This is a genomic window from Pelotomaculum propionicicum, from assembly GCF_048984525.1.
GTDB lineage: Bacteria > Bacillota > Desulfotomaculia > Desulfotomaculales > Pelotomaculaceae > Syntrophopropionicum > Syntrophopropionicum propionicicum_A.
Genome location: NZ_JBMGJC010000017.1, coordinates 1 through 48,523, shown reverse-complemented (window position 1 = coordinate 48,523; position 48,523 = coordinate 1). Strand labels below are relative to the sequence as shown.

The 48,523-nt window shown below is 49.4% G+C and carries 57 protein-coding genes and 2 riboswitches; of the genes, 38 read left to right on the top strand and 19 right to left on the bottom strand.

Annotated elements, in window-relative coordinates; all coding sequences use genetic code 11:
* The first annotated feature begins 311 nt into the window (after positions 1-311).
* The 17 genes from ACOBQJ_RS15865 to ACOBQJ_RS15785 all read left to right on the top strand — a co-directional run bounded on the left by ACOBQJ_RS15865 (position 312) and on the right by ACOBQJ_RS15785 (position 12,074).
* Positions 312-1,319, top strand: a complete 1,008-nt coding sequence (locus ACOBQJ_RS15865; RefSeq protein ID WP_421072749.1) for a glycerophosphodiester phosphodiesterase family protein — start codon at positions 312-314, stop codon at positions 1,317-1,319.
* Positions 1,320-1,392: 73 nt separating this feature from the next.
* A complete protein-coding gene (locus tag ACOBQJ_RS15860) occupies positions 1,393-2,010 on the top strand; it encodes a hypothetical protein (protein WP_421072748.1) in 618 nt (205 codons plus the stop codon).
* 98 nt (positions 2,011-2,108) lie between these two features.
* Positions 2,109-2,456, top strand: coding sequence for a cupin domain-containing protein (locus tag ACOBQJ_RS15855; RefSeq protein ID WP_421072747.1), 348 nt, complete (start codon positions 2,109-2,111; stop codon positions 2,454-2,456).
* A 126-nt stretch (positions 2,457-2,582) separates the two neighbouring features.
* Positions 2,583-3,338 carry an AAA family ATPase gene (locus ACOBQJ_RS15850; RefSeq protein ID WP_421072746.1) on the top strand — a complete coding sequence of 252 codons (756 nt, stop codon included), beginning with the start codon at positions 2,583-2,585 and terminating at the stop codon, positions 3,336-3,338.
* A 333-nt stretch (positions 3,339-3,671) separates the two neighbouring features.
* Entirely contained in the window at positions 3,672-4,397 is a 726-nt protein-coding gene (locus tag ACOBQJ_RS15845) for an NAD(P)-dependent oxidoreductase (protein ID WP_421072745.1), read from the top strand.
* 248 nt (positions 4,398-4,645) lie between these two features.
* On the top strand, positions 4,646-4,810 hold the full coding sequence (locus tag ACOBQJ_RS15840) for a hypothetical protein (RefSeq protein WP_421072744.1): 165 nt from the start codon (positions 4,646-4,648) through the stop codon (positions 4,808-4,810).
* Between the two features lie 26 nt (positions 4,811-4,836).
* Positions 4,837-5,415 carry a GNAT family N-acetyltransferase gene (locus tag ACOBQJ_RS15835; protein ID WP_421072743.1) on the top strand — a complete coding sequence of 193 codons (579 nt, stop codon included), beginning with the start codon at positions 4,837-4,839 and terminating at the stop codon, positions 5,413-5,415.
* A gap of 61 nt (positions 5,416-5,476) precedes the next feature.
* On the top strand, positions 5,477-5,884 hold the full coding sequence (locus ACOBQJ_RS15830; protein WP_421072742.1) for a hypothetical protein: 408 nt from the start codon (positions 5,477-5,479) through the stop codon (positions 5,882-5,884).
* A 19-nt stretch (positions 5,885-5,903) separates the two neighbouring features.
* Complete coding sequence (locus ACOBQJ_RS15825; RefSeq protein WP_421072741.1) at positions 5,904-6,470, top strand: DUF3795 domain-containing protein; 567 nt, start codon at positions 5,904-5,906, stop codon at positions 6,468-6,470.
* 39 nt (positions 6,471-6,509) lie between these two features.
* On the top strand, positions 6,510-6,917 hold the full coding sequence (locus ACOBQJ_RS15820; protein ID WP_421072740.1) for a DUF5655 domain-containing protein: 408 nt from the start codon (positions 6,510-6,512) through the stop codon (positions 6,915-6,917).
* A 14-nt stretch (positions 6,918-6,931) separates the two neighbouring features.
* The gene (locus tag ACOBQJ_RS15815; RefSeq protein WP_421072739.1) at positions 6,932-7,681 is read left to right on the top strand and encodes a DUF975 family protein; all 750 of its coding nucleotides are present in this window, start codon (positions 6,932-6,934) and stop codon (positions 7,679-7,681) included.
* A gap of 60 nt (positions 7,682-7,741) precedes the next feature.
* Positions 7,742-8,806, top strand: coding sequence for a 6-hydroxycyclohex-1-ene-1-carbonyl-CoA dehydrogenase (gene had / locus ACOBQJ_RS15810; protein ID WP_421072738.1), 1,065 nt, complete (start codon positions 7,742-7,744; stop codon positions 8,804-8,806).
* A gap of 203 nt (positions 8,807-9,009) precedes the next feature.
* Positions 9,010-9,639, top strand: a complete 630-nt coding sequence (locus tag ACOBQJ_RS15805; protein WP_421072737.1) for a type 1 glutamine amidotransferase family protein — start codon at positions 9,010-9,012, stop codon at positions 9,637-9,639.
* Between the two features lie 19 nt (positions 9,640-9,658).
* Positions 9,659-10,054 (top strand): hypothetical protein, encoded by a 396-nt coding sequence (locus ACOBQJ_RS15800; protein ID WP_421072736.1) that lies wholly within the window; start codon positions 9,659-9,661, stop codon positions 10,052-10,054.
* A gap of 65 nt (positions 10,055-10,119) precedes the next feature.
* Entirely contained in the window at positions 10,120-10,818 is a 699-nt protein-coding gene (locus ACOBQJ_RS15795; protein WP_421072735.1) for a methyltransferase family protein, read from the top strand.
* Positions 10,819-10,880: 62 nt separating this feature from the next.
* Positions 10,881-11,744, top strand: coding sequence for a DUF6544 family protein (locus ACOBQJ_RS15790; protein ID WP_421072734.1), 864 nt, complete (start codon positions 10,881-10,883; stop codon positions 11,742-11,744).
* A gap of 18 nt (positions 11,745-11,762) precedes the next feature.
* Positions 11,763-12,074: a YciI family protein gene (locus ACOBQJ_RS15785; protein WP_421072733.1), complete on the top strand. Its 312-nt coding sequence runs from the start codon at positions 11,763-11,765 to the stop codon at positions 12,072-12,074.
* A gap of 70 nt (positions 12,075-12,144) precedes the next feature.
* On the opposite strand, the gene ACOBQJ_RS15780 is transcribed toward ACOBQJ_RS15785, so the two are convergent.
* Positions 12,145-12,612: a DUF4912 domain-containing protein gene (locus ACOBQJ_RS15780; protein WP_421072732.1), complete on the bottom strand. Its 468-nt coding sequence runs from the start codon at positions 12,610-12,612 to the stop codon at positions 12,145-12,147.
* Between the two features lie 240 nt (positions 12,613-12,852).
* On the opposite strand from ACOBQJ_RS15780, the gene ACOBQJ_RS15775 reads away from it, so the two are divergent.
* From ACOBQJ_RS15775 to ACOBQJ_RS15755, 5 genes are all read left to right on the top strand, one after another.
* Positions 12,853-14,250 carry an MFS transporter gene (locus ACOBQJ_RS15775; RefSeq protein ID WP_421072731.1) on the top strand — a complete coding sequence of 466 codons (1,398 nt, stop codon included), beginning with the start codon at positions 12,853-12,855 and terminating at the stop codon, positions 14,248-14,250.
* Positions 14,251-14,423: 173 nt separating this feature from the next.
* Positions 14,424-16,154, top strand: a complete 1,731-nt coding sequence (locus ACOBQJ_RS15770) for a hypothetical protein (RefSeq protein ID WP_421072730.1) — start codon at positions 14,424-14,426, stop codon at positions 16,152-16,154.
* Positions 16,155-16,179: 25 nt separating this feature from the next.
* Entirely contained in the window at positions 16,180-16,362 is a 183-nt protein-coding gene (locus ACOBQJ_RS15765) for a hypothetical protein (protein WP_421072729.1), read from the top strand.
* Positions 16,352-16,645, top strand: coding sequence for a RyR domain-containing protein (locus tag ACOBQJ_RS15760; RefSeq protein ID WP_421072728.1), 294 nt, complete (start codon positions 16,352-16,354; stop codon positions 16,643-16,645). Before ACOBQJ_RS15765 ends, ACOBQJ_RS15760 begins: the two co-directional genes overlap by 11 nt.
* A 113-nt stretch (positions 16,646-16,758) precedes the next feature.
* Positions 16,759-17,526 carry an IclR family transcriptional regulator gene (locus ACOBQJ_RS15755; RefSeq protein WP_421072727.1) on the top strand — a complete coding sequence of 256 codons (768 nt, stop codon included), beginning with the start codon at positions 16,759-16,761 and terminating at the stop codon, positions 17,524-17,526.
* 103 nt (positions 17,527-17,629) lie between these two features.
* Here ACOBQJ_RS15755 and ACOBQJ_RS15750 read toward each other — a convergent pair whose 3' ends face one another.
* From ACOBQJ_RS15750 to ACOBQJ_RS15680, 15 genes are all read right to left on the bottom strand, one after another.
* Positions 17,630-19,009, bottom strand: a complete 1,380-nt coding sequence (locus ACOBQJ_RS15750; RefSeq protein WP_421072726.1) for an MFS transporter — start codon at positions 19,007-19,009, stop codon at positions 17,630-17,632.
* 69 nt (positions 19,010-19,078) lie between these two features.
* Entirely contained in the window at positions 19,079-20,167 is a 1,089-nt protein-coding gene (locus tag ACOBQJ_RS15745; RefSeq protein ID WP_421072725.1) for a nitrilase-related carbon-nitrogen hydrolase, read from the bottom strand.
* Positions 20,168-20,508: 341 nt separating this feature from the next.
* The gene (locus tag ACOBQJ_RS15740) at positions 20,509-21,867 is read right to left on the bottom strand and encodes a cobyrinate a,c-diamide synthase (protein ID WP_421072724.1); all 1,359 of its coding nucleotides are present in this window, start codon (positions 21,865-21,867) and stop codon (positions 20,509-20,511) included.
* Positions 21,868-21,880: 13 nt separating this feature from the next.
* A complete protein-coding gene (locus tag ACOBQJ_RS15735) occupies positions 21,881-22,735 on the bottom strand; it encodes an energy-coupling factor ABC transporter ATP-binding protein (RefSeq protein ID WP_421072723.1) in 855 nt (284 codons plus the stop codon).
* Complete coding sequence (gene cbiQ / locus ACOBQJ_RS15730; protein ID WP_421072722.1) at positions 22,732-23,511, bottom strand: cobalt ECF transporter T component CbiQ; 780 nt, start codon at positions 23,509-23,511, stop codon at positions 22,732-22,734. Before cbiQ ends, ACOBQJ_RS15735 begins: the two co-directional genes overlap by 4 nt.
* Entirely contained in the window at positions 23,511-23,819 is a 309-nt protein-coding gene (locus ACOBQJ_RS15725; RefSeq protein ID WP_421072721.1) for an energy-coupling factor ABC transporter substrate-binding protein, read from the bottom strand. Before ACOBQJ_RS15725 ends, cbiQ begins: the two co-directional genes overlap by 1 nt.
* Positions 23,816-24,496 carry an energy-coupling factor ABC transporter permease gene (locus ACOBQJ_RS15720; protein WP_421072753.1) on the bottom strand — a complete coding sequence of 227 codons (681 nt, stop codon included), beginning with the start codon at positions 24,494-24,496 and terminating at the stop codon, positions 23,816-23,818. The genes ACOBQJ_RS15725 and ACOBQJ_RS15720 overlap by 4 nt, the downstream gene beginning before the upstream one ends.
* 69 nt (positions 24,497-24,565) lie before the next feature.
* Complete coding sequence (cobK, locus tag ACOBQJ_RS15715; RefSeq protein WP_421072720.1) at positions 24,566-25,699, bottom strand: precorrin-6A reductase; 1,134 nt, start codon at positions 25,697-25,699, stop codon at positions 24,566-24,568.
* Positions 25,696-26,418: a precorrin-3B C(17)-methyltransferase gene (gene cobJ / locus ACOBQJ_RS15710; RefSeq protein WP_421072752.1), complete on the bottom strand. Its 723-nt coding sequence runs from the start codon at positions 26,416-26,418 to the stop codon at positions 25,696-25,698. Before cobJ ends, cobK begins: the two co-directional genes overlap by 4 nt.
* Positions 26,382-27,179: a cobalamin biosynthesis protein gene (locus ACOBQJ_RS15705; protein ID WP_421072719.1), complete on the bottom strand. Its 798-nt coding sequence runs from the start codon at positions 27,177-27,179 to the stop codon at positions 26,382-26,384. Before ACOBQJ_RS15705 ends, cobJ begins: the two co-directional genes overlap by 37 nt.
* Complete coding sequence (gene cobM, locus ACOBQJ_RS15700) at positions 27,166-27,909, bottom strand: precorrin-4 C(11)-methyltransferase (protein ID WP_421072718.1); 744 nt, start codon at positions 27,907-27,909, stop codon at positions 27,166-27,168. The genes ACOBQJ_RS15705 and cobM overlap by 14 nt, the downstream gene beginning before the upstream one ends.
* Positions 27,909-28,628, bottom strand: a complete 720-nt coding sequence (cobI, locus tag ACOBQJ_RS15695; protein WP_421072717.1) for a precorrin-2 C(20)-methyltransferase — start codon at positions 28,626-28,628, stop codon at positions 27,909-27,911. The genes cobM and cobI overlap by 1 nt, the downstream gene beginning before the upstream one ends.
* The gene (gene cbiE, locus ACOBQJ_RS15690; protein ID WP_421072716.1) at positions 28,625-29,269 is read right to left on the bottom strand and encodes a precorrin-6y C5,15-methyltransferase (decarboxylating) subunit CbiE; all 645 of its coding nucleotides are present in this window, start codon (positions 29,267-29,269) and stop codon (positions 28,625-28,627) included. The genes cobI and cbiE overlap by 4 nt, the downstream gene beginning before the upstream one ends.
* Positions 29,256-30,320 (bottom strand): cobalt-precorrin-5B (C(1))-methyltransferase CbiD, encoded by a 1,065-nt coding sequence (gene cbiD / locus ACOBQJ_RS15685; RefSeq protein ID WP_421072715.1) that lies wholly within the window; start codon positions 30,318-30,320, stop codon positions 29,256-29,258. Before cbiD ends, cbiE begins: the two co-directional genes overlap by 14 nt.
* Before the next feature lie 6 nt (positions 30,321-30,326).
* Positions 30,327-30,974 (bottom strand): precorrin-8X methylmutase, encoded by a 648-nt coding sequence (locus ACOBQJ_RS15680; protein ID WP_421072714.1) that lies wholly within the window; start codon positions 30,972-30,974, stop codon positions 30,327-30,329.
* A 96-nt stretch (positions 30,975-31,070) separates the two neighbouring features.
* Positions 31,071-31,265, bottom strand: a riboswitch (cobalamin riboswitch).
* 139 nt (positions 31,266-31,404) lie between these two features.
* On the opposite strand from ACOBQJ_RS15680, the gene ACOBQJ_RS15675 reads away from it, so the two are divergent.
* Positions 31,405-32,358, top strand: a complete 954-nt coding sequence (locus ACOBQJ_RS15675) for a thiamine pyrophosphate-dependent dehydrogenase E1 component subunit alpha (protein WP_421072713.1) — start codon at positions 31,405-31,407, stop codon at positions 32,356-32,358.
* A 15-nt stretch (positions 32,359-32,373) separates the two neighbouring features.
* Positions 32,374-33,354, top strand: a complete 981-nt coding sequence (locus tag ACOBQJ_RS15670; RefSeq protein ID WP_421072712.1) for an alpha-ketoacid dehydrogenase subunit beta — start codon at positions 32,374-32,376, stop codon at positions 33,352-33,354.
* 27 nt (positions 33,355-33,381) lie between these two features.
* Here ACOBQJ_RS15670 and ACOBQJ_RS15665 read toward each other — a convergent pair whose 3' ends face one another.
* The gene (locus ACOBQJ_RS15665; protein WP_421072711.1) at positions 33,382-34,047 is read right to left on the bottom strand and encodes a hypothetical protein; all 666 of its coding nucleotides are present in this window, start codon (positions 34,045-34,047) and stop codon (positions 33,382-33,384) included.
* Positions 34,048-34,421: 374 nt separating this feature from the next.
* On the opposite strand from ACOBQJ_RS15665, the gene ACOBQJ_RS15660 reads away from it, so the two are divergent.
* Positions 34,422-34,709 carry a thiamine-binding protein gene (locus ACOBQJ_RS15660; protein WP_421072751.1) on the top strand — a complete coding sequence of 96 codons (288 nt, stop codon included), beginning with the start codon at positions 34,422-34,424 and terminating at the stop codon, positions 34,707-34,709.
* Between the two features lie 94 nt (positions 34,710-34,803).
* Positions 34,804-35,448 carry a thiamine diphosphokinase gene (locus tag ACOBQJ_RS15655; RefSeq protein ID WP_421072710.1) on the top strand — a complete coding sequence of 215 codons (645 nt, stop codon included), beginning with the start codon at positions 34,804-34,806 and terminating at the stop codon, positions 35,446-35,448.
* Positions 35,449-35,487: 39 nt separating this feature from the next.
* On the opposite strand, the gene ACOBQJ_RS15650 is transcribed toward ACOBQJ_RS15655, so the two are convergent.
* Together ACOBQJ_RS15650 and ACOBQJ_RS15645 are read right to left on the bottom strand one after the other, a co-directional pair.
* Positions 35,488-35,973: a hypothetical protein gene (locus ACOBQJ_RS15650; RefSeq protein WP_421072709.1), complete on the bottom strand. Its 486-nt coding sequence runs from the start codon at positions 35,971-35,973 to the stop codon at positions 35,488-35,490.
* Between the two features lie 4 nt (positions 35,974-35,977).
* Positions 35,978-36,808, bottom strand: coding sequence for an SIR2 family NAD-dependent protein deacylase (locus tag ACOBQJ_RS15645; protein WP_421072708.1), 831 nt, complete (start codon positions 36,806-36,808; stop codon positions 35,978-35,980).
* Between the two features lie 156 nt (positions 36,809-36,964).
* On the opposite strand from ACOBQJ_RS15645, the gene ACOBQJ_RS15640 reads away from it, so the two are divergent.
* From ACOBQJ_RS15640 to ACOBQJ_RS15585, 12 genes are all read left to right on the top strand, one after another.
* Complete coding sequence (locus ACOBQJ_RS15640) at positions 36,965-37,945, top strand: ABC transporter substrate-binding protein (protein WP_421072707.1); 981 nt, start codon at positions 36,965-36,967, stop codon at positions 37,943-37,945.
* Complete coding sequence (locus ACOBQJ_RS15635) at positions 37,920-38,672, top strand: ABC transporter permease (protein WP_421072706.1); 753 nt, start codon at positions 37,920-37,922, stop codon at positions 38,670-38,672. Before ACOBQJ_RS15640 ends, ACOBQJ_RS15635 begins: the two co-directional genes overlap by 26 nt.
* A gap of 15 nt (positions 38,673-38,687) precedes the next feature.
* On the top strand, positions 38,688-39,413 hold the full coding sequence (locus tag ACOBQJ_RS15630) for an ABC transporter ATP-binding protein (protein ID WP_421072750.1): 726 nt from the start codon (positions 38,688-38,690) through the stop codon (positions 39,411-39,413).
* Between the two features lie 49 nt (positions 39,414-39,462).
* Positions 39,463-39,798, top strand: coding sequence for a cupin domain-containing protein (locus ACOBQJ_RS15625; RefSeq protein ID WP_421072705.1), 336 nt, complete (start codon positions 39,463-39,465; stop codon positions 39,796-39,798).
* Between the two features lie 51 nt (positions 39,799-39,849).
* Entirely contained in the window at positions 39,850-39,993 is a 144-nt protein-coding gene (locus ACOBQJ_RS15620; protein WP_421072704.1) for a hypothetical protein, read from the top strand.
* Between the two features lie 11 nt (positions 39,994-40,004).
* Positions 40,005-40,064: riboswitch (Fluoride riboswitch) on the top strand.
* 47 nt (positions 40,065-40,111) lie between these two features.
* A complete protein-coding gene (locus ACOBQJ_RS15615; protein ID WP_421072703.1) occupies positions 40,112-41,878 on the top strand; it encodes a dynamin family protein in 1,767 nt (588 codons plus the stop codon).
* Positions 41,879-42,333: 455 nt separating this feature from the next.
* Entirely contained in the window at positions 42,334-43,425 is a 1,092-nt protein-coding gene (locus ACOBQJ_RS15610; protein WP_421072702.1) for a DUF763 domain-containing protein, read from the top strand.
* Between the two features lie 121 nt (positions 43,426-43,546).
* The gene (locus ACOBQJ_RS15605) at positions 43,547-44,038 is read left to right on the top strand and encodes a rubrerythrin family protein (protein ID WP_421072701.1); all 492 of its coding nucleotides are present in this window, start codon (positions 43,547-43,549) and stop codon (positions 44,036-44,038) included.
* A 232-nt stretch (positions 44,039-44,270) separates the two neighbouring features.
* Complete coding sequence (locus tag ACOBQJ_RS15600; protein WP_421072700.1) at positions 44,271-45,842, top strand: PAS domain-containing sensor histidine kinase; 1,572 nt, start codon at positions 44,271-44,273, stop codon at positions 45,840-45,842.
* Between the two features lie 9 nt (positions 45,843-45,851).
* Complete coding sequence (locus ACOBQJ_RS15595; protein ID WP_421072699.1) at positions 45,852-47,318, top strand: sigma-54-dependent transcriptional regulator; 1,467 nt, start codon at positions 45,852-45,854, stop codon at positions 47,316-47,318.
* A 350-nt stretch (positions 47,319-47,668) separates the two neighbouring features.
* Positions 47,669-48,139, top strand: a complete 471-nt coding sequence (locus ACOBQJ_RS15590) for a response regulator (protein ID WP_421072698.1) — start codon at positions 47,669-47,671, stop codon at positions 48,137-48,139.
* A gap of 71 nt (positions 48,140-48,210) precedes the next feature.
* Positions 48,211-48,523, top strand: a 313-nt coding sequence (locus tag ACOBQJ_RS15585) for an Hpt domain-containing protein (RefSeq protein WP_421072697.1), incomplete at its 3' end; no start/stop codon positions are given.

Sequence of the window (48,523 nt, the reverse complement as noted above, 5' to 3'; positions counted from 1 at the left end):
CTTCTTCCCGGAGGACCTCCAGAACCACCTGGGTTTTAAAGCCGGCTGAATAATGATTACGTTTGTTCATGCTCCCATTGTAACTTATTTTTCTAGTCCTGTGTCTCACTCCTTGGGAGCATTATAGTAAGGAGTCGCCGTCCATGGCGACTTCTGAATATGGGGGCGACCAACTTCATTTAACACGTATTACCGTAACTTTGCATAGATGAATGTAGTTAGGACGCTACGGTAATACCGGGCACGTTATCGGAGAGATAAGGCAAAGCCGCCGCGTCCTGCGGTAGCAAATTAAAAATTTGAGGGAATTTATGAAAAAGAATAAGAAGAGAAGAGGAGTTTGGATTTTTTCAATACTAGCTATATTGATTATCTACATGTGGGCAAACAATACCTCTCTTTTTACCCAATCATCAGGTGAAATGAAATTTCTAGCTCATAGGGGGCTTGCTCAAAATTTTGATATTTCAAAGGTTGAGTGGAACACGAATACGTCTGCCATTATTTACGAGCCAGAGTATCCCTATCTTGAAAATACCTTGGAATCAATGCGGGTAGCCTTTGCATACGGTGCTGATGTTGTTGAATTTGATATTCAACTTACAAAAGACGGTAAACTTGCTTGTTTTCATGACTATCCCCTGGAGTACCGTACCGACGGCACAGGCGAAATAGCAGATTATACAATGGATGAATTAAAGCTTCTGGATGTCGGCTACGGCTACACGGCGGACGGAGGTAAAACCTATCCGTTCAGAGGCCAGGGGGTCGGCTTGATGCCATCAATAGAAGAAGTTTTTAATGAATTTCCCGACAAGGATTTTCTTATCCACATCAAAACAGATACGGCAGAAACAGGCAAAGTATTGTGGTCTTATCTGAGTAAAATGAGCAAAGAAAGGCTTGCTAAAATTACCGTTTATGGATCTAATAAAGCTATTGAGTATTTAAAAGGTCAGTATCCTGAACTCAGAGCAATGAATAAGGATATCATGATTAAAGCATTTTTGACTTACGAGGCTATCGGGTGGACGGGATATATACCGGAAGCCGTTCATAATACCGAGTTTCATCTGCCGTTGAAATATGCAAGGTTTTTATGGGGTTGGCCGGAAAGGTTTATTCAACGGATGGAATCAGTAAACACGAGAGTTATCGTCGTTAATGGTAATGGCGACTGGTCAGAGGGTTTCGACAGCCTGGAGGATTTGAAGAAGCTTCCTCAAGGATATAATGGTTATGTCTGGACTGAAAGAATTGATAAGGTTAAATTGGTTTATGGAGTACTTCCGAGCATCCAAGTATATTATAGTACTTAAAATGGAAGTAAGTTAAAACAATAGTACAAGTTGTTAGCTGCGAGACAATTTAAATAGAAATAAGGAGAAAATTATGGATACAGAAAAAATTTATAGCAAGTTTGGGGCATATTATATAGCTGATGAAATAACCTTTTTAATGGGAATTGATATTCGTTTCACAGATCATTTAGCTCGAAGAATGATAAATCGTGTAGTTTTAGAAACATGCACGGGTGGTGGATTTAGCACCATTTCATTAGCAAAATATGCAAAACATGTATATACAGTAGATATTGATGGGCTTCGATTAAATGATGCTAAAAAGAATGCACAAATTGCCGGAATAGATAATAAGATAACTTTCATTAATAACGACGTATTATCAAAGGAAGTTATTAAATTACTACCGGAGATAGATGCTGCATTTCTTGACCCGGACTGGGCAGTAACAGGAATAGACCATGAATACCGTTTTGTAAATTCAAATACAAGACCTCCTTCAGATAAACTATTGAATTTCATTTTATTAAGAACACCAAATGTTACATTAATACAACCGCCATTCATTAATCCTGAAGAATTTAGACAATTGCCTCAACATGAATGTGAAAGGCTATTCCTGGATGGACGACATGAATTGTTTTGTCTTCACTTTGGAGATTTAGCCAAAATTATTGGCGATAGTGAGTATATGATTATAACGAAGTGAACTTGTTAATTAAAGGTGAAATTTAAATATAATTACAAATGTATATAAAAATTAAGCTTTTTGGTCTGATGGATTCTTTTATTTATGGGGTGGAGAATATGCAAAGAAAAGTAAATCTTAAAGAGTCTGTAAATAGCCTAACTGAACTTTATACATATGTCAAAGTTGGGCAGCTTAACGATCATATGTTAAATGTATTACAAGTCAAAAATAGAACTCTTGATTTTCATATTCATACTGATTCAGATGAAATGTTTTATGTGATTGAAGGAGAAATGCAAATTGAATTTGAGGACAGTGTCACTGATTTATCAGAAGGAGATTTTATAATTGTCCCGAAAGGCATAAAGCATCGTCCGATAGTCAATTCTCTTGTCAAAGTTTTATTGATTGAAAAGAATGGAACCCTGACAATAAATAATACTGGCGGCTCTTATTCTGAATAAGAATTTGTTATTGTATTATATCGCGGCGGGAACGCAAACCGTTATCTAAACCGAACGCACGGCCGCGACATAGTGTCTCGGATTGAATAAGAAAAGCTTTGTAGTTTTATATTTTATGGAGATTAAATGATGAAACTAAGTAATCTTGAACAGTACATTAGATATATAGAATTAGATAGAGATAATGTACCATCGTTTTCGGAATATCCGTTCAATTTGCCTGCAATAAGAGACCTACAGTCATTATCATTTCATCCAAAAGTTACATTTATCATCGGAGAAAACGGTTCCGGAAAGTCAACGATTTTAGAATCAATAGCTGTCGCATATGGATTCAATGCTGAAGGGGGAACCAAGAATTTCAATTTTACTTCCAGAGCTACCCATTCAGACTTAAATAATTTTATGAGAGTTGTTAAAGGAACAAAAAAACCTCGAAATGGCTTTTTCTTCAGGGCAGAAAGTTTCTATAATTTTGCTTCAAATATTGATGACTTGGATCGAGAGATGTCTTTCGGACCTCCTTTAATTGAATCTTATGGTGGTCGTTCGTTACACGAACAATCACACGGGGAATCTTTTTTCGCTGTATTTTTAAATAAATTCAGCGGTGAGGGAATATACATTTTGGATGAACCCGAAGCAGCACTATCACCCTCGCGCCAAATGTCTATGCTTTCAAGAATGCATGAATTAGTCTGCGAGGGGTCTCAGTTTATTATAGCTACACATTCACCAATAGTAATGGCATATCCTGATGCGTTGTTATACCAAATTAGAGAAGGATTTGAAAAAGTAAGCTACGAAGAAACAGAACATTATCAAGTTATGAGTTCTTTTTTGAATAATAGAGAGAAGATGTTGAGTATTTTATTGGAATAATATTGGACGATTACAATTCAAGGGTCGGCCGTGCGTGGCCGACTGAAGAGGAGTTGTATTCAAAATACAAACAGTATTATGGATATGTTTTTTATATTGTAAAAAAAATATAAAAAATGAAGTACGCCGCCACTTCGTATAACAGCGTATATACGCTCAGGGCCCTGCGCCTAGGTCGGCTTTGCCTCCAACTTCAGCACTTTGGGTTCAGCCTGCAAAGCTATGCTTTGCTTATCCGGCCTCATTCAACGTCGTATATACCCGGAACCCTCTGAGGAAAATTATATCGAGTATTGTAACTCGAGTGGTATAGAGATGTAATAAGGAGGAAATATGAACGTTCTTGTACTTGGTGGAAATGGAGCAACTGGTTACCATGTTGTGAAACAACTACTTAAGAATAGCGTAAATGTTAAAACTATTGTAAGGAATACCGAAAAGCTGAAGTCGTTAGGGAACCAGGAAAACCTTGAAATCATTACAGATAGTATACTTGATATGGAAATTACAAAGCTATCAGCAGTTTTGTATGATGTTGATGCCGTTGTATCTTGTCTGGGGCATAATATTACATTTGCTGGAATATGGGGAAAGCCTCATAGGTTAGTAACTGACGCAATTAAAAAAATACATGAATCAATAAAGTTGAAAGAAACAAAAAAAGTAACCAAATTGATCCTGATGAACACAACAGCATGCTTAGATGTTGATGAGCAGGAGAAATTTACAAGTGCTGAGATGATTGCCATAGCAATAATGAGGTTCCTTTTGCCGCCACAAAAAGACAACGAGCAAGCAGTGAATTACGTGAAACATTTTATTGGGAAGAATGACCAGGATATTGAATGGGTTATTGTGAGGCCTGATACACTGGCTAATGAAGAAGAAGTAACATATTATACAGTTCACAATTCTCTGTTAAGGAGTCCTGTTTTCAATTCAGGAAGAACAAGTAGGATAAATGTTGGGAATTTCATCATGAGCCTACTTTGTGATAATGAACAATGGGAAAAATGGAGATATAGAATGCCTGTAATATATAACGTAGTAAAACTGTGAGTTTAGCCTAATAATCGCTTCAGCCTAATAACGATTCGCAATAATCAAGATAACAAATGGCAAGAAAAAGATATATCCCAAAGTTGTCTGCAGCATCCTATATGCACTGCACATAACAGCCGCATTACCAAAATCTAAGAGTATATGAATGTAATAACCAGACTTCGGGAATTCACGGGACGTTAGTCACCATGCGGCATAGCGGCCGTCCTAGCCGCCAAGATTATTAAGATTAGGAGGGGCGTATCGTGGTTGAAGACGTCATAATTGAACCGATGAGAGATGAATTCATACTGTGGCGCTGTCTTCATAGTGGTCCGCTTTCCCTTGATCTCGCCGACCAGTGGCCATCCGACAAGGCCGCGCTGTCCTGGCGCGGACAAAAAAGATATTTCATCGTAGTAGTAGGATAATGCACAGTAACTAGGGAGGTCTAGAGATGGAAGTAAAAGTCTGTCCACTAACAAGGGGACTCACTGACGATTTTATTCGTTTTTTTGATGATGCAGCGTTTACGGATAATAAAGAGTGGGCTGGGTGTTATTGTTATTTCTATCATTATGAAAGAAGTGATGAGGAATTTAACCAGAGGACGGGGGAAAGTAATCGGCTATCCTCCATTAATTTAATCCAAGAGGGTAAAATGAAAGGATATTTGGCTTACCATAATGGAGAGCCTGTAGGTTGGTGCAACGCAAACGATAAGATAAACTATACGAGGCTTGTATCAAATCATGAGGTGTTTGATGAAGCGGGGAAAAAAATCTGCTCAATTGTTTGTTTTGTTATTGCACCAGAATATAGAAAGAAGGGTATAGCAAGCCAATTACTTAAAGAAGTCTGCAGTGATTATGCAGATAAGGGATATGAGTATGTAGAAGCATATCCAAGGAAGGGAGAACTAACAAGTGCCCAACACTATCATGGGCCTCTATCCATGTATTTGAAGGCAGGATTTTTCTTGCATAAGGAATTTGCCAATTATTACATAGTTCGAAAAAAAATAAATAAAGGTTGACACTACCAACTTTTTGATTCTTTGCAATAGGTTGATAAAATAACTATTTGGAGGACACAAAATGAAGGTTAATATCTACTTTCTAATTGTTGGAATTCTTTCAATTCTTTTCTCATTTACACACGCATTGAACGGACATACTACTGTTTTATCTTTAATTGATGCGACAAATTTTGAGATAACCATGAAAACTACAATTTTCTATGTATGGCATATCATTACAGTTGAAAATTTAATTTTTGGTATAGCATTTTTGGTAATGGCATTTTATAAAGATTCAGCTAATGTAAAATTTACTGCTTGGATGGTAGCAATTATTATACTTGCTCGTTGGGGAATTATTTTCGGGAGCACGCTGCTAAAAGACTTTGGTGGAATCAAAAACACACTAATAGATTCAGCAGCAATAATTATTTTTGTTGGTCTGATAATATTAGGAATAAGAAAGAAAGACAAAATTCACTCTTGAAATAAAGGGGTAATTAGTCATGAGAATTAAATATCCGGAAATGGGCATATGTGGCCTTTCGTGTCAATTATGTCCAATGTATCATACGGATAGTAATAGCAGATGTGAAGGATGTAAAAGCGAATCACGTATGACTCTTGGTTGCCCTTTTATTACTTGCGCTATTAAGAAAAAAGAGATTGAATTTTGTTGGGAATGTAAAGATAGTATAAATTGTGAAAAATGGAGGAAACACCGGGAAGCGGGAGGAAAATTTGATTCATTTAAATGCTACCAAAAGCTTGAGGAAGATATCAATTGCATCCAGGAAAACGGCTTTGAAGAATATAAAAAACTACAGAACATAAGAGAAGAAATACTTAGGGATATGTTAAGTAATTTTAATGAAGGTCGTTCAAAAAGTTATTATTGTATTGCAGTAACTGTTATGAAAGTTGAAGAATTAAAACAAGCATTAATAAGAGCTAAAGAAAATTCATATGGTTTTGATATTAAAAGTAAATCTAAAGTTCTGCACGCAATATTAGACGAGACTGCCAAACAGGAAGGATATTATCTCAGACTGCGTAAAAAAAGTGAACTTTAATTTAAATATACATTTACGATAAAACATGGAGCAGCAGTGATGAAGACACCTGGCAATAGGACAGTTGAAGATTTGTTTGTGGGCCGGGCGGAGGCACTGGCGTTGTTCCAGGCTGTCCGGAGATACATAGAATCCATAGGCCCTGTAACCATGGAAGCGACAAAAAGCCAGATATCCTTCGGGACTGAGACCAAGTTCGCCTGGGTGTGGCTTCCCCGGCCATGGGATAAAAAGCGTCCTAAAAACAGCATTGTCCTCACTTTCGGACTGGGGAGACACATTGAACATGTCCGGATCGCGCAGGCGGTTGAACCTTATCCCGGCCGCTGGACGCACCATGTTATAATTGAAAACGAAGCTGAACTTGATGAGGATGTGCGAGGTTGGCTCCGTGAGGCCTATTATTTCAGCCTGAGCAGGAAATCGAAAAGCCGGAACAATACGTAACGGGGGACTAAATAATGTGGACAAGAAAACTTCTTAAGTCAAGAGCCTGGGAAAGTTTGCGGACTACTTACTGGAAAGCCTTCCTGGTAAGTATTATTATTGCAATCGTCGGAGGCAACGGCGGTCCGTCATATAGCTACAGGTCCGGCAGGGGAGATTACCGCGGCTTTGATAATGTTTTTGCAGCGCCGGTTATCGATATGTCCCATATCCTGTATATTATAGGCTTCATAATAATCGTCATTGTCATAATTTTAGCTGTATTTGCACTGCGTGTTTTTGTTGGCTACCCGCTTGAAGTTGGCGGGAGGCGCTATTTTATACACGCGGCCCAAAACAGCGCTGATTTAAATCACCTGGGTTTTTCCTTTGATAAAACGAGGTACATGGATATTGTAAAAGCCATGCTGTGGCGGGCCGTAATTAATTTCCTGTGGTACCTGCTGCTGATCATCCCGGGTATTGTAAAATTATACGCCTTCCGGATGGTCCCTTTTATTTTGGCTGACAACCCGAACATCGGGTATAAAAGGGCGTTGAATCTGAGTGAGCAAATGACGAACGGCCATAAGTTCAATATGTTTGTTCTGGATCTTTCATTTATCGGTTGGTTTCTGCTGGGGTTGCTGGCGTTTTTTATCGGGGTGTTTTTTGTCCTGCCATATGTCAACGCCACCCAGGCCGAATTGTACCTGGCCCTGCGTAAAAATGCTATAGAACGAGGACTGTGCAGTCATGACGAGTTGTTGATTGAACCATCTTAATCAACTAAATTAATGTCCTGGATTTTGGTTGATAATGAAGGAGTGGGTCTAATAATTAAGATGCCAAGCAAAATTGAGACCTGGCAGATGGTTGCAACCGGGAGGATGGAGAGAGCGACGATTGACGTTCCCCAGCTCAAGCCGGGCGAGGTGCTTGTTGAAATAGCAGGCTGCGGTATCTGCAGCATGGACCATAATGTATTCTATGGTGTAGTGCCGACGCTTGCGATGACGCCGCGGACATTGGGGCATGAAATCAGCGGTACTATTGTCGACGGCGATGCCGCACTTATTGGCAAAGAGGTCATCATACCTCCCGCTATGCCATGCAACGACTGCCCCATATGCAGTTCCGGTAGGGGAAACCGATGCCTGGCGGCAAAAATACCAGGTTACAGTATGGGTATCTACGGTGGCAACTCCAGCCACATTGTCGTGCCTTCGGCAGACCTGTGCTATATTGATGAAAAGAGGGGAATAGCACTTTCTCACCTCGCTGTAGTTGCCGACGCCGTTGCTTCTACCTACCAGGCGGCCAAAAGAGCTGACGTGATACCGGGAGACATGGTAATCGTCGTCGGGGCTACCGGGGGTGCAGGCGTTTATGCTACACAGATGTGTGCGGCCATGGGCGCTAAAGAGGTTGTTGGCATCGCCCGCAATCAGGATAAGCTGCAGAGGGCTCTGAAATTTGGCGCAACCCATGTTATCAGCAGCAGCAATAAGACAGCCAGAGATGTACGCGACGAGTTCTTCTCCTACTGCAGGAGCAAGGGATTGCCTTCACACTATGGATGGAAAATTTTCGAATGGACAGGCACCGTGGCGGGGCAGGAAATAGCATTGGAACTGTTGCCTTTCATCGGCAAATTAGTGGTGGCGGGTTCCGGGAACCATAAAAATGAGTTCTCCTTATCCCGGTTGATGACCCTGGAAGCTGAAATAATCGGCACCTGGGCCTGCCTGCCAAGGTACTACCCTGATGTTTTAAACATGGTGCTCGGCGGCATAATTCAGGTCGAGCCGTTTATAAGGACCATGCCGATGAGTCTGATCAAAGAAGCTTACGAAGAAGCGCACCAGGGGGGCTTGATGCAGAGGATTGTGCTAATCCCTGATATGTAAATGCGCGGACTGTAAGACACCATTCCGGGAGGCGAAAAAAAGAAAAGGAGTTAAACACTACGACGGCAGTGTAGATTCGGCATGCCTGATGGGAGTCTACCAGGCGGGTTGAGATAATGAACAATGGGAAAAATGGAGATATAGAATGCCTGTAATATATAACGAAGTAAAACTGTGAATAAAACTATAGTGAGGTGTTTGCAATGAATAAAACTGTTTATCTCTACGTACTCGACACCATGGCTGACTGGGAGGCCGGTTATATAATAGCCGAGCTGCATTCCGGGCGCTATTTCAGGAAAGGGGCCACAAAATGCACAGTAAAAACAGTGGGTCTGACCGGTGAGCCGGTTACCACCATGGGGGGCGTGCGCATCAAGCCTGATATCACCCCGGATTCACTGGACATAGATGATGCGGCATTATTACTTATGCCTGGTGGTGATACATGGCTGGAACCGGTCCATGCCCCGGTGCTGGAGAAAGCAAAAGAATGCCTTGATGCCGGTGTCACTGTTGCCGCCATTTGCGGCGCAACAATGGCCCTGGCCCAGGCAGGCGTCTTGGATAACCGGTATCATACCAGTAACGATTTGAATTTCTTAAAATCAATCTGCCCAAATTATGCCGGTGAAGCTTTTTATCGCCAGGAGCCTGCCTTGACCGACGGGGACCTTATAACCGCCCCGGGAGTCGCGCCGCTGGAGTTCGCCTATCAGGTTCTCAAAAAGCTTGACGTCTTTTTGCCGCAGACACTCGAGTCGTGGTACAAATTGTATTTAACCCATGAGGCAAAGTATTTTTTCGCGCTTATGGAGTCCATCCAAAATTAGCATTTCAGGAGTCTAATATATGTTCAATGAATTATGCAAAATTAACGCAAAACCAGAACCCTTTCAATATTACACTGCGGAAGATTTGTGGACTGACGGGCATACTTCAAAAAAAATGCTGGAGTTTCATCTTGATGAATCAGTTGACGCTTCTTCGAGAAGTATGAATTTTATTGAACAGTCAGTTTCATGGATTGTGGATTATTTTAATTTGAATTCCAGCTCTGATTTATTGGATTTAGGTTGCGGGCCGGGGCTTTATACGAACAGGTTAGCACAAAAGGGTATTAACGTTACAGGGGAGTTTGAAGAAAATAACCTTGTAGTTGAAAAAGCATATTCTGATGTCTCCGGCCGGGAATGCGATCCCGGTTCTCCCGAATTTGCCGTTATCGCGGGGAAGAAACTAAAATAAGTTTATTAAACCAGCCAGTTTCTCCTGCGATTTTTGTGGGGATAATAGCGGCAGGAGGAGAGGACATGACAGTTAATAACAGCTTTACGCCGGGTAAAATTGTTTTCACAATGATTTACATCCTGCTGTTCCCGACGCTGCTGCTTTCCCTTTCAGGAGACTGGCTCTGGCCGGAAGGCTGGATCTTCAGCATCTGGTTCACTGTTCTTTGTTTTGCGACTATCATCCATCTGTACCGCCACGATCCGGATTTGCTCGCTGAAAGGTACAGAAAACCGGGAACCGGCAACCAGAGGGGTTGGGACAGGTACGTTGTATTGGGCCTTCTGATAGGTTTTATCGCCTGGATTGTGATCATGCCGCTGGATGCCAAGCGATACGGATGGAGCGCCTATTTTCCGCTCTGGATTAAAGCCCTGGGATTTACCGCGCTGTTATTCTCATTCTTCTTATTTTACCGTTCTTATGCCGAAAACACCTTCGTCTCGGCTCTGGTGAGGATACAGGACGAGCGCAGGCAGCGGGTGATTTCTACCGGTGTTTACGGGTTTGTGCGGCATCCCATGTATCTCGGCGGAATACTGCTTTTCATCGGAACGCCGATGCTGCTTGGTTCAATGTATGGTATTATAATTGGATTGGCCATGCTCTTACTTTTAGCGGGCAGGATAGTAGGGGAAGAAAAAATGCTGGTCAATGAACTGGAAGGATATGAGGACTATCAGAAGAAAGTCAGATACAGGCTGCTGCCCTATATCTGGTAGTGTAGTCCCGAGATTCTCAAAGGAGACAAAAAGAACATCCCGTTCACCCATGGAGGTTTGACATGCCAAAGATCGTATTAATAATTTTTAGTATTCTTGTTGTTTTATTAATCCTGGTTTTTGTGGCCTCGGCTGTGGCAAACAGCCTGTTGGAGCGGCAGGTGGAAAAAGAGGTCGAAGAGCTGTTTGGCAGCAGCCCGGAGGACAAAAAAGAGATTATAACAGAAGCGGATTTAGCCGGGCTGCCGCCCTGTGTGCAAAAATGGCTGGAACGTACCCAGGTGGTCGGCAAGGAAAAAATCAGGACGGTCCGCCTGAAACAAAAGGGGTTATTGAGGCTCACAGAGGACCAGCCCTGGATGCCTTTTGAAGCTGAACAATACTTTAACGTGGACCAGCCGGGATTTGTATGGAAAGCAAAAGTCAAAATGAATCCGCTCCTGTACTTTACCGGCAGGGACAGGTATTTCCAGGGCCACGGGGAAATGAATATTAAAGTGCTCTCGATATTGCCCGTGGTGAATGCTGGAGGCAGCAGTGAAATGGACCAAAACACGCTGCTCAGATACCTCGCTGAAATAGCCTGGTTCCCAACGGCAGCGTTAAACGACTACATTAAATGGGAAGATATAGACGCTAATTCAGCTCGGGCGACAATGAGCTATAACGGTGTGACCAGCTCAGGCGTATACACATTTGACGACAATGGTGATGTTGTCAGCTTTTTCGCCAAGCGATACTGGGAAGTAAACGGGCAGTATGTCCTTAACCCGTGGGGAGGCGTCGTGAAGGGATATAATGAATTTAACGGCTTCAGGATTTCTTCCAAAACGGATGTGATATGGAAGCTGGAGACAGGGGATTTTCATTGGTTACAGGTTGAAATTACTGATATAGATTATAATAAACCGCAATTATACCAGTAAGGGGGAGGGATTATATTTTTGTCAGCGAAAAAACATTTTGTGATCAGGCTTATTCCGCCCAGGCCTACCTTTCAACAGGATATGAACGGGGAAGAGGCGGGTATAATGAAGCATCACGTTGCTTATTGGGGCGATATGGCTGGCCGGGGCATCGCCCTCATATACGGGCCGGTGCTTGATCCAAAAGGTGCATACGGGCTGGGAATCATCGAAGCGGAGAGTGATGGCATGGCCCAATCCCTGGCCGCAGAAGACCCGGCGGTCAAATCGGGGCTGCTAAAGCTGGAGATGTGCCCGATGCTGGCCACTCTGCCGGGGAATAATATGTGAGCGTTGGAGGAAATAAAAACAAATTTTAGAAGGGGCCAGGCTGATTAACCTGACCCCTTAATTAATAGCGCTATTTATTGTAGAACGTGCCGGAGCTGTAACTGATCCAAGACCCGTTGCTGGTATTGTAATCCCCGGCTCCCCAAAAATTTGAGCCTGCCGTTACTTCGGCGCCCGGATGTTCCTGCGGGGTTGAAGAAGTGTTTGAATAAATAACCGGGTAATATTCATCATCTTCTTCTTTAACGCTTATATCGCAGTAATAATCGAGCCCCGGCTCCACACCCGTGATGTAAAAGCTGTCCCAGAAATGTTTTATGTCAAATGTGCGGTATACCCCCCGGTTAACAACATTCAACCTCAGCTGCAGTTCTTTTTTCTTTGCCAGGGCTTCCCGCTGGCTGGGTGAGAGGTCCCAGTATACATATAGTGTGCGTGGTGTCTGCACCATCAAGACAAGTGTGTTGTCATTATAATTTGAAGGCAAAGTGATCGGCGTCATCTTTATCACCTTAACCTTTCTGTCAGAATAATCCACACTGCAGCATAAAGATTGCCAACATATTAAATATAATCCATATATATTAAGATTATATTTCAGAATTATTAAACATTTATTATCTTTATACATAAACAGCATTGGCTTTATACAAATGTTCAAATATGAAAAAGGAGATACTTGATCTTTAAAGAAATTAGTATATGCCAGAGTTTATCTATCAACCCTTGGGCAAAAAGGCTAAGAGATCAAAGCAAAATTGAAGCCGGAGGTAAACCAATGAACCAGGACCCGTTAATAAAAAAATATGCCTTAATCACTGTATTGGTGGCGTCTTTTACTACTCCTTTCATGGGCAGCGCCGTAAACCTGGCTATACCAACGATCGGGCGGGAGTTTGACAGCAGTGCCCTGCTGCTCAGCTGGGTGGTCAGCAGTTACCTCCTGTCATCAGCCGCTTTCCTGCTGCCGTTCGGCAGGCTGGCAGATATTGTGGGAAGGAAAAAGGTGTTCATTTTAGGAGTGTTAATCTTTTCAATTTCCTCGTTGCTTTGCGGGCTGGCCTGGTCTATCCAGGCGCTGATCGGCTTGAGGCTCCTGCAGGGTGTTGGTTCCGCCATGACGTTTGGCACCGGCATGGCCATACTGACCTCGGTCTATCCCCCTCAGGAAAGGGGCAGGGTCCTGGGTTTCAACGTAGCCACGGTTTACACCGGCCTGTCTTTGGGGCCTGTCCTGGGCGGGGCGATGAACCAGCACCTGGGATGGCAGTCCATCTTTTTTCTTAATGCTGTAATAGGTCTTGCCGCTTTTGTTTTTGCCACCAGAATTAAGGGAGAATGGGCCGGGGCCAGGGGCGAAAGCTTTGACACAACAGGATCCGTCCTTTATATGTCCGGCCTGGTTGCTTTCCTTTACGCGTTTTCATCAATCGCCACCTCGGGTACAGCCAAATATATCCTGCTTGCCGGCCTGGTTTTATTAGTCCTGTTTGTCTGGCATGAAATGAAATCAAAGTCTCCTCTCATAGATTTAAAGCTCTTCAGCCGCAATGTCACCTTCGCCATGTCCAACCTGGCGGCGCTGATCAACTACAGCGCGACCTTTGCTGTAACATTCGTTCTCTCTCTCGTGCTGCAGGTGGTTATAGGGTACAGCTCGTCCACAGCCGGCATGATCCTGCTGGCCCAGCCCGTGATGATGGCCCTGCTCTCACCCTTCGCCGGTACGCTTTCCGACCGCGTGCAGCCCAGGATAGTATCTTCCATAGGTATGGCGTTATCTGCCCTGGGGCTCTTTTTATTAAGCTTTGTGGTTAAAGAGACCCCCGTCTGGCTGATTGTGGGCAACCTGATGGTGCTGGGTACCGGCTTCGCGCTGTTTTCCTCTCCTAATATGAACGCTATAATGGGCTCGGTAGATAAGAGGTTTTACGGCGTGGCGTCCTCCACCAGCGGCACTATGAGGCTGGTCGGCCAGGCCGTCAGCGTGGCTGTCGCCACTATGATCATAGACCTCTATGTCGGCAGCGCTCAACTGGGCCCGGCGGTCGCGGACCAGCTGCAAAGGAGTTCAAACGTGGCGTTTATCGTTTTCGCTGTTACCTGCGTCGGCGGTGTTTTTGCCTCGCTGGCCAGGGGTAATATGGAAAGGGGAGCAAAACAGGCGGGGAAATAAGGGAATATATATAGACTGAGAGACAGCGCCGGATTATACCGGCGCTTTTTGTTTTGACAAAAATTGCAGGAGAGCGGCGAAATCCGGTAGGATTTTGTCATATATCTAAGAATTATTATTATTGGCCTATCATGGAAGATCCAAAAGTACAAAGGCTGTGAAGGAGAATTATCGTGAGTAATGCAGCAGGGGTAAGGGAAAGCAGTATCCTGATCCCCATTGTTCTGGGGATAACCGGCCACCGTGACCTGAGAGCGGAAGATATCCCTGAGCTGGAGAAAAAATTGTGCTTAATTTTTTCTGAACTGAAAAATTCGTATCCACATTCACCTTTAATTTTGCTGTCACCCCTGGCTGAGGGAGCCGACCGGCTGGCGGCGCGGAGTGCGCTAAATTGCGGCGTCAGGCTGGTAGTGCCCCTGCCTATGTCAAAAGAGGAGTATGAAAAGGACTTTATCACTCCGCAGTCCCTGGCCGAGTTTAATAATCTTTTGGGGGAGGCCGAAAATGCTTTTGAACTGCCTCCATTAGAAAATTTTAATGAAGAGCGGGACCACAAGTACGCTAAAGTAGGAGCTTACATTGTACAGTACAGCCATATCCTTATCGCAATGTGGGACGGCATGGATACTGATCTTACCGGCGGGACGGCGCAGATTGTCAGGTTCAAGCTGAATGGAGTGCCGGAGCCCTACGCGCCTCCGCAAAATATCCTGGACCCGGTTGATACCGGCCCGGTATTTCATATCGTCACCCCCAGGGTAAAGAACCCTTCACCGGCAGGAGATGTTTTTTCAATTAATAAATATTTTCCCGGCGGTTCAAATATCGAGGGTAAGCCGGAGGAAGCCCTGGCTGGTATACTTGAAAGTATCGAAGGATTCAACAGGGATGCCGGAGAACTCGCCCTGGATCTTAAAAGCAAGATTGAAGCCAGCAGGGTCCAGCTGATACCCAAAGGGGTGGAAGGGATGTTGGGGAAAAAAGCGAAAGCCATCTTGGAGCGGTTTGCCCTGGCGGACTCCCTGGCCGTGCATTTCCAGGAGAAAAGGGTCAGTACGCTGGTAAACCTTTTTATCCTGGCGGTAATAGCCTTCTTTTTCTTCGAGCTGTATGCCCATTTAATACAGGAGTCCTTTATGATAGCGCTATACCCGGCGACTTTGCTGCTCGCCTCGATTCTATATATTTGGGTAAAAAAACATGGGTATGAAAATAAACACCTTGATTACCGCGCCCTGGCGGAAGGGCTGCGTATCCAGCTGTTCTGGAAACTTACCGGGCTGCGGGAAGACGTTACCCGGTATTATCTCAGAAAGCAGAAAAGCGAGCTGGACTGGGTGCGCAAAGGTATTGAAACTTTTAACATATCAGTCCCCGGGGCCGGTGGGGCGGAAGGCTCCGGCGAAAAAGCGTTTTGGCTTTCCAACTGCCGGCTGACCCTGGATCACTGGGTTCTCGACCAGAGAAAATATTATAAAAAGACGTCTTCAAGAGACCATAGTAAGTTAAAAAGGCAAGAAACCATGGTGTATGGTTTCTTCCTCGCCGGCCTGGCCATCGCCATCTTAGTGTTTTTTTTAGATATCAGTTCATCGCATACGGACAGTTTAAAATTAATCCACCATATCTTAATTGTCGCCATGGGCCTGGCGCCGGCCCTGGCCGCCGCCCTGGACGGCTATGCTGAGAAAATGGCCTTTGCCGCGCAGAACAAGGTGTATAAGCGGATGTACAACCTGTTTGACCGTGCCTCCGTTCAATTAAGGTCTATGTGGGAAAACAGTGACCTTGACTGCGCCAGGTCACTGATCAGGGAACTTGGCCGCGAGGCGCTGCAGGAGAACAGCGACTGGGTGCTGCTGCACCGGGAGAGGCCCATGAAAATTCCGATGGGCGGCTAAAATTCGCTTAAGTGGGAGGAAATGATTGGTGGTATCTGCAGAGAACAGCAAAGTAATTGTCGTAACAGGTGACGTGACAGCGGACTGGAACATCGCCCGCCTGAGGATGAGCAGGGACACGATCGGGCAGGCGTGGAACGCTGACGATACAGCCAGGGTGTGTAAAGGAAGGAAAATAAAGTCGAGGGGGCGGCACTATGAAATATAAACCCGAGCCGATTGATACTGAAAAAATATCATTGAATCAGGAGATTCTCAAACTGACTGAACTTCTGGCCAGGAACGCTCACGACATCTGGGCTCAGCAGCGCCTGGCCGATGGCTGGCGTTTTGGGGTCAGCCGCGACGACAGCAAAAAAGAGCACCCTTGCCTGGTGCCCTACGAACAGCTGCCGGAGTCGGAAAAAGAGTACGACCGCAATGCGGCGATGCAGACACTTAAGGCCATTGTCGCCCTGGGGTATCGTATTGAGAAAAGAATTAGTTCGTAGTCGGAACAATCACAACCTAAATGATTATTTTTGAGGAAATAAGAAAATCATGTTACAATATAGTCTGCAGTCATTTTTGTGTGCTCAAGAATTTCACAGGATAAGGAATTAAAATGGATACAGACAATCTTTCTAAAAACGGTTCTCTGGTTTCCCGCAGAACACTGGAAACGATGCTACTCTTTCTGGAAAACGACAAGCTGACCCTCTCAGATATCTCCAATAAGCTGGGCATAAGTAAAACAGCGACTTACCGGATCATCTCGACTTTAACTGAAATGAATTTTTTATTGAAGGATGATTATAAACGGTATATGCTGGGTCCAGTCCTCTTAAAATTAAGCAAAAGAGTCGATAACAACATTAGGACCATAGCCCTGCCTGTAATGAAAAAGCTATCAGAAGAAACGGGAGAATCGGTATATTTAAGTGTTTCATACAACATTTGGCATTATTTTTTTATAGAAGGAGTGGAAAGTTACCACCCGATCAAATGGTCGGTGAGTATCGGCCGGCCGGAAACGTCCCTGGGCGGCGCGGCCGGGAAGGTTCATCTGGCCTACCGTGACGTCAAGGGTTTACATGATAAACTAAAGGCTGCTAAATTTACCGCCTATACGGACAATACAATTACCGAATACAAGAAGCTGTCCAAAGAGCTGGAGAAAATACGTAAAGAGGGTGTTTCTCTCAGTTTTGGTGAGCGTTATGAAGATGTGGTGGGGATCTCATGCCCAATACGGGATTACCCGACAGACGGAGAAGTGGCGGCGCTCAGCATTTTCATGCCTGAATTCAGGTTTAGGCCCGAGCAGTTGCCGGTCCTTGTAGCCAAACTTAAAGAAGCCTCTAAAAAAATATTTTCATTGCTCGAAGGTTAATATATGAGAAACCAACCAGTTACAAATAACAAGCCTGCATGGGTAATCAATGCAGGCTTGGCTAATTTCATGCAGCTTTAATCTTTGCTGTTCAGGTATCTTATTAACCTAAAGAGACGCTTTCGCCGCTGATTTCTTCCAGCGTTTTATTCCTTGTTTCCCGGCCCAGCACCATAACAACGAGAGATCCGAACAAAAGGACGGCCATGTTGATATGGAGCACTGTTTCTATACCGGAAAAGGAATATATAATCCCGACTATAGTGGGCCCGAGGATGCCGCCCAGCCGTCCGACCGCGCTGGCCAAACCCATGCCGGTGCCGCGCGCTCTGGTGGGGAAGTTCTCCGGGCTGTAAACATAAACGATCCCGTTGGCCAATCCGAGAATGATCAGGTTAACCACTAACAGGATTGTGCCATAAGCGGGGTTGGCCCCGAACCAGAACAGCCAGTACGCCGATAACCCATATAATACGAAGCAAAGTAAAACTGTAATCTTACGTCCGATAAAGTCGGCCGATACTCCGGCTAAAGGTGTGGCAAACGCCCCCAGTAAAGATCCAAAGGCCAGGAAGCCAAGTCCCGAAGCAAGGGAATAACCCAGTTCCGCTTTTAAGAGGATAGGCATCCAGACCATTATGGCATAGATGGAATACTGTAAGCTGAACCATAAAACTGAAACCATTATTGTGGTTTTAATAAGATCTTTCTTAAATAAAAGAGCAATAGACGCTTTGGATTCTTCACCTTTGGACGCTTTAGCCTCTTTTTCGATCCTCAAAGCTTCTTCAAAAGGCACTGAAACTGTATTAATTACCTGCTTTTCAATGGCTTCGACGGTTTTTACGGCATCCTCAACCTTATTTTTTTGCAGCAAAAACCTGGCGGATTCAGGAAGATAAGCTTTGGCCACAAAATACATGACTATGGGCAGGGCGCCAATCATGAAACCCCATCTCCAGCCATACGGGGCGACGATTAAGAAGCCAATTGTGTAAGCGATTGTCACTCCCAGGGAAAAGTTCGCGTTAAATATACTCATAAAGCGGCCGCGCACCCTTGATGGTATGTATTCGGACAAATATGCCGCGCCCACGGGTACCAGCCCGCCCAGCCCGATCCCGACCAGGATGCGCAGGGCAAACAGGACAGGAAAGCTGTTGGTGAAAGCGCACACTCCCATAAAAAGCGCGTAAACGACAATGGTGCACTGAAAAACTCTTACCCTGCCAACGTAATCTGACAATATCCCGGATAATATAGCCCCTATCAACATGCCGATAAATCCCGCAGAACCTAACAAACCAGTCTGGACTTTAGTGATGCCCCATTCTGACATGAGCTGTGGAAACGCGACAGACATTATAGTCGTGTCATAAGCGTCAAAGAGAATGCCAAGGCAAACAACCACCATCAGCCTTATATGCCATTTGCTTAAGGGAAGGTTATCAAGCCTTGCAACTAAAGTATCGGGCTTTGTCATAATAATCCTCCTTCGATTAATTATACTAGTCTGTCAGCGAGAAAAACAGGGAATTTGAGGTCCGGTCAATTACTTCAAATAATCTGGTGTCTTGGAGGGAGCTTTATAAATTCCCTCAGCGAGGTATTTTTTGATAATGTGCAGCGGGTCTCTCGCATGCCTGGTCTGTGGAGAGCAATCAACAAACTGGTTGGATGGATATATTTCCTTTTCGTAAATCTTCCGGTAAATGTCCGAACGCAGCAAGGTGGGGAAGTTCCTGCTGGGATCTGTCCTTCTTCTCCTTAATTCCTCCAGGTTTATGACTGAGCTGATTACTGCTTCTCCAGGGTAGTCAGCATAAGCGGTTACCACTCCGTTGTAATCCGAGATCATCGATTTCCCCGGCGCAAATGTCTTTTGCCTTCTGCCGTTAATCAATCCCCAGGAAGCGGATATTACATAACACACGTTTTCCCATGCTCTCATCCTGTTCATCATCTGCCATGTTTCATATGGCGGCGACATGAGAGGTTCCACCAGCAGCGGGTGCAGGATAATCTCCGCTCCCTGAACGCCCAGTGCCCTGGCGGTTTCAGGGAAGTGTCCGTCCATACAGGTGATAGTTCCGATTTTCCCGATTTCAGTTTCAGTTACAGGGAAGAAAGAAGACAGTGAGTCACCATATTTTTCTACATATTTGTCATAAATATCATGCGGGCTTACCGCCAGCTCATAGTGGGTGGCCACGGTAATCTTACGGTATTTGTGAATGATTTCACCGTTTGGCGCCATGATAAAATGAGTGTTGAAAAAATAACCGTCTTTAATCATTTCATCACGTTCCAGGGCGCACCCGGCAATATAAATGTCATATTCCTTCGCTTTTTTTGCCAGCTTTTCAGTTTCTTCACCCGGTAGTTCAATCAGGACCTCGTCCAGGTAATGTTGATAAGGCCAGTTTCCCTCATGTCCCTGAATAAAAAATTCCGGCAGCGAGATCAGTTTGATCGGCGCCCAGCTGCCCTCATAGGTTTCTTTGGCAGTGGGCGAGGTCTGAGGGGCCACATCGATAAGCTCCAGGATGCGCTGCAGGTTACGCTGGATATCAGACCGCTTCTCGACGGTCTTGATTTCCGGTTGAATGGCCACAGCAGTGAAAATGTCATACTTGCTCATAAACGATCACCTCTCTAATTATTCCGATTATAGAAAACATATTTCTATAATCGGTAATAATATTTTCTACATTGAGCAAAAAGTTCCTCCTGGGCAGAGAAAAATTTTTGAATATTTAAAAAACTTGTATACATAATATTGAATACTGTAATACAATATAATAAGTGCTGATAATATTGTGATGGAAACAAAAGGAGCAGGAAGAATGTTCCTGCTCCAGGCTTTATTATATTTAAAATATAGCAATATACATATTCATAAACCATGGGCTGCGCTTAAGCTTCGTCAGTAGCAAGTGAAACCTAGGTCAGTTGCTGAATACCACAGGTTGATATTTAGGTTTAAATAACGGAACCCCGGCACAGGTCCAGGAAGTGGCGGGCCAGTTCGGGGTAGCCCCAGAAGTCTATATGGGCGTAGGCGGCAAGCGTGTTTGCACGGCGGTAGCCGCAGTGCCAATGGCCACCGGAAAAGGCTGATTTGATCAGATAAGTGGCGGGGTAGGTAATGCCCTCCACCAGTGAATGGTGAAATTCATGTCCCCGCGCTTTCTGTCCCGCTTTTCCCAACACATTTTCCCCGGTAAACTCGATATCAACATACCCGAACCGCTGCAGGCGGTCGGTCATGACGGTGTGCCCGTTAAAGAAGCCGGCCATGGGGTATTTCTTTCCGTTTTTCCCGGTTATCGACTCGGTCAGGTACATAAATCCGCCGCATTCGGCGTAGCAGTACAGGCCTTCTTCAAGTTTGCGGTTTATATCTTCGAGCAGGTACCTGTTCGCTGACAGGTCCCCGGCAAATACTTCAGGAAAGCCGCCACCCAGGTAAAGGCCGTCGATATTTTCCGGCAGGCAGCCGTCCTTCATGGGGCTGAAATAACGCAGTTCTGCACCCTGGCTGGCCAGCAGCTCCAGGGTGCTGCGGTAGTAAAAGCTAAAAGACTCATCACGGGCCACGGCAATTTGCACCGGCCTGCCCCTCTCAAAAGCATATGGACTGACAGGCGGCAGGGGCCCGGCTGACCTTGCCAGCGCGGTAACCTGGTCCAGGTCGATCCATTCACGTACCAGCCCGGCAGTTTTTTCTATTATCTCCGCATGCCTTTCCATCTCTTGCGCCGGCAGCAGCCCCAGGTGGCGGCTGGGCAGTTCCACCGACCTGTCACGCGGCAGAAAACCAAGTACCGGGATACCAGTATAGGACTCAACCGCATCCCTGACAAGTTTATAATGGTGCTCGCTGCCCACGTTGTTGACAATCACACCGGCCAGGCGAAGGTCACGATCAAAAGTTTTGTACCCGAGGACCTGGGCCGCTGCGCTGGTGGACATGCCTCCGGCGTCAACCACCAGGATCACCGGGGCATTAAGCAGTTTTGCTATTTCTGCCGTACTGCCCTCCGGGGTGGAGCCCACCCCGTCATAAAGGCCCATTACTCCCTCGATGACCCCGATATCAATGCCGTCCATACCGTGACTGAACAGCTGCAGTATGTTCGGGGCCGGCATCATCCAGAGGTCAAGGTTGTAGGACATCCGGCCGGCCGCGACGGCATGGTAGCCGGTGTCGATGTAGTCAGGGCCAACCTTGAAAGGCTGTACGCTGAGCCCCTTTTTCCACAGCGCCGCCAGCAGGCCGGCGGTAACTGTGGTCTTGCCCGCCCCGCTGTGCGTTCCGGCTATTACCACTCTGTTCATATCAAAAAACTCCTTATCCTGTATCTTTGCCGCCGCTCCGTTTTATAATTTCCAGGAGGTCTTCCCTGGTCAGCGGCGTGGCCCGGTTGTCGGATACAAGTTTGTTCTTGCGCAGGTGCCAGTACATTTCCACAACCAGGGGTGTTTTCAATTTTAAATTATACGCTTTTTCCCTGCCGTAGTATATATCTTCCGGAGATCCGGCAAGTTTGACCATGCCGCCGTCCATGATCACCAGTTGCCCGGCCCAGCCGGCCGCCAGGTCCACGTCGTGGGTGGAAATTATGATCGTGGCGCCCCTGTCATTCAGTGAATCGAGGAGCGCCATGAGGCCGGAGGAAGCTTCCGGGTCCAGGCTGGCAGTGGGCTCGTCAAGGGCGATTACCTCCGGTTCCATGGCCAGCACGCCGGCAATAACCGCGAGCTTTTTCTGGCCGCAGCTGAGGCTGTGCACGGGCCGGTCGGCCAGACCGGTAATGCCGCATAGTTCCAGGGCCTGGCGCACCCGCTGGTGGATCTGGTCCTCTTGCAAGTTCAGGTTGGCCGGTCCGAAAGACACATCCTGGTAAACAGTACCTCCCAGCAGCTGCAGCTCCGGGTCCTGGAAAACTATGCCCACCCGCCTGCGCAGGAGATTGATTTCCTTACGGGAATAGCACATGGGCCTTTCGTTAAAGAGGACTGTCCCCCGCGAAGGCCTGTGGATGCCGTTCAGGTGCAGAAGCAGGGTGGTTTTACCGGCGCCGTTCGGGCCCATCAGCGCTATCTTGGCCTGGCGGGGCACCTGAAACGACACCCCTTTCAGGGCCGTGGTGCCGTCCGAATAATTATAATGCACGTCGTTGAGTTCAAGAATACAGCTGTTCAAGAAGACAAGCCTCCCGTCCTGAGGGCGAGATATATTAAGAAAGACCCGCTGGCGGCGGCAAGTGCCAGGTAAAGCGGCGACAGTTCTTTTCCCGGCTGGACAACCCTGATCCTGTCTTCGTAGCCGCGGGAGGCAAGGCCGAGGTACATCTCACGGGAACGCCTCAGGGAGTGCACAAAAAGTTTCGCCACCAGCCAGGATAAGGACCTGTAAGAAGCCTGCGCCGAGGAATAGCCCAGGCGTGACGACTGGGACAGGACCATTTTACCCGCGGTGTCCAGAAGGACCATGATGGATCCGTAAACCAGGATCATTACTTCCAGCAGCAGGGATGGAAATGGTACCCGGTCCAGCAGTGAAAAGACCTGTGTCACGGGTGTGGTTAATATAAAAAAACAAAGGCAGGAGACGGCGCCGGCCGACCGGCAGAATGTCTGCGCGGCCATGTCCATACCGGCCGGAGTCACCCCTATTTTAAAACCGGCCAGGGTAAATTCAAACAGGCAGGCCGGGGAAGGGTTAATTGAAAAAGCCATGGTGAACAATCCGCATATGAGAAAAGATACCGGAATTATTAAAAGGCCGAAAAAGACTCTCATGGGTATGCGGCCCGCCAGCACTGTAACGGAAGTCATTATCGCCAATACCAGCAGGGGAACGAGCGGGGACAGGGCCAATAAACAGGCCGCCATGCATAATATAGTCAGGCATCCCTTCTCAGCAGGGTGCCGGTTGTTCAGTTTGTTGGTCAGAGCATATCGTTCAGTAAGCAGCATCAGGCATCACTTCTTCTGGCTTTACCACGGGAGAATCCGATGTAATATCCGATAAATCCTGCTCCAAGGGCTGCCTGGAGGGCGAAAAGCAGGCTCTCTATCTCAGCGCCCGGCGGCTCCCAGAGCGGGGTGAACCAGGGTTTATAATCCGGGGAGAGTTCCGCGATGACACTTGCGGCCTGACTGTCGGCGCCTGAAAACATCTCTTCCTCCGGGCTTCCTGAATACAGGTTGAATCCAATTAACGGGGCTGTTGTGATAATTATTACGGCAATCACAAGGATCAGGTTTTTGCTGGCTTTTTTCATGCCCGCATCTCCTTTTTTAAAACGTTTAAATCCCGCAGTTCGCCGGGGCTGTACTTGCATAAAGCGTTGAACACCAGGGCTGTCAGCAGCCCCTCGCTGACGGCCAGGGGGATTTGGGTGAAAGCGAATATAGCGCCAAATTTTATCAGCGAGCCCGTAAAGCCCCCGACCGGGTCGGGAAAGGCCAGGGCCAGCTGAGCCGAGGTGGTTATGTATGTCATCAGGTCTCCCAGCGCCGCCGCGAGGAAAATGGATATTCCTCCGGACAGCCCCGCTTTTGTGGCTGCCCGGTAAACACCGCAGGCCACGAAAGGGCCGACGATGGCCATGGAAAATGTGTTGGCGCCCAGGGTGGTTAATCCCCCGTGGGCTAGCAGCAGGGACTGGAACAGCAGTACCACCATGCCGAGGACCGACATGGAAGCCGGGCCGAAAAGCACCGCGCCAAGTCCCGTGCCTGTCGGGTGTGAACAGCTGCCGGTCACCGAAGGCAGCTTCAGGGCTGAGAGCACAAAGGTAAAGGCCCCCGCCACCCCGAGGATAATCTTGGTTTCAGGGTTTTCCCGCAATTTCTTTTGCAGGCTCCTGATACCATGGATGACAAAGGGGGCGGATACCACCGACCAGCCCACGGCGTGGCTCAGAGGCAAATATCCTTCCATAATGTGCACGTGCATAACCCCTTTCACAAAAATTTGTTCGCGCGTTGTTTAAGGCTGGCCCGGAAATGCCTGTTCACCGTCATGTCATTGGATTGTGTCTTTTATCCTGTGTATGCAGATGCCGGCCAGCAGCGGGTCAGGGCCGATGAAGCGGGACTGCACAACCTGCATATGCGGGTACCTCGCCTGGATTGTTTCAATTTCTTCCGGAATATCCGAGGTTATGTGCACCCCTTCGAAAAGGAAGAGGGGCATAATCACGATCCTGCCGGCGCCGCTTTCAGCCAGTTCTTGAAAGACTTTGTCCAGGGACGGCTCGGCGTGCTGCAAAAACGCCGGTGTCACTCCGAGGTATTGTCCGCGCCGTTCCATTTCCTTTGCGACCAGCTTCAGCCCCCGGTTGGCGCTTTCCAGCCTGCTGCCGTGCCCGAGCAGGACCACGTGCCAGCCGGATTCCTCATCCGCTATGCCCAGGGTGCGGAGGAGGGACTTTGTATCATGGAAAACTTCACCTCCGGCAGGTTCCGGGCGCTTCAGCACGGCCACCAGGCAGCCGGTGTTCCCGGCCGCTTCGATTTTAGCGGTGAAGCCGCCTGTTTCTCCGGAATCCTTGGTTACCAGCAGGTCGATCCGCAGGTGCCGGAAAAGCGCTTCGTTGAGATCCCTGGAAAAGGGGCCCTCCATGGCTATTATGTGCGACGGCTTCAGGCCCGCGCTGAGGGCGGCGGTTATGGACTCCCCGGAGGGAAGCATCCTCGCGTACACCCTGTCGAGATCAATGTGGCCGGCCAGGGCTTGCAGGCCCTTGATCCCGGTTGAGACAAAGATTTTTTTGAAATCTTTGTCCCGTGCCCAGACACCCAGCTCAGCGGGGCTGCCAAAAAAAGTGATGTCAGGATTTGAATCTACTGAAACAGGGTCTCGCTCAAACCTGACCAGGCGGACCCCGGCAGCATGCGCCGCGGCTGAAAGCTCGCACCGCAGTTCCCCGGCATAAACATGAGAGGCGTCAACTACCGCGTCCACCTCATATTCTTTAATTAGTTTTTCAAATGACTGCTTGTCAAATGGGCCCTTTAAGACATGGCCGCTTACTTTGCCCGCGGTTTCATCATACCCGTAGCCGGTGGCCACGGTAATTATGTAAGGGCTTTTCGCCCGGTCCAATGCCAGGGCTATCTCTATCGCTTCACTTGTGCCTCCCGCCAGCAATATCACAATTCGTACCCCCTTGGTGTGATCATCCGCCCGTTTGCGACCCGGGTCCGCGAATTACCCACGATGACTGTGGTCAGCATGTCGGGCTCGTGCCTATCCAAGTGCTCCAGGCAGGTTATTTTTACGGATTCTCCAAAGCGCCCGGCCCTGCTTACCAGGCCCACCGGTGTATCCGGCCCGCGGTGCTTTTTTAAAATAGAAAGGGCCTTGTCCCACGGATCTTTCCGGTTTTTGCCGCGCGGGTTGTAGAACACTATGACAAAGTCAGCGGCCGCGGCCGCCTCCACCCGGGCTAAAATATCAGGCAGGGGAGTAAGCAGGTCGCTGAGCGATATGGTGGCGTAGTCCTGCATGAGCGGGGCGCCCAGCCTGGCCGCTGCTGAATTTGCGGCCGGTATGCCCGGTATGACTTCAAGCGCCGCGTACTGCCCGGACGATTCCATGACTTCGAGCACCAGCCCCGCCATGCCGTATACCCCGGCGTCACCGCTGGAAACCACCGCAACCAGAAGGCTGCGCCCGGCCGCTTCGATCGCGTATTGGACCCGTTCCACCTCGCGCGTCATGCCGGTGGCATAAGTTTCCTGGCCGTGGTAACAGCTCATTTCTTTAACCAGGTTGATGTATGCGGTATAGCCGACCAGGAGGTCCGCGTCATCTATGGTGTGAAAAGCCCGGCCGGTCAGATCTTCTTCTCCCCCGGGGCCGATGCCGACCACGAAAATTTTTCCCTGGCCACGGCTGCCGTCACCGGGCCGAAAGCTGTCCTTGCCAGAATTATTTCGGGATCCTTCAAGCTTAGAAGGGCACATTGCTCAGACACCCCCTTAATAGAAAAATGGCGCATGGCTGCCTGTGAGGGAGGTGAAACCCCGTCTGTCCGCGCCAGCCGGTTGCCTGAAAAAAAGCGCAGCAGTAAACCGAGGCCGTGGGCAACCTTCCGTATCTCCCTGTCTTCCCATTTCATACGCCCGGTGGACAGAAACTTTATCTCGTCCGTTGTCAGTCCGCAAAGCCCAAGGCCGGACCTGACGGCGTTTTCAATATCCCGGGCTGTCGCCCGGCCCTGGTAGCCGACTCCCACCGCTGCCAGGCGGTCCGCTTCAGTGCCGGTGGTTATGACCGGATCGCCGCCGGTGAGGGAAGCCACATCGCAGGCCAGCTGGTTTGCGCCGCCCTCATGTCCGCCGGCCAGGCTTATGGAATAACGCCCGGCCCGGTCACATACCACTACCGCCGGGTCGGTGTGCTTGGAACGGAGGAGAGGTCCCGTTACCCGGGCTGCTATCCCGCAGGCCATTACCATCACCAGCGCTTCAAAGGCGCCAAAGGAATCTTTCACAACCTCCGCCAGACCCGGTGTCTCAGGCGGGTGTACCACTATAAAGTCCGCGTTCAGGCGGGCGGAGATCATTTGCGACAGCGGCGCTCCCGGCCCGGCCAGAGTAATTACCCGTATCCGTTTGCTACCTGTACCCATGTTTGAATTCCTCGTGGTAAAGACATGACCTCCGCCTGCGGCTCTCCAGGGCATCGCCGACCAGGATCAGCGCGGTTTTGGTGATCCCGGCCGAGCGGACTTTCTCCGCGATGTCTGAGAGCGTTCCCCGGATGAAGCTTTCATCCGGCCAGGTGACCCTTGCCGCTACCACGACCGGGGTCGACGGGGGAAGGGATTCCAGCAGCTGACCGGTTACTTTGTCTATATCGTGGATACTTAAAAAAATAGCTATACTGCTGTGGTGGGCGGCCAAAAGGGCCAGGCTTTCTTCCGGCGGGACGGGGGTCCTGCCTTCCAGCCGGGTAAATAACAGGGTCTGAGTACCGCCTGGGACCGTGTATTCGACTCCCAGCCTGGCCGCTGCCGCGAAGGCCGAGCTGACCCCCGGCACGATTTCCCAGTCTATGCCCAGTTCTTCGCACATCTCGATCTGTTCGCGGATGGCCCCGTATAAGGAGGGGTCGCCCGTATGCAGCCGGGCCACGTCCAATCCTCGCTCCCTGGCGGACATTAAAATCTTACGGATGTCGTCCAGGCTGAGGCTTGAAGAATCGTGCGTTTCAGCGTCTTCCGGCGCAAAATCGAGGTGCCGGGGTGAAACCAGCGACCCGGCGAATATCACCACCCGGCAGCGGGACAGGATATCCCGTCCTTTTACAGTGATCAGGTCGACGTCTCCGGGGCCGGCCCCGATAAAATACACCTTCATTATGCTTTCCCGCCCTTTCGCACGATGAGTACGCTCATATACCCGGCCGCGTCTTCAGGAAGATCACCCAGGTCCCGGCACAGGTACTGCCCGGGTGTCCCCACCCGCGAGGCAAAAACCGTTTCGCGGCCGTCAAATTCTTCTTTGATAAATTCCAGCAGCTCGGCCAGCCTGCTGCCCAGCTTCATGAATACCACCACGTCGCTCTCCCGCACCTGGCCCCGCAAGCTGTCCAGGGGGCCGTCCGGAAGGGGTATTACCGCCAGCTTTTCTTCTCCGCATACTAAAGGGAAACCAGCCGCCGCGGCAGCGGCCGCGAACGATGTGACACCGGGTATGATAGTGATGGAGCCCGGCTCAAGCTTACTCTGAAGCTGCTGCAGCACGTAATTGAGCGTGCTGTAGGTAAGGGCGTCGCCGAGGGTCAGAAAAACCACTTGTTCTCCATTGTCCACCAGCTCAGCGATCTCAGCCGCGACCTCCCGCCAGCACATGGCCAGGTTTTCCGGATCCCTGGTCATGGGGAAATCATATATTTTCAATTTGGAGGGATCGGTGAGATCTTTTACCGCCTGCAGCGCGGCGCTTTCACCCCGGCCGGTGGCTTTCGGCGCCATGATCACGCCGGCTTCCCGCAGTATCCGGGCTGCTTTCATGGTCAGGAGTTCCGGGTCGCCCGGACCTACCCCAATCCCCCAAAAATGACCTTTTTTGTTCATTTCTTCCTCCCGTCAATAATCAGTACTGCGTGTGCGCTTAAAGTTTTCCCGGCCAGTCCGGCAAGGGTGCCGCACCAGGTGACCTGTTCCTTAGAGCCGATATCGCAGGCCACCCGGCACACTCGGTCCGGCTCTATTACAGCCAGAAGATCCCGGGCTATCCGGCCCGGCTCATTGCCGGGCCCGCACAGTATTGCCAGCGGCTTTTCTCCCCGAGCCGCTGTTTCAGCCAGCTCAGCTGTTGCGCTGCGGCAGTGCAGCGAAAAGAAGCGCATCTCCTGCCACTCCAGGGTAAAAAGGGCGCAGGCTGCCTGAATGCTGCTGATGCCCGGCACAAAGCTGACTTCCCAGTCTGCCGGCGCCAACCGGCGCAGGGAAGACGCCAGGCTGTAAATGCCGGTATCACCGCTTACCAGGACCGCGACTCTGTCACAATCCAGCCCGGCAATGAGCTTCGCTATTGGTTCAGTTTCAATCCGCTTAAGTTCTATCCGGGTTCCGGTTTCAGGGAAAAGCCCGAGTAATTTGGCGGTACCAACCAGCACCTTGGCTCTTTCTGCCGCTTTAAGGGCCATGCCGGTAAGGTAAGCGGCGCCGCCCGGGCCGCACCCGACGATAACCACCTGTTTATTTAATTCCACAAGCGCCAACCTCCCGGCCCTGCATATCACACAGCCAAACAGCAAGGTCCTGCACGCCGAACCTGGCAAAGACAGCCTGCTTGACAGCCGCCGCCACGGCGTTGAAAAGTTTTTTTCTTTCCGGATGATTAAGGCTGTCAATTATGCCTTCTATCGTTACGGGGGCGGCCTGGCCGTGCTCACCGCCAGGCGGCGGGACATGGTTTTCTCTGGCGATTTCGAGCACATTCTTTACCGCCGAAGGTGATACAGCCGAATCCGTATTGAAATGTCCCCCGATTAATTTGGCCAGTTTACCCGGGTGGCCGGCCAGCACCACCCGGTCAAAACCTAATCTAAATGCGTGTTCCAGCATCGCCCCGGGGAAATTGGAGACCTCCGCCACGGCCAGCGGGTCCGGCGCAAAGTTCTCCAACACAGCTTTGCGGCCGATGTTGCCCGGGACCAGGAATATTTCCCCGATCCCGTTGGCCCTGGCCACGTCAAGGGCCGGCATCAGAGAGCAGAGGAGGGCCTTCCTGCACATGGGGCGGACAATACCGGTGGTGCCCAGGATGGATATACCGCCCAGTATGCCCAAGCGCGGGTTGTAGGTCTGCCTGGCCAGTTCTTCACCCCCCGGCACGGAAATTTCAATTTCAAGCCCGCCCGGTCCGGTTGTAAATTCGGCGACAGCCTGTTCGATCATGTGCCGCGGCACCGGGTTTATCGCGTGCTGGCCTACCGGCACCTGCAGCCCCGCCAGGGTGACCATCCCCACGCCGGGGCCTCCTCTTACTGTTATGCCGGCGTTATTCGTACGGCGCACCGTGGCTGTAATTTCCACGCCATCGGTAATATCACGGTCCGCCCCGGCGTACTTTATGACTGTCGCCCGCGCCCAGTCGTCCTGACAGGTCACAGCGGCGATTTTAATTGTGATCAACCTTCCGGCGGGCAGGGTGATGTCAACACTGTCCGCTGCCATACCCCGCGTCAGCGCCCCGGCGGCGGCTCTGGCCGCCGCTGCGGCACAGGTGCCGGTGGTAATGCCTTCCCGGCCGGCGTCCATTCGCGTTCACCTCCCGCTGACGGCAAGGCCCAATACCGCGTTAAAAGCGGCCGCGGCCAGGGGGCTTCCTCCCCTGGTCCCTATACAAGTGACAAAGGGCAGGTCCGACGATGCCAGGGCTTCCTTTGAATCAGCCGCACCCACGAAGCCTACCGGCATGCCGATTACGAGACCGGGCCGGGCGATGCCCTTTTCCGCCAGCTCCAGTATTTTCCACAGGGCGGTGGGAGCGTTGCCGATCACCGCTATGCCGCCGTCAATTATGCCTCTGTAGAGCCACACCGCCGCCTCCGAGCGGGTCCATCCTTTTTCCCCGGCCAGTTCAATGGCCTCCACGCTGTCGACATATGTGTGTACGCTGAGGGAAAGCCTGCTCAGCGAAGCCTTTGATATTCCCGCCTCGACCATCCTGACGTCGGCAAAAACAGGGGCTCTTTTTCTAGCCAGCCCGATCCCGGTTTTTACCGCGCCGGGTGAAAAACAAATATGTTTGGCTATTGCAAAGTCCCCGGCTGCGTGGGTGCAGCGGCGGACCACCACCCGCTCCTCTGCTGGAAAAGGTGACAGGTCAACCGCGGTGTCAATAATGGCGAAGCTTTTCTCCTGGATTGTTCCCGGCCCCATTTGTCCGGACTGATAGTGATCTGTTTGCATAAAATCAACCTCCACAAAAATTAAAAAGCCATCCTTTTATGCAAGGATGGCATGCCCTTTCTGACACCACCGTTTCACCAACCACCACGTTAGGCGAAATCATCTTAGAAACCTGGCAGGTTTTCTGGCTCGCGGATCGACCTACTGGTCCTCCTTCCCAACAGCAATGTCTGTCAGTGGATTCATGGACGTTCGTCCCCGCTTACAGCGACGGGCTCGCGGCTGATTCTCACAGCCTTCCCTTTTACCCCTAATGCAATACAAAAGGGCACCAGGATTCTTATTCTTTTTTGATAACATAGCATAGAAAACTTATGCTGTAAAGGGAAAATTTATTATTTCTATTACCGGCCCCGTTATTTTATAAAGGGTTTAAATAAGTGTTTGTCGTATTTCTTTAGTAAAATAAACTGCGGGGAGGGATAGCAGTTTGGTCCAGAAAAAATTAATGCTATACCAAAACATGCTTTTTATCAGGCGCTTTGAAGAGAAGCTTACCGAGCTGTGCAAGATTGAAGGGAAACTGCCTGGTATGGTTATTCTCTGTACCGGGCAGGAAGGGGTGGCCGCCGGTGTGTGCGGCGCGCTGGAGAAAGAGGACGTGATTATCAGCAACCACCGCAGCCACGGGCACCTGCTGGCCAAGGGCGCCGATTCCAATGCGCTTATGGCTGAGATCTTCGGCAAAAAAACAGGCTGCAACAAGGGCAAAAGCGGCACCCTGCACATCGCGGTGCCGGAGGTGAACGCCCTGTGCACCACTACTGTTGTGGGCGGCGGCATCCCTATCGCCGTGGGGACGGCCTTTGCCCAGCAGTACAAGAAGAGCGAGGCGGTAACTGTTTGCTTCTTCGGGGACGGGTCCGCTGACGAAGGGAGCTTTCACGAGTCCCTGAACATGGCGGCGCTGTGGGACCTGCCGGTGATCTTTGTATGTGAAAACAATGTGTACTCCGGCGCCCAGCGTATGGAGGAGCACACCAGGGTAAAGGATATAGCGCTGCGCGCCCAGGGTTACGGGATGCCCGGCGTGGTGGTGGACGGCAATGACGCGGAAGCCGTGCTTAAGGCCACAGCCGAGGCCAGGGAGCGCTGCCTGGCCGGTGAGGGGCCGACTTTAATTGAATGCAAGACTTACCGCTGGCGCGGCCATGGTGAGGCAGACCACCAGGCCTACCAGCCAAAAGACGAAATAGCCATGTGGATGGAGCGCTGCCCGATTAAAAAAATAGAAAACGAACTGCTTTCGGAAGGTGTCATATCAAGGGAGGATATAACAGCGCTTGAAGATTCAATAGCCATAATTGTGGAAGACGCCGTTCGCTTCGCGGAGGAAAGCCCCCTGCCGGATCCCGAAGAAGCACTTGACGACGTCTACATTTAGGAAAGGAGAATCGCCATGCAGCAGATTACAATGGGTCAGGCGATACAGCAGGCGCTTGCTGAAGAAATGCGCAGGGATGACAGCGTTTTCCTTGCCGGCGAAGGCATAGGAGTTGGCATCCACGAGTCCCCGGTTATGCCGACTTTCGGCCTTTTGCGGGAATTTGGCCCGGCCAGGGTGAAAGACACCCCTGTTTCCGAGGCGGCTATAGCGGGTTTGGCCGTGGGCGCCTCAGTTTTGGGCCTTCGCCCGGTTGTGGAGGTAATGTTTAACCCGTTTTTCACTCTTGCTTCCGACCAGATTGTCAACCACGCGGCCAAGCTGCGCTACCTTTCAGGCGGCAAAAGCTCCTTTCCAATGGTGGTAAGGGTCAAGACCGGGGCCGGCTTCGGCGCCGGGTGCCAGCACTCGCACAACCTGGAAGCATGGGCCGCGCACTGCCCGGGGCTGAAAGTAGTCATGCCCGGCACCGCCGCGGACGCGAAGGGCCTTTTAAAATCAGCCATCCGTGATGACAACCCGGTTGTTTTCATTGAAGATATGGGACTTTTCTTTTTCCCTTCGCCAGTGCCTGAAGGTGACTACACGATCCCCATCGGCGTCGCGGATATCAAGAAACCGGGGCGAGACGTGACCGTGGTGACATGGTCCAAGATGCTCGGTGTCGCTTTTAAAGCAGCCGCCGCCCTGGGCCAGGAGGGCATAGACGTTGAAATTCTGGATTTGCGGACGCTGCTGCCGCTGGACAAGGAAGCCGTGATCAAGTCCGTGCAAAAGACAGGCCGGCTGGTAGTCCTGCACGAGGCCACCAGGACCGGAGGCTTTGGCGGCGAAATTGCTGCGCTGGCGGCGGAAGAGGCTTTCAGTTACCTCAAGGCCCCGGTTAAAAGGGTAACCGCGCCGGACATACCGGTCCCGTTCAGCCCGCCGCTGGAACAGTTCTACATCCCGAATGAAAATCAGCTCATTGAGGCTGTTAAATCTATTGTTGTCTAAACGGATATTGGTTTATAAAGTAAATAACTAATTTTTTATTTTTATAGCGGGAATTCGAATCAATTCAATTGATATGACCGCGATCCAAAAAAAATATGCAAGCCATGCAAAACCGTTTATATTAGCAAATAGTCCTTTCGGGTTGTTCTCAACTAATGCTCCCGTACCACTGATGGCTGCAAAACCAATTAATAAACCAGCCCAGCCTAACCAGCGCCGGAAAATACCAGTTTTTATAATAATTATTGCAGCGCCTATCATAACAACTCCACCATACGCACCCGAAACGACATACGCATAGAAGTAAGCCGCTGTCCCAAACTGCGATACTTCTGGTGATGCACTAGCTCCAAGAAGAGTCACACCTATAAAGAAAGCACCGGCAATCGTTCCTGCAGCAGGTGAGATGATGGCACCAGCCCATGCAACCCGTGACCAGATTGCCGGTGTTCCTTCTGCCTCACGAAGTCTCTCGCAGAATCCTGCGAAGAAGGGAAAGTAGAATAGCAGAAAGGCAAGTCCGGCAATGAAGTGACCAATTCGATACCACTGGCTGTTTACAGCAAACCATGTTAAAATTGCTGCTTTATCCTGGTTATATTCGGGTGGCAGTATATTGATGCCTAATGCGATGAAAGAGAGTGAGACAAAAAGAATCCCTGCAATCCCACTAATTCGCCATGGTGTTTTCATAACTTACCTCCAATTTAATGCTTTAAACTTTTATGCCAATGTTGATGTTAATTAAGATAAGCATGTCTGAAAGGCGCAAAACAAAGTTCATCTATTGTTAATGAGTATTTTACATTTCACATTAAATTTCCTGCATTACTGTTCACTAGAAGTGTCTAGTTTGATGGGCGTTAGAATATTTTGTTTCACAGGGTTAACAAGATTTAAAAATAGATTAACAAGATTGATCTAACATTTAAATCTGTTTTATTTTCATCCAAGTGTTTATTAAGTATGGTTATTAGATTTAAAAACTTAAAAAATAAATTTTTGATCTTGTAAATCCTGATAATCCTGTTAATCCTGTGAGAAGTTATTTTAATAATAGAGGTGGTATTATGGTTTGCAACGTCAGCTTGCAGGTAGTTCCCAACGTTCCCGAAGAAGACCTGTACCCGGTTGTGGACAAGGTTATAGATATGATCAGGGAGTCCGGGGTCAAATATATAGTCGGCCCTATGGAGACAACTATGGAAGGAGAACTCCGCCAGCTTTTTGAGCTTGTTGCCAGGGCGCAGGAAATATGCGCTGACAATGGGGCTTCCCGGATAATATCCGTGGTAAAGATCGACTACAAGGCCGGTGGTGTCACGATTGATGAAAAAATTCACAAGTACCGCTGACATTTTTGATCCGTGATATTGTAGTGGAGGCATTGGAGAGGAGTATAAACAATAATATGATGGGCAAAATCCCGGCAGGCGGGAGGTTTAAGCGATGAAGTACCTGGTAATTACCAACGGCTCGTATGGTGACCTGGACTGGTACAGGCGCAGGGCAGGACAATTTAAGAAGACGGTGTGCGCGGACGGCGGCGCCGGGCGCGCCCGCGAACTGGGCATAATACCGGACTGGATTGTGGGCGACATGGACTCAATTAGAGAACATGACCGCAGGTTTATGGAAGAAGCGGGCGTGAGCTTTGAACTGCACCCTTCGGAAAAAGACTCTACCGATACGCAGATCGCACTGGAGCTTGTGGAAAGGGAAGGCGGCAGGGATATTGTGGTCTGGGGGGGTACCGGTTCCAGGCTGGACCACAACCTTTCCAATATTTTCAGCGCGTCATCTTTTATAGATCGGGGCATCGATATTGTTTTTGAATCACCTGACCTGACAGTATACTTTGTTAAAAAACAACTGGTTGTCCCGGGTCTGCCGGGAGATACGGTCTCGTTGATCGCCCTGGACAACAGGGTGTCGGGGGTGGACCTGAGCGGGTTCAAATACCCGCTGGATAAAGCCACGCTGGAGATAAGCTGGCAGTGGGCCGTTTCCAACATTATTACCGGGGAAAGCCCGGTCGTCAGGCTGGACTCGGGCATCCTCGCCGTTTTTCATTATAAAAAGCCGGTTCCGTAAAACCAGGAAGACAGGTGTCAGATCCACGACTCAATTAGTCTACATGTGGCCGACTACTGAAGACATGTGGCCGCACCATTCGGCTGTTTCCCGGATCACGTCTTCCAGCAGGAAGCGGTAAATTGAGCCGGCGGCGGCCTTTATTTGTTCTTCCCTGGTTATGGTGCTGCTGCTTTTATATAAATCCCAGTCCGGCACAGCGACCTCGCCTTCGAGCCTGCTGCATATGGTAAAGCTGGTGTCTTCGCCGGCAAAAGACTGCAGGTTGTATACTTCTATTAATTCTTCAGGTACAGTAATATTCTCGCCCCTGTTGCTGATGATCACCAGCAGTCTGGGCAGCAGCGAAAGGACCTCCTGGACCGGCAGGTCATTTTTTTCTTTTGACCAGTGCCAGAGGAAGACGTCCGGCCGCTGTTCACGATCATCCCAGGACCCGGCATCCACCAGCTTAAAACTGGTGTCTTCCCACGCGCCTGTATATTCACCGGCACAGTCCGACTTGACCACTTTAAAGCGCCGCATAGTATCACCTCTTCAAAGCTTCGTCGATGCCTCGCAGCGCTTCCAGGCCGGCGCATGCTATAGATATGTGCGGCTGCCGTATGTATGGCTCGCGCAGGTTAACCCGGATCACCGTCACATGGCGCTGGTCCCCGATATGTTCGCTCGTCCGCCTGATTGTCGGCACACCTGTGCCGGCGCCGATCTCAACCACCACCAGGTTTTCGTCCCGGTGCTCGTATAAAAAGTGGTTGAAGCGGTAGCTCTGGCGGTCCGAGCGCTCGCTGAGCCAGGAAAAGTCCCCGAACATCAGGATATTGGGCCTGGCCACCACGCCGCAGCGAGGACAATTAGGGATATTCTTTGCTCTCATGGAGTCCAGGTCGACGTCTACAATTTCACCGTTTTCCCATATATCCTCGCAGCAAGGCGTCAGGCACTGCATGTAAAGGATCGACCCGTGGACCTCGTAAACTTTGTCTTCAGCGAAGCCGGCACGCTGGAAGTGCCCGTCGACATTGGATGTGGCGACAAAATAGTCCAGGTTATAACGCGATATCCAGTCCAGTATAATTTGAAAACCGGCATGAGGGGATGCTTCGCGGTAGAGGTTGGCGCGGTGGCCGTAAAAACCCCAGCCGAAAGCAGGGTCCATGGCAAAGTGGATGGGGTTGGCAGCTTCAACAAAATTGATCCCCAGCCGCTCGTACATGGGGTAGGCGTTCCAGAACCCCTTGTCGCCGCGGAAGTCCGGCAGGCCCGAGTCCACACCCATGCCGGCCCCGGCTGTGACGACCAGGGCTTTGGAGTTTTTGATAACACTGGCGGCATCCTCAAACTTTTTTTGTATGTCCATCTTTATTCTCCTTGCAAAAAAGTGTATTATCTTTTTAGCATAAATAATTCCATTTAAATTCACAATTTCATTTATTTTAAATAAAAAATTTAAGACAATTATTAAGAACAAGAGGGAACAATAACGAAAATATTGAGCTCTAAAGGGGGAATCGGCATGTGGAAAATCAGGATGGCGGCACTGCTGACTTTAATCGTGTTTCTTCTGGCTGCAGGCTGCGGGCCGGGCGGCTCTAAAAAGCAGGACAGCCAGGCGATGCCAGAAAAGATTGTGATCCAGGCTCCCATGGCTCCTCCCACCACACCTCTTTTAAAATTTGCCAAGGACGGCACCTTGGGTGGTGCTAAAATGGAACTGATCTTATACAAATCGGTGGAAGAGGCGACCACCAGGATAGCCAAGGGCGAGGCCGACTTCACTGTGCTGCCGCTGAACGTGGCCGCCAAGCTGTATAACAAGCAGGTGGATATATCCCTGGCCAACGTGAGTACCTGGGGTATCCTTTATCTTTTGACCACGGACAGCCAGGTCACAAAATGGCAGGACCTTAAAGGGAAAGAACTCTACGTGGGCGCCCAGGGGTCCAGCCCCGATGTATTGACTCAGTATTTCATGAGTAAAAACGGGATGAAAGCGGGCGATATCAAGCTTGCTTACCTGAGTTCCCCGGAAATCGCCCAGCTGATGATCAACGGACTGGCGAAAAACGTTGTACTGCCGGAGCCGCAGGCGACTCAGGTGCTAATGAACAACAGCCAGGCACGCATGGCCAGGGATTTTTATGAAGACTGGCAGGCCTTTGAAGGAAAAGACGCCAGGCTGCCACAGGCCGGCATGGTAGTACGGAATGAATTTGCCCGATCATACCCCAAAGCAGTGACTGAATTCCAAAACGCCTATAAAAGCGCAGTGGAATGGACTGTGGCCAATCCTGCCGAAGCAGCTCCGCTGGCGTTTTCCAACATGAATATACCGTCGCCGGTATTTATCAAGAGTATGGAAAAAACCCGCATGTTTTTTGCCAGCGGCTCGGAAGCCAGAGAAGACGTTAATATATATTTGTCCAGGCTGCTTGATATTTCACCGGATATGGTGGGGGGAAAACTTCCCGATGAAAAATTCTTCCTTGCTGACTAGGGGCCTGGCGCCCCTTTTCGGTTTAGCCCTGTTTATTTTACTGTGGCAGGTTGCGTCAGGCTATTACCACCATGTTATCCTGCCTTCTCCGCTGGAGGTGGCCGGTTCAGCCGTTAAACTGGCGACAGGCGGACAGCTGTGGGAGCAGGGGGGGCAAACTTTGGCCCGCGGCTTGACAGGTTTCGGCCTGGCTGTGATAATTGGACTGCCCCTGGGGCTGTTAATCGGTCTCAGCCCGCTGGTATCCAGCCTTTTCAGGCCGCTCGTGGTAGGCCTGCAGGTAACGCCGCTTGTCTCCTGGCTTCTGCTGGCCATGATCTGGCTTGGTTTCAGCAAGGTGCCGTCTTTTGTTGTCTTTGTGACCACCGTCCCCCTGATCATTATTAATACTGTCCAGGGTGTAAAAAATATAGACGTACAGCTGCTGCAGATGGCTGCTGTGTTTCAGATCAACCGCTCGCGCATTTTCCGTGAAATTTATCTTCCCCAGGTCCTGCCCTACCTGCTGGCCGGTGTTATCACCGCCCTGGGCACCACCTGGAAAGCCGTGGCGATGGCCGAGTTCCTCAGCGTTTCCACGGGTATTGGCGCCAGGATGGCGGTATCGCGGATAAACCTGGAAACCTCAGACCTTTTTGCCTGGACCTTGGTCCTGATAGCACTCGGGCTGCTTACGGACAGGCTTTTAAATTATCTTGTCAATAAGAGATTGCGCCACTGGATGTGATAACGCTTGATCACTATGGAGCATGTGCATAAAACGCTGGGGCAGACCAAGGTCCTGCGTGATTTTTCCCTGCATGCCGAAAAAAATGAAATCACCTGTATTATCGGCCCCTCGGGGTGCGGCAAAACTACAATACTGCAGCTGCTGGCCGGGCTGGAACAGCCTGACGCGGGGCGGATTACCGGGACTAAAGGTATGCTCGTGAGCTATGTCTTCCAGGATCCCAGGCTGCTGCTCTGGAAAACTGTAGCCCAGAACATCGCTTTTGTTTTGCAGGACACCGTGCCGCCGGCGAGGCAGCAGGAATTAATCAAAAAATACCTGACCATGATGGGTCTCTATGAGTACCGCGACAGTTACCCCAAGGCTCTCAGCGGCGGGATGAAGCAGAGATTGGCCCTGTGCCGGGCTTTTGCCTTCCCGCACGACCTTTTGTTGATGGACGAACCTTTTAAGTCGCTGGACACACCCTTACGTTTGGGGCTGGTCCGGCAGGTGGCCAGGATGTGGCAGGAAAAGCCCAGCACAATTATATTTGTAACCCACGACATAATGGACGCCCTGCTCCTGGGGCACAGGGTGATAGTCCTGTCCGCCCGACCGGCAGTTGTACTGGACGATGTGAAAATAGACGTGCCGCTGACGCAGAGAAACGTCCTCCAGGAGCCGCTTCCCGCCAACCACGCCAGAATGCTTGCCCTGCTGGAGGGAGAAAACAAAAAATATTTTTCGAACCTTTAAGTGACAGAGGACGTCCCCTGTCACCTGTTTTTTGAAAGGAGCCTTTTACATGGAAGTTGTAAGGATGTCGGAAGTCCCGGTATTCACCACTCCTATGGGCTTTGCAGCGAGAAAACTCCTGGACCGGCCTTCTTTTTTAATTATGAATTTGCTGCTTAAGCCGGGCGAAGCGGTGGAAAAACACGCCATGCCTGATGACGCTTTCTTTTATGTAGTTAAAGGCGGCGGAATAATAGAAATAGGCGAGGAGCAAACAAGCGCCGCTGAAACGGACATAGTTTTCAGCCCCAAGAACACGCCGCGCGGTTTAAAGGCATCGCCTCATCAGGAATTTCACGTGCTTATAGTAAGGAGCCCGCTTTCTGCCGATAACCAAAATAAATAGGTGACAGAGAAACCTGGCCTGGTCACCACAAATCTTAAAGGAGGGAAAACAATGTCTGCTTTCAGAGTGGAGTATAAAAATCCGGAGGGTTTATTTTCATCAAAAGCATTTAGTCAAGCAATTACCGTAAGAGCTGATAAAGCCAGAGAGTTGCCGGTTATTATTGACACTGCCGTTTGTTTCAGACTAAAATAAATATTGTTATATATATACCAGGCGATGAGGCTCGCTTAAACGCTGAAAGTGCTGATAGCTTCTACCCGCGATTTTATTATGCCGGCAGAAGCTATTTTATTTTTTAAGGAGGATTTTCTTGGACAGCTACAGCGATCTGAAAAAAGAAGTTTTAAAAGAGCTGCTGGCCGTTGGGTCTTTTGCCTCTCAGAGAGAGGCGCCCCACCTTGCCTCGTATATCAGAGAAGCAGGTGAAAAACTCGGCCAGGACGTGTTCAACCTGGTTGTGCTCGGAGAATTTAAAAGAGGGAAGACGACTTTTATAAACGCCCTGCTGGGGGCGGAACTCCTGCCGTCAGCCGTGGTGCCCCTGACTTCAATCGTGACCATGGTCCGTTACGGTGAAATCGTAAAGGCGGAAGTCGTCTTTTTAAACGGCGATAGGTTATATGTCAGCCTTGCGGAGGTGCCCGGCTATGTTACCGAAGAAGGGAACCCGGGAAACGCAAAAAAAGTAAAGCTGGTACAGCTTGAATATCCTTCTCTTTATTTGAAGGAAGGTGTAATTTTAATTGATACCCCGGGGGTGGGTTCTGTATACCAGAACAATACCGACGAGACTTATAAATTTCTGCCGAAAGTTGACGCCGCCATTTTCCTGCTTTCATCCGACCAACCTTTAAGCCGTTCCGAATGCAGTTTTTTGGAAGAAATAAAACGTTATTCGGTTAAAACATTTTTTATTTTAAACAAAATTGATTACCTTGAGCAAAGGGACAGGCTGGAAGCGTTAAAATTTGCCGAACGGACATTGGCAGAAAAAGCTGGTTTTGATGGCGCAAATATTATTCCCCTTTCAGCCAAAATGGCGCTGGAAGGCAGGGTTAAGAATGACAGCCGGATGCTGGCGGAAAGCAACCTGCCGGAATTTACAAATGTTTTGGAACGGTTCCTGTTGACTGAAAAGGGTGCGGCTGTATTAGCGGCCGCATGCAACAGAGGGCTCAGCGCGGTGGATGAGCTGACGGTGGGCATGCAGATAGAATTTAAAGCACAGGCGCTGCCCCTGGAAGAACTGCAATCAAAAATCGGACTGTTTCACCAAATGGTGGAGGACCTGAGACGGGACCAGGAGGACAACAGGTATATTTTTCAGGGGGAGATTAAGAAGGTCTACAGCGTACTGGAAAAAGAAATCATGCCCTTTCAGGAAAGCCAGAACGATAAGATTGGAAAAGACATCGATGTCCTTTTCACGGAAAATAAAAACCTGCCGGGCAGGCAGCTTCTAAAACTGTTTGAAACGCATATAGAATCGGCTATAATGGAAGCTTTTGAAAACTTGAAACCTGTAATTGAAGAAAAAGTGAAGGACGCCTTCGGGAAAGTAACTGCGAGATTTTCCGATAAAACAAATAAAGCTGTCGAAGATCTTCTGGCACAGTCCGCGAAAATTTTCAAAATTGATATCCAGGGCTTCACAAAGACAGAGCCGTTCACAGATGAGTCAAGGCTTTACTTTGTATTCGGCGAAGAACAGTCGATGCTTCTGCCGGACCCGGTCAGGATCGGCGCGATTTTTCTGCCCGGATTTATCGCAGGCCCAAAGATAGTAAGGGAAATGAAGAAGAAGATCGAGAGAGACCTGGACCGGAACTGCGGCAGGCTGAGGACTGACTACAGCGACCGCATCAGTGAAAGCGCCAGGCGTTTTCAAAAGGAACTCGCGGATAAATACGCTTCGGCCGTCGAAGGTACAGCGGCAGCACTGGCCAGGGCGTTGATGATGAGGGAAAAAAGCGAGATCGAACTAAATGAGTACCGCGCCGGATTAGACAAACAGAAAGACCTGTTGGAAGATGTAAGTTTGCAGCTGAAAGGGCTGCTCGAAAAAATAAAAATATAATTAGGTTGGTTTCAGCCGATCAATGTGCGGCTGAAGCTGCAACTCTTACATCTCACGTCTCATTTCTCACGTCTCAACGGAACAGCGGGTTTCAACACCATGGATTTTGCAATATTGTTATAAAAGTATGGCACAGAACCTATGTTCTGTGTATAATTATTCTGAGGATATTAATTGAGTATGGGTCGTGAGTACCCGGGTATTCCATTTTGGGGCGGGATCAATTCCGCCATTCCAATCGGGGACATTCCTCAGCATGCAGGAATGCTTATAAGAGAGGTGTGTCCCCATTCCGCTAACCGGAAGAAGCCGAACAATTTAGAAGTCGATCGTCAGACATCAGACGTCGGATGTCAGTAATAACTGCATTCCTTTCAGGTCTTTAACCCTTAAGATCTGTCTTCCACTCTCACGTCTCATTTCTCACGTCTCACATCTCACTGGGGGGTGATATTTTGAGGACCGGGATTGCAAACCTGCCGCTGCACGGCCACCACTGTCCGCGCTGGCTTTTTGACCGGATGGTGAAGCTCAGTTCAGCCATAATCGAGGCGGTAGTGGAAGAATACGGTCCCGGCGAAGTGCTGAAGCGTTTTTCCGACCCGTTCTGGTTTCAGGCGCTCGGCTGCGTGGTAGGGTTTGACTGGCATTCCTCCGGCCTTACCACCGTGTTATGCGGCGCCTTGAAGGAGGGGCTGCGACCCAAACAACACGCGCTGGGCCTTTACCTGGCCGGCGGCAAGGCTATGGCTTCCCGCAAAACACCGCTGGAGATTGAGGAATACGCCGACCGCTTTTCCCTGCCGGTAAACGTGGGGTCGCTGCAGTACGCCAGCCGGATGTCGGCCAAGGTGGACAGCGCGGCACTGCAGGACGGCTTCCAAATTTACCACCATGTTTTCGCCTTTACCGCCGACGGCAGCTGGGCGGTGGTACAGCAGGGCATGGACCCGGACTCCGGCTGGGCCAGGCGCTATCACTGGCTGGGCGGCGAGGTTGACACTTTTGTCCGGGAACCCCATGCGGCAGTGTGCGGTCAGCCTGTGAAGGAAATATTGAACATGGTTGCCGGGGAGAGCGCCGGCGCCAGGGACGCCTCGCTTTACCTGGCCGGGAGGCCGGACGAGGTGGTCAGTGTGCTGAAAAAGCTGTCCGGGCTGCCGGCAGACCGGCTCAGGGTACTGGACCTGCCCGCCGCGCATCCTGTCCCGCAGGCCGGCCGCATTGAAAAAACACTGGCCAGGCTCTATGATATTCAGCCGTCCACCTACGAGGGGATGCTGGCTGTGGAAGGCGTGGGCCCGGCAGCGGTAAGGGCTTTCGCGATGGTTTCAGAGGTTGTTTATAACGCCGGGGCCAGCCGCACTGACCCCGTCCGCTACAGCTTCGCCCATGGGGGTAAGGACGGCCACCCGTTCCCGGTAAACCGCCGGGACTACGACAGCTCCATCGCCATGCTGGAAAAAGCCCTGCGCCGGGCCAAAACCGGCGACCGGTCAAACATGGACGCGCTGAAGAGGCTGTCAGCCATCAGCGCGCACTTATAAAAAAACTGGATATTGTAAATCCTAGTAAAGATTTAAATCTTAATAAATATTTAAGGAAATATATGTGATTTGATAATAAAATTATTGTTATAATTAGATAAAAATTACTAGGAGGGAAAACATGGCAACAGTTGACAATTTAAAGGCCGCGGTAGCGGGTGAATCACAGGCAAACCGCAAATACGCCGCTTTTGCCAAAAAGGCTGAGGAAGAAGGCTATACCGCTGTCGCTAAAATGTTCAGGGCGGCTTCCGAAGCAGAAGCGATCCATGCTTTATCTGAAATGAGAGCCCTGGGGGCTATTAAAACTACCGCCGAAAATTTAAAGGCCGCCATAGAAGGCGAAACTTACGAATTTACCACAATGTACCCGGGATTTATCAAAGAAGCGGAACAAGAGGGCAACAACGCGGCCAAGAAGGCCTTTCACTTTGCCAACGAGGCCGAGAAGGTCCACGCGGACTTGTATCAGAAATTACTTGATAACCTGGAAAGCAAACCCGATGTTGAGTATTATCTCTGCACGGTCTGCGGCAATGTAGTGGAAAACGGCGCTCCCGACAAGTGTCAGATATGCGGCGCGCCGGCTAAAGCTTTTAAAAATGTAGGTTAAAGCCTGAAGTTAATAAACCATCTTCTAAGTAAACACCATAAAAAAAATTTCGTTAAAAATACCTTGAGTATTATCCATGATACTTCGAGGTATTTTTTTACGCTGCCGTATGGAAAAAAATGTCCCTTTTTTGATTATTTTGGAGAAGGAAGTAGAAGATCCAGTAAGAATATAACTTGGTGATAAGACAAACAGAAAAAGGGCCAATTAAGAGATGCCCGGGGAGTTCCTGATGAAAGACGAGGAGAAGTCAAAAGAGCAGTTAATTAACGAGCTGAAAGAACTCCGCCACAGAAATTTTCGCCTGCTGGAGGAGTCCAGGGGCAGGGAAAAACATTACCTTTCCATTGCCCAGGCCGCCAGGAACGCCATCATATCTGTGGACTGCAGGGGAAATATCACTTTTTTCAATTACGCGGCAGAAACCATGTTCGGCTATTCCTCAAGGTTAGTACTGGGCAAGCCGGTAACCATAATCATGCCGGAGCGGTTCCACGAAGTGTGTCAAAAAGGCTTGGAACGGTTTATCAGGACCGGGGAGTCGGATTTCATAGGTAAAACGATAGAAATATCCGGCTTGAAAAAGGACGGCGGCGAATTTCCCGTTGAAATGTATATATCGAGCTGGAAAGCAGGCAGCGAGACTTACTTTACAAGCAATATCCGGGACATAACCGAGAGAAAACAGGCGGAGGACGAGTTAAAGTCTGCGAAAGAACAGCTTGAATCGTTTATTAATAATTCCGCCGACGCTATTGCCATATGGGACCGTGAAGGTACCATATTACAGATTAACAAGGCTTTTGAGGACACATTCGGCTGGGCTGTATCTGAATTAGACGGAATGAAACTGCAGATGGTCCCGGAACACCTGCTGGAAGAGGCCAGGGGATATATACAAAAAGTAACGATGCAGGGAAAGGCGGTCGCTTACGAGGCTGTACGCCGGAGAAAAGACGGCAGCCTGCTCGAAGTGGCCATAACGCTGACGCCGATCCGGGATACTGCCAGGAACATTGTCGCCGTGGCCAGCACCTGGAGGGATATTACCGAACAGGTCAATATGAACAGGGAAAAACAGAGGCTCATGGAGCAGACCGCCAGGGCCCAGAGGCTGGCGTCCTTAAGCACTATATCAGCCGGCATCGCCCACGAGATCAACCAGCCCCTGAACACTATGAAAGTTATTGTTGACGGGATGCTGTACTGGCATAAGAGGGGCCGCACCCTGGAGCAGGAAAGGGTACTGAAGAATTTACAGAAAATCTCGGCACAGGTCGGCCGGGTGGATGAGATAATTAAGCACATGCGCTCTCTTGTGGGCAGCGGCAGCGCCACGGAAATGGAGCTGTGCAACTTGAATAACGCCGTTAGCGGGGCGCTGGGCGTACTCGGCCGGCAGCTGACTTCACATAAGATTAATGTGGTTAAAAAATTGGCGAAAGACCTGCCAGGAGTATATGGCAACAAAAACAGGCTGGAAGAAGTAGCGATCAACTTGCTGGTCAACGCGATGCAGGCTTTAGACAAGGCCGCCGTGGAGGATAAAGAGATCACTTGCAGCACTAATGCCGCGGGAGAGAAAGTGATAATGGAAATCAGCGACAACGCGACCGGCATCAGCGACGATATAAAAGACGGCATTTTTGATCCTTTTTTTACGACCAAGGAGACCGGGGAGGGAATGGGCCTGGGGCTGTCCATCGTCCAGACTGTTTTGTCCGGCTTCAGCGGTCAGATCGAAGCCTTTAACAATGAAAAAGGCGGGGCGACTTTCAGGGTTGAACTGCCGGTGAAGAATTAAATTTGGGCGGTGTTGTATTTGCATATCCTGCTTGTTGATGATGATCAGGACAGCCGGACGAACGTGGGTGAATTTTTGCGGGAACTCGGGCATGAAGTAACCGAATGCGGGGACGGAGAGTCAGCGCTGAAGACTTTTCAAGCCGGGAACATGCAGATGATCCTGTCCGATATAAAAATGCCCAGGATGTCCGGGATAGAACTGCTGCGGGAGCTGGCCCGGCACCCCGCCAGGCAGGATTTTGACGTTGTGCTTTTTACCGGCTACGGAGATGTGGAAACGGCCGTTGAAGCATTAAGGGCGGGAGCTTACGATTACCTCTTAAAGCCCATCAACGTTGAAGAACTGGCGGCGGTGACCGGGCGTGTGGAGGAACGCCAGGCGCTGCGCCGGGAAAACAAAATCCTTAACGATAAATTTGATACTGTCGTTAATGAGGCGACCCGGGAGACCAGGCAGGAACTGACACGCCTCCAAAAAGCCTACTTTGAATCTGTCGGCCTTGGCATCATGGGCATCTTCTCCGGGCCGATGAAAAAAGTAATCCAGCTGGCCCAAAAGCTTCAGGACGACCGTTCGGTCCCCGTTCTAATCGAGGGCGAGACCGGTACGGGCAAAGAATTAATCGCCAGGTATATCCACTATAATTCCGGCGACCTTACGGCTCCATTTGTCGATCTGAACTGTGCCGCGATCGTTCCCAGCTTATTTGAAAGTGAATTATTCGGCTATGAGGCCGGGGCGTTTACCGGAGGCCAGGCCGGAGGGCAAAAAGGAAAACTGGACCTGGCTAAAGGGGGCACAATTTTCCTGGACGAGTTTGTGGAGATCCCCGTTAACCTGCAGGCTAAACTGCTGCGTGTAATCCAGGAAAAAGAGTTTTACCGGGTTGGCGGGTTGAAAAAAATTGCCGCCGACGTGCGTATTATATGTGCCACCAATGTGGATATCCAGAAAAAAATGAAGGAAGGGTCTTTCAGGCAGGACCTGTACTACCGCCTCAGCGTGGGACATATATACCTGCCGCCCTTAAGGCAGCGTGTTGACGACATACTGCCCCTGGCCGGAATGTTTTTAACGGAATACGCCGGAGAAAAGAAAAAAGGTTTTAGAACAATCAGCCGTGAGGCGGCTCAAATGCTGCTCTCATATCATTGGCCGGGCAATGTGCGGGAATTAAAAAATGTCGTGGAGTGGGCTGTGATCATGTGGGATGACGATGAACTGAAGCCCGCTCACCTGGGCATCCTGCAAAAAGACCGGTTATACCGGGCAGTTGATGAAAACAGCGGCGCCGGAACATTGGACTATGAAAATTTCTCCCTCCCGCCAGGCGGCCTGCCGCTGGAAGAATTCTACAACAATATTATTTTGAAAACAATGGAGATGTTTAAAGGTAACAAAACCGAGACAGCCAGGTACCTCGGCATCTCGCGCCGCTCTCTTTACTGCAGGCTCGACCGCCTGGGCAAATAACATGTACGGATAGGTACATTTGTACGTATCCGTGCACCGATACGTTCATTTAAATAATTGAGTATCATCACGGCAAACACAATATTTGATTGTCTCAAGAATTCTTGAATCCTGCCTGTTAAATTTTTTAAAGCCAGCTGCTACAACATATGGGATATTTTGCTGTCACTGCCCTGCTACAGGTGGTAGACCGTAAAAATATCCTTTTCTTTTTATGCAAATGTTGTTTCAACGCTGGCACGTACTTTGCTAGTAAATTTGATTGCCAAAAAGCCGATTAATATGTAAATAATTGAAATTAGTTTATTGCAAGCGCAAACTGGCTAATTTCCCGGACTGGGAGGAAAGTAATGAATATCCTGCTGATCGACGACGACGCGGATTGCCTGGACGGCCTTGCCACCGTCCTGGAACCCGCCGGACACAACTGTAATGCTTACACCGTACCGGAAGCGGCCCTGGCAGCTTATCAGAGAAACCAGCACCATGTTGTTATTACTGATATGAAAATGCCCGGTCTGAGCGGTATCGATGTCCTGAAAAAAGCCCGCTCTATAAATCCTGAAGCAAAGGTGATTATTGCCACCGGATACGGTGATGTGGAGACAGCTATAGCTGCTCTGAATAACGGGGCTTACGCTTTTTTCGGCAAGCCGATCAACTTAAACGAGTTAATGGACACCCTGGAAAAAATCGAATACGAGCTGAGCGGGCAGAAAAAGGCTAAAATTGAGCACGCCCGCCTCACCATGGAGTATGCGCGTCTGAAACAAGCATACGAAGATTTGTTAAAGATATTGAAGAAAAATTCCGACAATTAAACAGGTTTGTTGTACAGGGATTTAAAAGTAAAGATTAATCCGAAAAAAGGTTTAAATACGAGGTGACGACTATGGCATACGGTGATTTTGAAGAAAAGCTGGAAATGGTCAAATGTTTTTTGAATGACAGCCGGGAGATGCTGGACGACGTAGAGCCGCAGATAATAGCCATGGAAGAAAAAGCGCTGACCGTGGGAGAAATAGACGAGGCCATCCTAAACGCCATCTTTAGGCTGTTCCACTCGCTCAAAGGATCGGCGTCATTCCTAGACCTGCAGACCATCATCAGCGTGACCCACGAAGCAGAGACCCTGCTTGACATATTCAGGAGCGGGCAGGCCGTAATAAAACCGGCCCACGTGGACCTTTTAATCAGGACCACCG

Coding starts and splice junctions, on each gene's coding strand:
- ACOBQJ_RS15865 (WP_421072749.1), top strand. CDS start 312: ATGAAAAAGAATAAGAAGAGAAGAGGAGTTTGGATTTTTTCAATACTA.
- ACOBQJ_RS15860 (WP_421072748.1), top strand. CDS start 1,393: ATGGATACAGAAAAAATTTATAGCAAGTTTGGGGCATATTATATAGCT.
- ACOBQJ_RS15855 (WP_421072747.1), top strand. CDS start 2,109: ATGCAAAGAAAAGTAAATCTTAAAGAGTCTGTAAATAGCCTAACTGAA.
- ACOBQJ_RS15850 (WP_421072746.1), top strand. CDS start 2,583: ATGATGAAACTAAGTAATCTTGAACAGTACATTAGATATATAGAATTA.
- ACOBQJ_RS15845 (WP_421072745.1), top strand. CDS start 3,672: ATGAACGTTCTTGTACTTGGTGGAAATGGAGCAACTGGTTACCATGTT.
- ACOBQJ_RS15835 (WP_421072743.1), top strand. CDS start 4,837: ATGGAAGTAAAAGTCTGTCCACTAACAAGGGGACTCACTGACGATTTT.
- ACOBQJ_RS15830 (WP_421072742.1), top strand. CDS start 5,477: ATGAAGGTTAATATCTACTTTCTAATTGTTGGAATTCTTTCAATTCTT.
- ACOBQJ_RS15825 (WP_421072741.1), top strand. CDS start 5,904: ATGAGAATTAAATATCCGGAAATGGGCATATGTGGCCTTTCGTGTCAA.
- ACOBQJ_RS15820 (WP_421072740.1), top strand. CDS start 6,510: ATGAAGACACCTGGCAATAGGACAGTTGAAGATTTGTTTGTGGGCCGG.
- ACOBQJ_RS15815 (WP_421072739.1), top strand. CDS start 6,932: ATGTGGACAAGAAAACTTCTTAAGTCAAGAGCCTGGGAAAGTTTGCGG.
- had (WP_421072738.1), top strand. CDS start 7,742: ATGCCAAGCAAAATTGAGACCTGGCAGATGGTTGCAACCGGGAGGATG.
- ACOBQJ_RS15805 (WP_421072737.1), top strand. CDS start 9,010: ATGAATAAAACTGTTTATCTCTACGTACTCGACACCATGGCTGACTGG.
- ACOBQJ_RS15800 (WP_421072736.1), top strand. CDS start 9,659: ATGTTCAATGAATTATGCAAAATTAACGCAAAACCAGAACCCTTTCAA.
- ACOBQJ_RS15795 (WP_421072735.1), top strand. CDS start 10,120: ATGACAGTTAATAACAGCTTTACGCCGGGTAAAATTGTTTTCACAATG.
- ACOBQJ_RS15790 (WP_421072734.1), top strand. CDS start 10,881: ATGCCAAAGATCGTATTAATAATTTTTAGTATTCTTGTTGTTTTATTA.
- ACOBQJ_RS15775 (WP_421072731.1), top strand. CDS start 12,853: ATGAACCAGGACCCGTTAATAAAAAAATATGCCTTAATCACTGTATTG.
- ACOBQJ_RS15760 (WP_421072728.1), top strand. CDS start 16,352: ATGAAATATAAACCCGAGCCGATTGATACTGAAAAAATATCATTGAAT.
- ACOBQJ_RS15755 (WP_421072727.1), top strand. CDS start 16,759: ATGGATACAGACAATCTTTCTAAAAACGGTTCTCTGGTTTCCCGCAGA.
- ACOBQJ_RS15750 (WP_421072726.1), bottom strand. CDS start 19,009: ATGACAAAGCCCGATACTTTAGTTGCAAGGCTTGATAACCTTCCCTTA.
- ACOBQJ_RS15745 (WP_421072725.1), bottom strand. CDS start 20,167: ATGAGCAAGTATGACATTTTCACTGCTGTGGCCATTCAACCGGAAATC.
- ACOBQJ_RS15740 (WP_421072724.1), bottom strand. CDS start 21,867: ATGAACAGAGTGGTAATAGCCGGAACGCACAGCGGGGCGGGCAAGACC.
- cbiQ (WP_421072722.1), bottom strand. CDS start 23,511: ATGCTGCTTACTGAACGATATGCTCTGACCAACAAACTGAACAACCGG.
- ACOBQJ_RS15725 (WP_421072721.1), bottom strand. CDS start 23,819: ATGAAAAAAGCCAGCAAAAACCTGATCCTTGTGATTGCCGTAATAATT.
- ACOBQJ_RS15720 (WP_421072753.1), bottom strand. CDS start 24,496: ATGCACGTGCACATTATGGAAGGATATTTGCCTCTGAGCCACGCCGTG.
- ACOBQJ_RS15705 (WP_421072719.1), bottom strand. CDS start 27,179: ATGGGTACAGGTAGCAAACGGATACGGGTAATTACTCTGGCCGGGCCG.
- cobM (WP_421072718.1), bottom strand. CDS start 27,909: ATGAAGGTGTATTTTATCGGGGCCGGCCCCGGAGACGTCGACCTGATC.
- cobI (WP_421072717.1), bottom strand. CDS start 28,628: ATGAACAAAAAAGGTCATTTTTGGGGGATTGGGGTAGGTCCGGGCGAC.
- cbiD (WP_421072715.1), bottom strand. CDS start 30,320: ATGGACGCCGGCCGGGAAGGCATTACCACCGGCACCTGTGCCGCAGCG.
- ACOBQJ_RS15680 (WP_421072714.1), bottom strand. CDS start 30,974: ATGCAAACAGATCACTATCAGTCCGGACAAATGGGGCCGGGAACAATC.
- ACOBQJ_RS15670 (WP_421072712.1), top strand. CDS start 32,374: ATGCAGCAGATTACAATGGGTCAGGCGATACAGCAGGCGCTTGCTGAA.
- ACOBQJ_RS15665 (WP_421072711.1), bottom strand. CDS start 34,047: ATGAAAACACCATGGCGAATTAGTGGGATTGCAGGGATTCTTTTTGTC.
- ACOBQJ_RS15655 (WP_421072710.1), top strand. CDS start 34,804: ATGAAGTACCTGGTAATTACCAACGGCTCGTATGGTGACCTGGACTGG.
- ACOBQJ_RS15650 (WP_421072709.1), bottom strand. CDS start 35,973: ATGCGGCGCTTTAAAGTGGTCAAGTCGGACTGTGCCGGTGAATATACA.
- ACOBQJ_RS15645 (WP_421072708.1), bottom strand. CDS start 36,808: ATGGACATACAAAAAAAGTTTGAGGATGCCGCCAGTGTTATCAAAAAC.
- ACOBQJ_RS15640 (WP_421072707.1), top strand. CDS start 36,965: ATGTGGAAAATCAGGATGGCGGCACTGCTGACTTTAATCGTGTTTCTT.
- ACOBQJ_RS15635 (WP_421072706.1), top strand. CDS start 37,920: ATGAAAAATTCTTCCTTGCTGACTAGGGGCCTGGCGCCCCTTTTCGGT.
- ACOBQJ_RS15630 (WP_421072750.1), top strand. CDS start 38,688: ATGGAGCATGTGCATAAAACGCTGGGGCAGACCAAGGTCCTGCGTGAT.
- ACOBQJ_RS15625 (WP_421072705.1), top strand. CDS start 39,463: ATGGAAGTTGTAAGGATGTCGGAAGTCCCGGTATTCACCACTCCTATG.
- ACOBQJ_RS15620 (WP_421072704.1), top strand. CDS start 39,850: ATGTCTGCTTTCAGAGTGGAGTATAAAAATCCGGAGGGTTTATTTTCA.
- ACOBQJ_RS15605 (WP_421072701.1), top strand. CDS start 43,547: ATGGCAACAGTTGACAATTTAAAGGCCGCGGTAGCGGGTGAATCACAG.
- ACOBQJ_RS15600 (WP_421072700.1), top strand. CDS start 44,271: ATGAAAGACGAGGAGAAGTCAAAAGAGCAGTTAATTAACGAGCTGAAA.
- ACOBQJ_RS15590 (WP_421072698.1), top strand. CDS start 47,669: ATGAATATCCTGCTGATCGACGACGACGCGGATTGCCTGGACGGCCTT.